This is a genomic window from Natronobacterium texcoconense, assembly GCF_900104065.1.
Classification (GTDB): domain Archaea; phylum Halobacteriota; class Halobacteria; order Halobacteriales; family Natrialbaceae; genus Natronobacterium; species Natronobacterium texcoconense.
In genome coordinates this window covers 1-57,459 of record NZ_FNLC01000008.1, presented here as the reverse complement: position 1 = coordinate 57,459, position 57,459 = coordinate 1, and the positions used below count along the sequence as shown (strand labels likewise).

The following is a 57,459-nucleotide window of genomic DNA, read 5'->3' as shown; positions in this document are numbered from 1 at the left end:
CTCTACGGAGCGAGCAGCGGGTTTTTAGTAATAACTCCCCCAACATGGTTGTGTGTGACCGACAAAGATTCACGACCGGATTTCGACGAGATCATCAGTGACGTGACTGTTAGCAGCGGAAAATACTCGTGTCCAATCTGCAACGACTTTTCAGCAGACTCCGTCCGGAGTGTTAAGGGGCATATCTCTGGCTCAAAAGACGAGAAACACGATGATCTTGGTTGGAACTACGAAGAAGAGATCGAAGCGACTGCCGAGAATAATTGATGAGTGAACAGTTGTAGTACAACAATCCGCACAGAGTCGCTGTACTAATCTCGATCGACAGTTACCGTTTGTTCAACCCCAAAGTTCGTTACTCGAGTCGATAGCGTCTCCGCGATCTCCCGGCGCTGTTCGTAGGTGAGGTCGTCCCGCTCGAGAATTTGCCGAGCAGCTGCGACGAGTCGGGGGACGTCTTCGCAGGCCGAGACGACGGCTTTGGTCTTATTACAGTCGTAGAAGTCCGCTGCTCGTTGGATAGCGTCTTCGCGATAAGCGTAGTCACCGTCAGTTCGAATTCGCATACTCGTACACACGACCCCGCAAATCCTAGTTTTTTCGCCTCACTCAATGGGGGTAAATCGGATGCAATCGGCGGTTTTCTATCAGACTCCCAGAGTAGTTGCTGCTTCCTTCGAGTAGATCACCGGCCAATATGCACACGGCCGACTCGCGCTCGTGTGCATATTCGGGAAACGGATTCTGTCGACGTGCGACCCCTGGGGGAGACAGCTTAGTTCATATTCTACTATACTATCCGCTGGGACAGTTATGATTAGGTGATCAGATTACACCAATAATGTTTATCCATTGTAAGCAAAATACCTAGAAAACATGACTACAATATTCTTTGAAAGAGGAGTTCAACTATTACAGGAAATATTGAACGTTCTAAACCAAAACCAAGGTGCTCTTTCTGTATTATTATCCTTTCTTCTTGTTATCGCGTACATTGCACAGTACAGAAGTATGGAAAAACAGCGAGAGATACTGGAAGAGCAGACTAAACTTTCCCACCAGCCTCTTATCACAATTGACAAATGGTACGTCAAAGATGATGCGCTTTTTTTCGAACTGTCAAACATAGGTTCTGGGGCGACTAGAGATATCGAATTGGCAATTTCGATTGCACCACTTCCTGAAAACACAGACACACACTTAGATCGAACAATAAATCCTGAAGAAATAATTTGGAACGAAGTTAATCAGATACAAGAGCAAGAATACATGGCTGAGTATGGAACAGAAGTTAGCCACCAGATTATAGGAAGAGGGGCACTGCGTGCTGGGGAAACTGGAGTCACTGTATTCGTTCCATATTCAACTGTAATAGCATGTTGGAATCCTGAATTAAACGACCACATATTCTATAATGGATTCAACAGTTTCAAAGAAACGAATTTGGATGAGGAAGAGGATTACTATGTTAATACTGGGAATGACCTGTTCAAATTCCAAGTTTTATTCAGATATTCCAATAACTTATCTGATGTGGTCGAAGAAAAGCTAGTCTGGTCGCAGAAATTTAACATACGCGAAGTTGATTCACTCATGGACATTGTGAAAGCAGAGAACGTACGTGACGAGGACCCAAGGGAAACTATTCAACCTCAAAACCTTCGCCAGCCATCCAGCTTTTATGACAATAATAGTGGTGGAAGATAACACCAGTATTCGTTCCACCACAACGAAATACTTCCGTGGATCTCACAACCTATCGTTTCGTATGGACCAATTGGAGACCCCGAGAAGGTTGGGCGGTTGATTTGGACCTTTGGCCTTAGCCACAATCTTCGTCCCAACATTGAGCCTCGCTGCGGTCCTCGAGCTGGTGGTGAATCTCGATTGGCTCAAGTCCGTGTTGATTTGCGAGTTCCGTCGCATGGTCTTTGGTCGGTGTACCTTTGTGGTCACGAGCAAGTTCGATCAGTGCGAATATGATCAGTAGGGCATCTTGTGGGTGGCGCATCACCGTGGTTGGACCCATTTTACTGTTTAAACGTGCGGGCCGCTTCTAGGCAGATCCGGCAAGACGGCTTACCGAGGTCGTATCCCATCCTATCAGCGGAGCAGCGCCGGTATACGCTCCCGAATCGGCCGGTTCGTCTTTGTGCTAGAGCGGCGCGCTCTGCACGCACCGCAATTGCCCTGTCCCCTTAAGGGCTTTATCTGGCATCAAAACTCCAACCAAAGTAATACTGGAATAACAGGCCACATATAGCCAGAAAAATAGCGAATATCCAGAAATAATCAACCAGAAACAATACAATTCCGGATAAACCCGATGGTTCCATCAAAGCTGTGAACTCATTGAATATTATGTTACCAAGAATAACGGCACAGATGAATCCTAGCCCGATCCACACCCAACGAACAGTAGTAGCCATACCTGATTTTCAGCATGATCGCTAAAAGAACCGCTGGTGGAAATATATAAACCACCTCTGTTTCATGTGCTTCAACTGGAGATCTGCGAAGGCGGGGGTGGGGCGCTGTAATTTTTTGGCGCTGTCGCCTTGGCGACACCCGGCAAGGGGCGTTTCGCGCGAAGCGCGAAACCGACCCGCAGCCGTCGCGGCGTGATCGCGCCGTCAACCCGCCCGGCACGGGCGAGACTACAACCAGAGTTGAACAATCACCCGAAGAGTACAATCAGGGTTGCAGAAAAGAGGGTGCGGGATAGTGTTGCCACTATCCAGTTCAGTTCAGCGGTCCGCGACCGCGCCAACGAATCCGACTTCAGTCCCGCCGCCGGGAGTCTTCCAAGACAGCTCGGCCCGCCGGAGTACCGCCGGATCGTTGCCCGACTTCCGCCACTTCTCGAGGGCTTCGGCCGCGACCGTCTGGACGTTCTCGAAGCTACTCGACTTCAGCTCGGATAGGATCACGTCGATTCGCACCCGTCGGGGTTCGCCGTTTTCGTCGTAGATGACCTCGGCCCCGTTCTCAGCCAGCCACTTCTGGAACGGTGACGATTCGGCGATATGGTCCGCTAACCCCATCACGTGCTGGATTCGGTCGGCGTAACTCTCGATGGCGTACTCGGCCGACTCGACGAGCGCACGAAGTTCCTCCTGGTACTTCCGGGCGCGGAACGAGATCTCGCCCTGGTCCAGCTCGAGGATCTCGTCCAGGTCTTTGATCGCCCGGTAGATCGTCGCGGGATGCTTCCCTAGCTCGTCGGCAAGGCCGTCCACTGTTGCACCGCCATTGGTCGCAACCGTCTCCGTCACGCCGCGGGCGGTCTCGCCCATGTCCCGCAGCGTCGTCATCAACAGGTGGTCGGTCTCCGCCTCGAGCCGAGGCGTTGGATCCTCGTAGCGTTCTACGGGCTCGTCTCGAGCAACGGTGTCGAAGCGATGGTCGGCGATATAGATCTCATTGTTGCTTCACAAAAAGTGGGACCACGGTCGCAGCAAAGCTGCTCCCTCGTCCCATTTTACTTCGTAAAAGTGGGACCGTCGAGGTATCACAAGGAGATACCTCGTGGTCCCACGTCTTCTCCTCGCGTCGCTACGGTCGCGTCGCTCCCTCGCTCACAACGTCGAAGAAGTGGGACCGCCGAGAATTGAACAGGTGCAAGACGTTCCGACTCGCTCCCTTCGATCGCTCGAGGGCTGCGTCTTGCATGTTCAATCTCGGCTCTTCACGTTTCTGTCGCTCACGAGTTCGTTCGCGACAGAAAATGGGACCGCCGAGAATTGAACTCGGGTCCTACGGACCCCATCCGCAGAGGATACCACTACCCCACGGTCCCGCACGTGATACGATGGCCGTCTGCCGTTTAAGCGTGTCGTTTCACACCCACCTCGAGCGCCATGCACTCTCGTGCCAGATGCTGACAAGCCCGCTCGTGCCCGATGCTAGTATGAACTGCGTCTTCTGTTCGACGCCGGTCGAGTTCAGTCATACGGACTGCTGTAAGTCATTGACGGCGCAACCGCGAATCATCGTGCGGTTGCGCCGGTAATCGTTACAGCAGACCGTATCAGCCGAAAATGGCCTATCGACTCTTCGAACTCGAGAACACCGACAACAAGTGGTGGCTCTGTCGGGACTGTGCCGAGATTCGATCCGAGGGTTCGAAGACGAAGGGAACTGAGGGCGAGCCCAGCGACTGCATCGAGTGTGACGAGCAGGTCGAGTACGGCATCACGCTGCTCAAGAAAACGGCCCGTGGCGACGTCGAATCGGACGGGACGGTGTTCGAGGTCCTCTGCGTGGACCACTTCGAGGACTGCCGGGATTAGCCCTGCCAGGTTAGCACCGTCGCCGACCAGGTGTATCCGGTCCCGGCCGCCAGGAAACAGACCAGATCGCCAGCCTCGAGCAGGCCGGCCTGTCGGCCCTTTTCGAGCGCGATGATCTGGTCGGCGCTTTGTACGTGGCCGTACTCGTCCAGGTAGTAGCCGTCGGTCGCGGGATCGAGCCCGAGTTCCTCGAAGACGAGGTCGTGGAACGACCGCTTCATGTGGGTGATCGAGACGAAGTCGACGTCCGCCCGGGTCCGTCCCGATCGCTCGAGCGCCGTATCGACCACCTCGAGGTAGTTCGGCAGGGAGACGGGCTCGAGCCGTTCTTTCATCCCGTCCGGATCGGGGACGTCGAGGTAGTGGCGGCGCTCGGCAACCGTCTCCTCGCTCGGGGGCTCGAGCGAGCCGCCGGCGGGCATGATCACGTCCTCGGAGAACGAGCCGTCGGTGACGGCGGCGCTCTCGTGGACGGTCGCCCGACAACGCTCGCCCGGATCGGACTCGAGCACCATCGCGCTGGCACCGGAGCCGAAGTTGAACATGAAGGAAGAGCGGTCGTTCCCGTAGTCGATCAGGTCTTCTTCGCGGCTCGCGGCGACGAGCAGGGCGGCGTCGACGTGGTCGACCTGTAACTGTGCTTTGGCCTGGCGGACGGCGATCGGCGCGCTCGCACAGAGCGTGTGGCTCTCCGTGGCGTAGGCGGTCTCGGCCCCGAGTCGCTCGACGACGTTCGCGGCGGCCGACCAGACGACGTAGTCCTTGTACTCGCTACCGTGGTAGAGTACGAGATCGAGTTCCTCGGCCCCGATTTCGGCATCCGCGAGCGCGTCTTCGGCGGCTGCGACGCACATATCCGTGACGTGGTCTTCGTCCGGCGGACAGACGTGCTTCTCCGTGATCCCCATCTTCTCGCGGACCACCTCCTCGGGAATGCCGTTCTCCTCGGCGATCTCTTCCCCCGTTATCGTCTCGTCGGGGAAGTACCGTCCGTAGCCGGTGAGTCCGACGGTCGTCATCGGAACCACCCCGCAATCACGCGTTCTCACCCGCACCGAACTCCGTCTCGAGCGCCTCGCGGTCGATCTTCCCGGGGCCGCTCCGCGGGAGTTCGTCGACGAATTCGAACGCCTCGGGCACCTCGTAGCCGGCGAGGTGTTCCCGGCAGTAGGCCTCGAGGTCGTCGGCCTCGAGATCATCTCCTTCGACGACGGCCTTCGGGACGGTTCCCCACCGGTCGTGGGGAATCCCGACGACGCCGACGGCGTCGACGTCGTCCCGGCGGTCGAGCGCCGATTCGATTTCCTCGGGGTAGACGTTCTCGCCGCCGCTGACGAACATGTTGTCCGTCCGGCCGGTGATGTAGTAGTCACCGTCCTCGTCACGTCTCGCGAGGTCGCCGGTCGAGACCCACTGCCCCTCGAAGGTGCCGTCCTCCGTCCCGAGGTAGCCCGCGGCCGTCACCGGTCCCGAGAGCTCGAGTTCGCCGGTCTCGCCGTCGGGAAGCGGGTTGCCGTCCTCGTCGACGACGCGAGCCGAGCAGTCGGGGAACGGCCTGCCGACGCTCTCGGCGGCCTTTTCGGTGTCTGACCGTGAGGGGTCGAAGTAGAGGTTGTTCGGGCCGCCTTCGGTCAGCCCGTACCCCTGGGTGAACCGCTGGCCGCGCTCCCGGTACGCTTCCATCACGGCGGTCGGCGTGGGGCCGCCGCCACTCATGAACCACTCGACGGTCGAGAAGTCGGTCTCGTCGAACCGATCGGCCGCTGCCATCGCCTGGAAGATAGCGGCGACGGCGAACACTCGCGTCACGCCCTCCGCTTCGATCGACTCGAGAGCCGAGACGGGATCGAACTCCCGGTGGAGGACGATACGGCCGCCGGCGTACAGCGTCGGCAGCGTCAGCAGGTTCCAGCCGCCGGTGTGAAAGAGCGGCAGCAGGGTCGCCGAGACGTCCTCCTTGCCCAGTCCCCAGGCCGACACTTCGGTGATGCAGTTCCACTCGAGCTGGCGTGCCGGGAGGACGACCACCTTTGGGACGCCGGTCGTTCCACCGGTGTGCAGGTAGAGTACGGGCCGGTCGTCGTCGCGCTCCGGCGGGTTTCGCTCGACCTCGGTCGTCTCCGGTTCGCCCGCGGTGAACGACTCGAGGGTCGTCGCGTCGGGTGCCAGTTCCTCGAACCGCTCTTCGCACAGCGTGAGTGCCGGATCGATCCGTTCGCGCAGGGTTTCGACGGTCTCGGCGGGGAGCCGCTGGGAGATCGGCGCGAGGATCGCCCCCGTTTCGACGGCGGCGAAGAACAGCCCGAGCAGTTCGGGCCGGTTCCGCGAGAGTACACAGACCGGGTCGCCGGGACCGACGCCGTGGTCGGCCAGCCGGCGTGCGTACTCGTCGGCCATCGCCGCGAGGTCGTCGTAGTCGTACTCCCGTCGCTCGTCGCCGTCGTAGTCGGCGACGGCGAGACGCGACCCGTAGTGGTTTGCGCGTCGGTGAATCGAGAGCGTCATCGTCGGTATCGATCGAGGTAGTCGGGGAATCGTTTCGCAACGGTGCCGCCGAGCCGATCGCGGATCGACCCGAGCAGCCCGTTGGGGACGAACAGCACGAACAACACGAAGACGATACCCAGGTACAGCTGGCTACGCCCGTCGACGACGGCGTTGATTACCTCGAGGAAGGTGATGCCGCCGACGTCGGCCTGTAACACGCTCTCGGGGAGTCCCTCCCGGAGGTACGGGGCGAGCCCGCCCTGTTCCGAGGAGAGGACGTCCTCGAGCCACTCGAAGAACGCCGAGCCGAAGAACGGTCCGGCAAGCGTCCCGAGACCGCCGATGATCGCGACGATCAGGGCGTCTGCGGTGACGAGGAAGTAGAACGTGTTGTCGGGCGACGCCGAACCGCGGAAGGCGGCGAACAGTGCGCCGGCAATCGCGGCGAAGAAGGCGCTGAAGGCGAAGGCACCCATCTTGTACCAGAATACGTTGTAGCCGACGGCTCTGGCGCGTTCCTCGTTCTCGCGGATGGCGATCATCACCCGGCCGAACGGCGAGTGGATGATCCGCTGCATCGCGAAGTAACAGAGGAGGACGATCAGCCCGATCGCGTAGTAGGAGGTCAGCGTCGCCGAGACATCGATCCCCAGTCCGAGGACGTTCTCGAAGCTGTCGCCGGCGAGCCGACCGAGCGCCACGGACAGCGAGTCGACGAACGGGACGCCGATTTCGGGCGTCGGTCCGCCGATGTTCGGCCCCTCCTGTGGGTTCGACGCGACGTAGCCCCAGTTGCGGATGAGTTCGTACAGCACCTGGGCGAACCCGAGCGTGATCATCGCGAAGTAGACGCCGGTCAGCCGGAAGGAGACCGCACCGATCGCGAGCGCAGCGATGGCGGCGAGAATCCCACCGATGATCATCGTGATCATGAAGGGCGTTCCCCCCGGGATTCCCGGAATCTGTCCGTTCGCCGCGAGGACGATGAAATACGCCCCGATACCGTAGAACGCGGCGTGGCCGAACGAGAGGTAGCCCGTGTAGCCGCTGATGAAGTCGAAACTCATCGCGAACAGTCCGAGGAACAACATTGCGATCAGGAACGTCGTCCCCGGGAGGAAGGCGTCGAAGAAGGCAGCCGGAGCGAACGAAACGACCCCGAGGTCGATCCCCGGGAGCCGCAACAGGACACCGTACAGCGGCGGGTAGATCACGAAGAACGCGACGACGAGCGCGTGGGCCGTGTGGTCGCGCAGATACTGACGAACCCAGCTTCCGTCCTCGAGCAGGTTCGCGAACGCCGACCCTTCGGCGACCTCCTCGCCGTCGGTGCTCGCCGAGGCGGATTCGGTGCCGCCGTCGCTCGCGGGCGAGACGGCGTCCCGCCCGCGTTCGTCACGATTCGGGCTAATGGCCACCCACCTCCTCGACGCCGTACAGTCCCTGTGGACGCACGATCAGTGCGATCACCAGCAGGGCGAAGACGGTCACTTCGGGCAAGCCCGGGAAGGCGACGATGCCCGTGTTGAACAGCCACGTCGTGAACGAGTCGGCGATGCCGACGATCACTGCGGCAGCGAGGGTCCCCTTGAACGAGCCGAGGCCGCCGATGACGACCACGACGAACGCGTACAGCAACACGTCGATGTTCAGCAGGACGCTCGGCCCCCACGTAGGGTCCCACATGAGGAAGACGCCGCCGACGGCCGCGAGCCCGGTTCCGAGCCCGAAGACGACGGTGAACGCCTTCCGGACGTCGATCCCGAGCGCCTCGACCATCTCGGAGTCCTCGCTGCCGGCCCGGATGTAGAGGCCGTACAGCGTCCGGTTGAGGAACAGCCAGACCGCCGTCGCGACGACGACGCCGGCGACGATCGCGAACATGTAGAATCCACGGATGCTCGCACCCAGAATCGAGTAAAACGACTCGAGTGCGCTCGGGATCGTCGCCGCCGCACCCGTCCAGGTCGGTTCGGGCTGGATACCCTGGGCGGAGGTGACGATCCGTGCACCCTCCTCCAGAATGAGTCCGACGCCGAACGTCAGCAGGATCTGGTACATCGGCGTCCGGTCGTAGATCGGCCGGACGAGCCCGATCTCGAGCGCGCTGCCGACGACCGTCACGAGCGCGAAGACGACGGCTGCGACGACGACGAAGAACGCGACCCGCGCGAACGGACCGGTACCGCTCGAGACGGCGAGCACCATCAGGACGCCGCCGACGTACGCGCCGAGCATCGCGAACGCGCCGTGGGCGAAGTTGAGCACGCCCATGAGTCCGAACACGAGCGTCAGGCCGACGGCGATGATGAAGTAGATCGCCGCCTTTCCGAGTCCTTCGATGAGGATGCGTGCGATGGTGTCGGGCTGGACGAACCGCCCAATAGCGTCGACGAGAAGCGGTGTTTCCGAGAGGAGTACGCTTCCGGTCATGCTGACAGATACCTCCGGATTCGTTCGTCGTCGGCGGTGACGCCGTCGGTCGTTCCCGACTCGACGACGGTGCCGTGATCGAGCAGGTAGAACCTGTCGGCGAGGTCCATCGCCAGCGGGAAGTTCTGTTCGACGAGGATCATCGTCGTCTCCTCCGATGCCTCACGGAGCGCCTCGACGACCTGGTCGACGATCATCGGTGCGAGTCCCTCGCTGGGTTCGTCGACCAGCAGCAGGTCGTTGTCGCCGACCATGCCGCGTGCGATCGCGAGCATCTGCTGTTGCCCGCCGCTCAGGTTCCGGGCCTCTTTCTCCCGAAACTTTTCGAGGTCGGGGAACAGGTCGAAGACGTACTCCCGCAGTGCCTCGTACTCCTGGTCGGGACCGACGGAGACGCGGACGTTCTCCTCGACGGTGAGGTAGCCGAACATCCGCCGTTCCTCGGGCACCCAGCCGATGCCACGATCGGCGACCTCGTGGGTGCTCTCGCCGGTGACATCCTCGCCTCGGAACCGGACGCTTCCCTCTCGAGGCGGCGTCAGTTGCAGGATCGATCGCAGCGTCGTCGTCTTCCCGACGCCGTTGCGCCCGATCAGAGCGACGATCTCGCCCTCCTCGACCGTGAGGTCGACGCCCTGGAGGACGTGGCTCTCGCCGTAGTAGGTGTGAACACCCTCGAGTTCGAGCAACGGATCGCTCATCCCGCGGACACCTCCCGATCGGATCCGCCGTCGGTCGCGGCCGCAGTCGAGGAGCCGTCGCCCTCGTAGCCGCCGAGGTAGGCCCGCTGGACCGCCTCGCTCTGGCGGATCTCTTCGGGTTCGCCCTGGGCGATGAGTTCGCCCTGGTTGAGCACCGCGACCCGGTCGCTGATCCCCATGACGACGTCCATGTTGTGCTCGATCAGCATGACGGCGTGATCGCTGGCGACGTCTTCGATGATGTCAGTCACGCGATCGACGTCTTCGCTCGAGACGCCTGCCGTCGGTTCGTCGAGCAGCAATACGTCGGGGTCGCCGGCCAGCGCGATGCCGATCTCGAGGTTGCGTTTCTCGCCGTGACTGAGGTTCTCGGCGGGTTCGTCGGCGTACTCGAGGAGTCCGATCCGCTCCAAGATCGACTCGGCCTCCGCTATGTGGTCGTCGAAGGCGTTGACGTTTCGCCAGAACCGCCAGGAGTCGTTCCCCTGGTGGGCCTGGACAGCGATGCGGACGTTCTCGAGAACCGAAACGGTTGGAAAAATATTCGTCACCTGGTACGAGCGGTGGATCCCCAGCAACGCCGTCTCGTGGGGCGAAGCGCCGGTGACGTCTACCGGTTCGAGCCAGGGATCGACGACGTCGCTCGAGACGTCACCGGCTTCGATCGCTCCGGCGAGTTCCGCCTCGGTCTCGAACCTGCTTGCCAGTTCCTCGTCTTCCGCCAGGGCATCGGCGATAGCCTCGCGCCGTGCGGATTTAGGAAGGAACTCGATCCGTCCCCGTGTCGGCTCGAGGACGCCCGTCAGCAGGTTGAAGAAGGTCGTTTTCCCCGCACCGTTGGGGCCGATGACCGAGCAGAGTTCCTCTTCCTCGAGAGTGAACTCGACGCCGTCGACGGCGGTGATTCCGCCGAACTCCTTCGTGAGTCCGTGTGTCGAGAGTAACATTCGATCACTCACCCCAGATCGCAGGTCGCTTCGTCGGTCGGCACCATCACGTCCTCGGGTTCGTAGGTCTCGACCGGTTCGCCGGGCATCACGGCGGCGTCCCAGGTGTCCTCGTACTCCTCGCTGGTCGGGACGGGCCAGGCGACGGTCATCTCGGAGGCGGCCTGGTTGTTGTGCTCCTGGAAGGTGTAGGCGTTCTCACCTTTCGGGGTGTCCGTGACGGTCATTCCGCGCATCGCATCGGCGATGTCGTCGCCGTTCGTCGATCCCGTCTCCTCGATCGCCTGAACGAGCGCCGATGCGCCGACGAAGGTACCGGCGCTGAACAGGTCCGGTACCTGGTCGTAGGCGTCGACGTGGAGGTCGACGAACTCGTCGTTGATCGGGTTGTCGTACTGATTCCAGTGGTATCGCGTCGTGAACGGTCCGAGTCCGGCCTCCTCGATGTCTTCGGCCGTGAAGTCCTCGCCGAGGACGGCCTCGACAGTCTGGCCCGTAATCTGGGTCGTGACGAGTTCGGCGAAGCCGCCGAACGCCTGGACTTCGTCGTAGTTCATCGCCGTCGGGAGGAACTCGGGAAGCGTCGCGAACGTGAAGCCGCCGACGACGCCGTCGGCCCCCTGCTCGATCGCCTCGTCGAACATCCCTTCGAACTCGCTGTACCCCTGTTCGACGAACCGCGGCTCGAGCACTTCGACGTCGTGCTCCTCGAGTACCTCCTGGTAGTTGTTCGCGACGCCCTCTCCGAACGCTCCCTCCGCAGCAAAGATCGCGACCGTCGAGATGTCGCCCTGTTCGGCGACGTACCGGCCGCCCGCGCGGGCGTCCATCGCAGTGTGTTCGCTCGCCCGGAAGGCCAGTTCGTGACAGTGATCGCCGGAGACGGTGATGTCGCCGTCGGCGGCCGGGCCGACGATGTACGGGATCTCCGCCTCGTCGACGACGTTCGGGATGATCTGCCGGGCGGCGTCGGAAGACGACGCGCCGAACAGCACGTCGATTTCCTCGTCGACGACGAGGTCTTCAGCGACTCGCTGTGCCGTGTCCGGGGCGAACTCCGTGTCCTGGACGATGATCTCGAACGTCGGTCCGTCCTCTGGGTCGAGTTCGTACGTCCCCGTCGTCATTCCCTCGACCGGATCGAGGTCGTACTTGTAGGCCAGCCCCGAATAGAACCCCATCAGGCTGATCTGGCCGTAGTACTCGAGCTCCCCCGACACTGGCTGGATCGCACCGATCGTCAGCGTCTCGTCGGCCGGATCGTCGCCAGCGACTCCACCGTCGTCGAGACAGCCAGCCAGCGAAGCGATGCCGACCGCGGTTAGCGCCCCTGTTCCTTTCAGCGTCTCGCGCCGGGTGGTATCATATCCCATATTAGGAATAGTATGTCGTTATACTACCATGGGAAGAGGGGTTGGTATACAAACCCGGCCGAGCCGTTGCTACGGACCCGTTTCGTCGCGTTCCCCGTGGCTACTCGATCGACTCGAGTGCCTCTACGACCCGTCGAAGCACCTTCCGTTCGGCCCGGCGGACGTTCTTCGAGACCGCCGTATCGGAGACGTCGAACTCCTCGGCGAGCATCTGCAGGGTCGCGCCACGCGGCTGGTCGAAGTAGCCCTTCCGTGCCGCCACCGTCAGCGTCTCGCGTTCGACCGCCGAGAGCGAGCGACAGCCCTCGAGCAGTTCGCTCGCCGCTCCGACGTGTTCGATCACGTCGGCGGCGTCGTCGAACGCGACTGAGGTCCGCGATTCGACGTCGAACTCGTTGTTGACCTCGAGTTCGGCCAGCGCGTCGTCGGCCGTCTCGTCGTCGTCGAACCCGACCTCCCAGCGTTCGCGACCGTCTTCGATGTGGAAGGGACCGGTGACGTACCCCCCATTGTTCCGGATGACGCCCATCGCATCCGTCTCGCCGATAACAGTCCTGATGACGGCGGTATCGTCGCGCTTCTTGAACAGGGCACACTCGCACATGTTGTGGTGTTCCTGTACTGCCGACAGCCCCGACTCGAGTGTCTCTCGACTCTCCCCCTCGACGACCATCCGCGTCTCGAGTTCCCGCTGGTGGGAGTCGAACTTCCAGTGGAGCGTAGTAAACGACACGTCGTGATCGTCCGTCGTATCGATGAACGGACAGTCGTACTGCTCCATATCCAGGGTAATGTCCATCATGGACGATCGTACTGTTCGTACTGTATTTGGTATGTCATCACTTGTCTTTGTCGGTCAGTAATCCAATTATTCCGACTGTTCGCCGAACCGTTCTTTGATGGCTGTCCGGTCGAGTTTCGACGGCCCACTCGTCGGCATCTCGTCGACGAACGCGAGGTACTTCGGGATCTTGAAGCGGGCGAGACGCCCATCGAGGTGGACCTCGAGGTCCTCGAGCGTGAACGAGACGTCGTCGGCGAGTTCGACTACTGCCTTCCCGACGGTGCCCCACTGGTCGTCTGGAACGCCGATCACGATCGCCTCGGAGACGGCCGGATGATCCGCGATTTCGTCCTCGACCTCCGGTGGGTAGACGTTCTCACCGCCGCTGACGAACATGTTCTTCTTGCGGCCCTCGATGTGGTAGAAGCCGTCCTCGTCGCGGCGAGCAAGATCACCCGTCGACACCCAGCCGTCCTCGAACGTCTCTTCGCCCGCTCCCGAGTCGCCCCAGTACTCCGTGGCAGCGTGGGGGCCGGCGAGTTCGAGTTCGCCAATTTCGCCGCTCTCGAGCGGCCGCCCCTCGTCGTCGACGACGCGGACGTCCGCGCACATGACGGGTTTGCCGACGCTGGCGACCTTCTCGGGTTCCCACTCGTCCGGCATCGCGAAGTTGTTCGGCCCACACTCGGTCAGGCCATAGCCCTGGGAGAACTCGACGCCGCGCTCGCGCCACGCACGCACGATGGCATCACGACAGGGGCCGCCGCCGCTCTTGACGAATCGCAGCGTCGAGAGATCCGTCCCCTCCCAGGCGTCGTGGCGGGCCATCGTCCGCAGGACTGCCGGAACTGCGACCAGAACGGTCGCACCGTGGCGGTCGATCTGTTCCAAGACGCGATCCGGCTCGACCTCCCGGTCGACGAGCAGCGTTCCACCCATGTTGAAAAACGGGAGCGTAAGCACGTTCCAGCCGCCGGTGTGGAACAGCGGGAACACCATCGGCGCGACGTCGTCGTCGCGAAGCCCCCACGCTGTAATCGTGTTGAACGAGTTCCAGTAGATCGAGCCGTGAGTGACCGTGGTCTCCTTGGGCGTCCCCGTCGAACCACCCGTGTGCAACAGGAGGTGTGGATCCGACAGCGACGTGCGGGCCGTCTCGACCGGTGACTCGTCGTCCGGGACGTTCTCCGCGAACAACTCCCAGCCACCTGCGATCTCGTCGCCAGCTAGCTCGACGACGACTGGATCGACATCGGCACGTGCCAGGGCGTGCTCGACGCGCTCGACGAACGGCGACTCGATGACCAGCAATCGGGGTTGGACGAGGTCGAGCAACTCCCCGAGTTCCGGCGGTGCCAGCCGGTAGGAAAGCGGCGCGAGGATCGCTCCAAGCTTTCCCGTCGCGAAGAAGAGGTCGAACGGCTCGACCCGATTCCGGGAGACGACCGCGACGCGGTCGCCCTCGCCGACGCCGACGGACTCGAGCAGCCGCGCCGTCGCGTTGGCACGGTTCTCCAGATCACCGTACGTGTATGCTTCGCCGACCGTTTCGTCAACGACGGCGGTGCGATCCGGCGAGAGCGCCGCACGCCGTCCACTCCAGTCACCGACCCACTCGTAGGGGTCCGTTCCCCAGTTCATGCGCCATCGCCACCTGCAGCCCATCGCGCCGGAAGCGTATCCGATGTCGGCAGAACGCCCGAGCCGTTCGAGCGAGCCATCCACGGCCCGTTACGGAGAGCGCACTGCCAGTGCCGCGTCGAACTGTCGGGGACGAAAACGGCTGGCCCGTCATCGAAAGCGCCGTCATCCTCCGGATCGGGAATCCCCCGAGTGGTTACTGTTGGCATACAGTATACATGATAATCACGGACAAAGTAATCCGGCGTTCGAGTATCAACCCGCGACCGACCCTGAAGGACTAGACGAGCACGCGCTCGAGGTCGACGACCACACCCGACTCGGCGTCGGCCGATCCGACGAACTCCCCGAGTGCGACGGCAGCGCCGTCGGGCGTACAACAGGCGACGAGATTCCCTCGAGACACCTCGTCGCCGACATCGAGAACGCCCGGCGCGTAGACGGGCGCACCTTCCGCGACCTCGCGTGCTGCGCTTTCGGCGATCACGACGCTCGGTATCCCCTCGAGGATTCGTTCGGCAGGTTCGACAACCTCGTACAGGAGGTCGGGGTCGTCGTCTTCGGCCCAGAACGCGAGCGCGTCGAGGAACTCGTGGGCAGAGTGCAGCGTCGAATCGTCGAACGGCGACGTCATCGTGCGCCGGAGGTCACCCATGTGCCCACCAGTTCCGAGCGCCAGCCCGAGGTCGTGACAGAGCTTTCGCACGTAGGTTCCGCTCTCACACCGAATCCGGACGAGGAGTCGGCGGTCTTCGGCCTCGAGGACGTCCAGATCGTAAATTTCACGCACGCGTAGCCGACGCGCGACCGCGCTCTTGCGGGGCGGCTTCTGGTAGATCGGTCCTTCGAACTCCGCGACGATCGATTCGGCGTCGGCCGGCACCGAGCCGTGACACTCGAGGACGGCGACGTACTCCTTCGGACCCTCGAGGAAGACCTGCGCAAGTCGCGTCGCATCACCGAACATGATCGGCAGACAGCCAGTGACCTTGGGGTCGAGCGTCCCCGCGTGGGCGGCCCGATCGATCGTCGCGTCCGCTTCACCGTCGGCGAGTGCGTCGGCGACCGAGTCCCGGAGCCAACCGCTGACCTGGTGGGAGGACGGGCCGGGCGGTTTGTCCAGGTTGACGACGCCGAACTCGAGGAGTTCGGCAGGCGATCGGTCCTCGGGTGGGCCACGAAGTCCGGACATTATCAGAACTCGTACTCGAGGTCGACCTGTGCCTTCCCTTCGTCGCCGTCGGTGTCGTACTCGCCGACGGCGGTGACGAGCATGTCGAGCACCGCATCGGGTTCCCAGCGAGCGGTGTTGACCGAGAGATCGTAGATTCCCAGATCCTGAATGTCGATCCCGTAGTACTCCTCGTATCGCTGGGCTTCACTGGCCTCGCGAGCACGGGTCTCCTCGGTCGCCCGTTCGGGGTCTTTCCCCTCTCGCTCGGCGATCCGTTCGCCACGGACGCGGGCCGGTGCGTCGAGCCAGAACCGAAAGTCGGCCTGCTCGCCAGCTAGCCAGCCGGCGAGTCGTGACTCGAGGACGAGGTCGTCCTCCTCGACGGCGATCTCGCGCAGGCGACGATCGAGGTCACGGTCGATTTGGTCGTTCTCCTCCGCGAGTTTGTTGAACTCGAGGGGCGTATAGCCGCGTTCCTCGGCCAACTCGCGGAAGATGTCGCCGCCGCTGACGTGGTCGAGATCGAACGCATCGGCGAGCAACTCCGCAGTCGTGCTCTTCCCGCTTCCCGGCGGGCCGGAGACGGTAAGTAACATATCTGAACTGCGACGCGGCGGCTAAAAGGGGTTTTGAATCGGTCGGGAAAGGGTACGACGAGTCGGGAGATCGGATTTTTGCCGGCGACGAGCAGGTTTAGCTCGGCGTCATATCGATGTTCAGCGACTTGCGCAGCAACTGCGTAAAGCCCATCGAACAGACGAAGTACCAGACGATCCAGGCCCACATCGGTCCGACCAGCCCCTGATCGAGCGACACGTCGCCAGCGATCGGCATGATCATCTGTAACTCGGCGTCACTGACGCCGCCGTCGAGGATCTTCCAGTACATCCACAGGAACAGCGGGATGGTAAACAGCATGATCCAGACCATCGGTCGGAACTGCTCTTTGAACATCCCGAGGTTCTCGGCCATTGCCTCCATCTGCTCTTCGCGAACTTCCTCGAGTTCGTCCTCGAGACGTTCGATCTCGGCCTCGCTCGCGTCGCGTTCCTCGGCCTCCTGCTTGCGCTCGCGGACGTCTTTCTGTTTCTCCTGCATGGCCTTCATCCGCTCCTGATACTTCCCGATGATTTCGGGGTTCATCAGGTTCGCCTGTAGCAGCGTCGAGTACAGACCAGTCAACAGCGCGACCGAAAGAATCACGGCGTAGAACGGCAGGAAGGTATCGAGCGGACCGACGACGAGGTCGATCGTACCGCCGACCGTCCCGCGAACCGAGTCGAACCAGTATCCGATCATCAGCAGGACGGAACCGACGGCCGCCATCTTGTCCCACTGTGACCATTTCGACTCCTCGTCGTCGATGTCGACGTCGGGAACCGAAATCTCGTCGGCGTCACCGTCGAGTGCCTCGTCGTAGGCCTCCCGATCGGCAATCTCGAACCCCTCGTCGCCGTCGACCAACACTCCTTTTTCGATCAACCGACCCCACTGACCGCTCGACAGGTCGTCGTTGACGTCTCCCCACTGGATCTCGCCACCGTTCTCGTCGGCTGCCTCGCGGACGGCCTCGAGAGCGTCGGTCATCGAGGAATCCTCGCGAACGAGGACGTTGATCTTCTCGGCTGTACGCGTCATCTGATTGGGCTAGCGCACGTACGGTATACAAGTGTTTATCTTTGGTCGGCGGTCGTGGTCACTGTGACCGAGGAGCCAATCTCCTCTTCGGTTCGACCACGCGTTCGTGCTGTCGGTCGTTACTTCGACGTCTATCCATCCCAACATTTAATATCTATAATTCAGGAATTCTATGAAATAATGATTGGCGGAGCCAGTAGCGTACCCGGCAACGCACCGGACGACCGGGGTGTCTCCCCACAGATCGGCTTCGTGTTGCTGGTTGGAATGGTAATCGTGGGCGCGACGTTGCTCGCAGTCACCGGCTGGGTCCTGCTGGACTCCCTCGAGTCCGAAAGTCAGGCGGAACTGACGCGGTCGACTATCGAGGTGACCGATCACGGGATCGCGACTGCGGCATCGAGCGGACAGATGCAGACGATCCCGTGGGAGGATGCAAACTATAGGGACGACGGAGAGGCCTACATCGTCTGGCACAATGGATCAGTTACTGGCTCCAACGAGACTGTTACCATCGAGACGATCGGTGCGATCGAGTACGAACTCTCGGACCGAACGATCGCCTACCAGAGCGGCGCGAGCTGGGAAGTAGCCGACGGCGAGACCCGCGTCGTCTCGTCTCCGAATATCGGATACGACGACGATATCCTCCAGCTTCACTTTACTACTCTCAGCCAGGACGCCGTAAGCGGGACCGAAGCGGTCGTCGAGCCGAACCCCGATAGTACGCTTTCCGACGAGATAGCGATCGCCGCCGACAACGCGACCAGCGAGGGATACAACGATCTGACGCTGGTCGTCGAAAGCGACTACCACGACGGCTGGCAGACACATCTCGAGTCGGCGTTCGGTGCGGACAACGTAACGTCGAACGCCGATACGCCGTTTATCGACGGAGCGGACGGCGTCGTCGAAGTCACAATCGAGAACGCCACCGAGACGGAGCCACCGAAGTTTCTCGTGACCGACGATCACGGACTTACGAACGACGACCTGCCTGGGACGAACCGCTTCGTCGACCGAGCCGATACAGCGTTGAACGTCAGTGCCGACATCAGAAACAACGGCGACGAGAGCGATTCACAGAACGTTACGTTCACGGTTCTAGACGTTGACTCTGTCGAATCGGATCCGAAAAACGTCACCCGTGGTGGTGGCGAAGAGACGGCGGCGAACCTGTCTATCCCACCAGAAAGACACGACAATCTAACGTACGGCGAACGACACGAATACACCGTCGCGACCGAAGACGACGAGCTCGACAAACCGGGTAGTTTCTACTACGCAAAACAGGAAGATCCGTACCTCAACGTTTCTAACCCAAGAGTAGATGGGGAACTAGCAGAGGATCCGAACGACCCCGTCAACGCAACCGGCGAGCACGTGACGGTCGAGGTCGACGTACACAACCTGGGCGCACACAACGCATCGGAGTCGGAACTCGAGCTCGAACTCGAGTCCGACAGTGCCGACTGGTCCGGGACCAACGCGTCGACGATCGATCGGACGTACGGTGAGAACGCGACTGCAAGCTGGACGTTCAATCGCAGCCTGCTTCCGCAGGGCGATCTCACTGCAACGGTCGATGTGATCGACGACGGAAACGAGGTGAGTGGCTATCTCAGTATCGATGACGGGATCGATCCCGACTCCGACGAAGTGAATCTCCCGTCGAACACCGAGGTGAACGTCTCGATCGTCGGCGTCGAAATGTCGAACAGTAATCCATTGGACTGTCGTAACTGTCGCAACGCATACGTGCCCGACAAAACGGACGGGAACTTCACGACAGACGGGGACGGAATGACGTACAGTTTCGACGCATCTTCGCCGGATGGTTCCGACGACGAACTCGAGAAATCGGACGAGGGTGGATGGGTTTCGCCGGATGGGACCGAACCGGAACCGTCGTGGGAGTGTGTCGATCCGGGCTGGTTCGGCGGTTGTAACGAGCACGATTACGTCTGGTCGTGGGATACCAACGAACTCGTCTGGAACGAGGGTTCGGGATATGAACTGACCTGGGAGGGCGACTCCGGTGGAATCGGTAGTTCGCCCGGGAACTGGCAGTGGGACGGTCCGATAGAACGCGGATCAGCACCGAGCGACGAGATCGAACTGCTCGTCGACGGGTACGAGATCGAGTGGCTACCGGCACGGGCCGACATCGTATTGCAACCCGTCGACGAGAAAAACGATCCTGCCGGGGAACCGGAAACGATCGAAACCGAGTGGAGTGATACGAATCTCAACCGGTTCGACGAACCGAGGCCCATCTACAGTCACAGTTTTACGACCGACGAACGGGTGAGTCTCATGATCGATGCAGCGTCGTACAGTCACCCGTTCTGTGGCGGGTACGGCGAACAGACGGTGACGGACACCTACAACGGAGCCATCTACGACCACATCGAGTGTACCGACGAAGCTGTAAGCGGCGGAAACGAGTTGGTCGACCTCACCGCCGACACTGAAACGAACGAAACCAATGTTCGTGTGTTAGGCGAAGAGGACACGGCGATCCCCGAACTCGATCCGGGCGTCGACAGGCAGGAAGCGGTCGACGATCTGCTCGAGCGGCCTGGTGTCGACGTTCCAGTCGACGAAAACGGCGAACTGAATCTCGAAGAAAACGAGTTCATCTTCGCGTTTACGCTCACACATCATCCAGAACAGAACAACGAAAATCCACACCTTCCGGGCGGAGAATCGATTACACCGGACGAGTACTGGGACATAGCACACTCTCAAGCAGGCGATCCAAACTTCAACGATATGATCGCACACGTCGAGATCACACCCGGTAGTGGGACCGCCGGCGAAGATCCGGAACTCGACGTCATCGACATTGGTGACGAAACAGGATCGATAGAGCCGATAGATACCGGTGACGGGTCTAGTCCAGATCAGTCCGGGTACGATCCCGATCAGGTCGACGTTCGATCGGACGAAATAATCATCGGGTGAACAACTACCATTTGTCTCGACGATCGAACACTTTCGTTCACTACAATTCGGAACCGTCCGGCCGTCCTGTTTTCCACTTCGATCGTTCAAACCGTTCAACTAGCGTTTTCGAGAGTCTTACTAGCCGTTCTATGAAAACGGCAATCAGACGAACGGCGGGCGTGAACGACGACGAACGGTGTTGAAATAATTGACCCGTCTCCTCCCTTATTCTAACCGTTTCCTCCACGAGATGATATGGGTTTCCGACCTCGAGGGGAGACGACGATGCGAGCCCAGTCCGCTATCATCGGCGTGGTCATTTTGATCGGTATGGTTTCACTTGTTAGCGTGAGTATCTTTCTCGTCGCCGGTGATACTGTCACCAGTATTCAGCAGGAGGCCGAACAGGAACGCGTCGAGAGTGCGTTCGTCGAACTGGGCCAGCAGATGCAGACCGCGTCGTCGACGACTGACGTCTCGAGAGGACTGGATCTCGAGATCGGACAGGACGGTGCGGTCGTCCGGGAGGAATCCGGCGTCATATCGGTGTCCTCGGAGGCGCTCGACGACGATGCGATCGACGATCTGACGATCGGAACGGTGGAGTACGAGAACGACGACGGGACGAAAATCGCTTACGAGGCGGGCGCGGTGTTTCGGGAAACGGGCAACGAAACGCAGGTTATCTCGGCGCCGTCGATACATTACGACGCGGTCACCGACACGCTCACGCTGCCGGTCGTGACCGCGACCGGCGAAGAGCGGCTCAACGCGGGTAACGTACAGTTTTCCCACGTACGGACGGAGTCCTTTCAGGAGGCTGCAGTCGTCGAAAACGAGAGCGTCACCATCACCATCGAGAGCGACTACTATCGCGGCTGGGAGTCGTTCTTCGAGAATCAGGCGGGCGATAGCTCGGTTCGAAACGTCGACCACGCGAACCGGACGATCGACGTTCGTGTCGGCTACATCGACGCCGAAGAGACGTTCGAAGACGGCATCCTCGTCTCCGAATACGTCGACGGATTCGACAACGCGGACGTCGACGACGGCGATATCGAAGGCGGATCCGCTCCTGAACTCGATTCGGTAATCCAGGAGATGGTCGACGATATCGAGGACGGCGAGAAAGAGCACACACCGCTGTCGACCGAAGATGATCCGATATCCGAAAGTGGAACGTACTGGCGGTCCGACGAGCTACGAATCGAGGACGAACTGACGTTCGACATCTCGAGCGGAAATACGACGCTGATCGTCGACGACGACATCGTCGTCGAGGACGACCTCGTCGCCGATGCGGGCGGGTCGGACCACGAACTGAAGATCTACACGACTGGCAACTTCGACCTTCACGACGGCAACGTCTCCGTGACGGACGGCAACGCGTCGCAGTTACAGCTGTACGGAACGTCCGAAACACACGTCGGCATCCAGTCGTCCAGCTACGAGGGAACGATCTATGCGCCACGCGACGAGCCGTGGGGTGACACCGAAAACGAGGTCTTCGATCCCGGCTGTACGGAGCAGGTCTGTATGCAAGCGAGCGTCGACTTCACCGGCGCTGTCGCGACGTCGTCGGCCAACATCCACTCGGCGTCCGTGACCTTCGAGTACGATTCCTCGCTCGAGGACAACGATATTCAGCTCTATCCGGATACCTACTCTCTGCCCCCGCAGCTAACGTATCTCAACGTCGCCCATTACGAAGTCGACGTCGAAAACAGCAGTCGATAGGATCGGAGTTAGAGGGCGTCCTGAATCGTCGCCGTCACGTCCTCCCAGACCTCGTCGGGCGCCTGTTCGCCGTCGACACGCTCGAGGTCGCCCTGTTCTTCGTAGTACTCGATGACCGGTTCGGTGTTCTCCCGGAAGACGCGCAGCCGTTCCTTGACGGTCTCTTCGGTGTCGTCGTCGCGCTGGACGAGTCGTTCCTCGACCTCGGGATCCTCCGGTGGGTTGTACTCGAGGTGGTAGATCTCGTCGGTCTCGGGGTCGAGTCGGCGGCCGGTCAGCCGGTGAACGAGTTCTTCCTCGCTGACGTCGAGATAGAGGACGACGTCGAGGTCGGTCATGTCCTCGAGTTCTTCGGCCTGCTCCAGGTTCCGCGGATAGCCATCGAGCACGTAGCCGTCGGCCTGAGAGAGTGCCTCGTCGACGATGGCGTTGACGACCTCGTCGGGGACGAGTTCGCCCTGGTCCATGTACTCCCGTGGCGTGTCGTACTCCGTGTCCATGTCGGAGATGTCCATGTCCTTGTTCGCACGGAGCGCGTCACCGGTCGTGACGTGGTCGACGTCGAACTCCTCGGTGATCTTCGCGCTCTGGGTCCCCTTTCCTGCCCCGGGTGCCCCGAGGATCAGGATGTGTGGCTGTGCCATGTGTCTGCGTTCATCGGCGCCACATAAAGGCTTAAAGAAACGAGCGCGTTCGTTCGGGTAGTGACACGATTCGACGCATCTGACCCCGCGAAGCGACGGGAGTTGTACGTCGACGCGATTGCGGCGCATCAAACGCGAGACAGTGGCTTCCTGACGCTCCAGGTTGACACCGGCCACGTCACCGGACCGGACGACCAACTGGATCCCGAACTCGACATTCCCTGGATCCAGTTCTGTGACGGAACCGTCAACCTCGACTGTACGCCGTCCGAACTCGAGGAGCTCGAGTCGGTCCTCGAGGAGTTTCCGGCGTTCAGGATCGACGAGCGGACCAGTCTCGAGGACGCCGGGAAGACTAACCTGCAGGTGAGCGCGAACGTAGATACCGACCGAATCGCCCAGTTCGTCGACGCTGTGTTTCGACGGGTCTACGACCTTCCCGAGGAGTTTCGCGTCTGGGTCGTCGACATCTGACGGAGTTTCGTCTGGCTCCCGGTCGGTCCGAACCCCCAACTCGAACCGGACCGAACTGGTTCGGTGTTTTTGCCAATTTCTACCGATAGAGGTTTTGTGCATACATGTTAGGCACGAAACAGCGACAGAAAGAAGGGGACGGACTCCGACGAAATAGTGAGGAGAAGACGATGGCTAACTCGAGCACCGATCGCGGGCGGCAGTCGGTGATGGGTGGTCTGAGCCGTTTCCAAATAGATAAGTGCCCCGGGGAACCATCGTCCGACATATAGGCGGTCTTCAAAAGAGGTGAATACAATTTACAGCGCACTAACGACCCCGATGGAGGTGCTTCCGAGGACGCGCGTAGACGTGTTCGAGAACATTTTCCTCGTATTTCTCGGACTCGGTACGCTCGTCGGAATCGTCGTTGTCGCGTATACTCTGTACAACGCGTACAAGTATCGCGATACGGAGGAACGTGACGACGGCGAGGACCTCCCATCTGTCGGGGAACTACCGACTGGCGGAAAGGGTGGAAAGAAACTGTTCCTGTCGTTTGGCCTGAGTGCTATCATCGTCATCTCGCTGGTTATCTGGACGTACTCGATGCTGTTGTACGTCGAGGATCCGGGTCTCGACAACCCAAGCGAGGAGGCACTCGAGGTCGACGTAGAAGGATTTGCGTTCGACTGGAACTACTACTACGACAACGGCCTCGAGACGTCGTCCGTCGGCAGCGGTGATGGAATGGTCATTCCGGCCGACACACCGATCATGATAGACGTAACCTCGACGGACGTCTGGCACACGTTCGGGATATCGGAACTCAGGGTGAAAGCGGACGCTATACCCGGTGAAAGCGACGAAACCTGGTTCGTCGCCGAAGAGCCCGGCACGTACACGGCCGAGTGTTTCGAACTGTGTGGCCCCGGACACAGCGACATGGAGTCACCCGTTGAGGTAATGTCACAGGACGAGTACGATCAGTGGGTCGACGACCAGCTGACGATGACGATCACGCTCGAGGACGAAGGCGAAGAGCGGATCACGGACGGCTTCGAACTCGCACTCGAACACCAGGACAACGACGAGTTCGACGAGGACTACAGCTTCACCTACTCGGACGACGAGTTCGAAAACGGCTCGATCACGATCGACGAGATCGAGCAGGGTGGTCCGTACGACGTAGCGATTACGTTCGAGGACGACGAGTACGAAGACATCGAGGACACGATCAGCTTCACCGAACCGGTCGACGAGACCTACACCGTCGAGGGACCGGAGGATGACGACGAAGACGAGGAAGCTGACGACGAAAACAACGATACCGACGATGACGAAGAAACGAACGACGATACGACCGACGAGGACGGAGGTGACGACGAATGAGTGATCTTCCACCGATGACCTCGGTCAAGCGCTGGCTCGTCACGACCAACCACAAGGACGTCGGCATCCTGTATATGGTGACGTCGCTGTTCTTCCTGCTGCTCGGGGGCGTCATGGCGCTTGCGTTCCGCGCTCATCTGTGGGAAACGGGTGGAGCCGGCCTGCTCGACGGGACTCAGTTCAACCAAGCCGTCACGACACACGGGCTGTTGATGGTGTTCTGGTTCCTCTCGCCGATCGCAACCGGGTTCGCGAACTACCTCGTTCCGCTCCAGATCGGAGCGGACGACCTCGCGTTCCCCCGGCTGAACGCCCTGAGCTACTGGTTCTACCTGGCTTCGGGGATCCTGATCGCCCTTTCGTTCTTCCAGGGTGGCGCCTTCGCCGGCGGGTGGACGATGTACGCACCGCTGAACGTACCGACCTATACACCCGCGATGCAGGCGACGACTGGCGGTAATACGACAATTCTCGCGCTTGCGCTGTTCGTCATCTCGGTTACGATCGGGACGGTGAACTTCCTCGTGACCATCCACCGGTCTCGAGCCGAGGGCCTCGGCCTCTGGAACATGCCGCTTTTCACCTGGTCGTGGCTGCTCACCGTCTGGATGATGCTGTTCGCGTTCGCGGCGCTGCTTGCGGCAGGACTGCTGTTGCTGTCCGACCGACTGTTCCTGACGCAGTACTTCGCGACGGACCAGGGGTCGGGCCTGCTGTGGGCACACCTGTTCTGGTTCTTCGGTCACCCCGAGGTGTACATCGTCTTCTTCCCCGCGCTGGGGATCATGTTCGAGGTGTTCCAGACGTTCACCGGTCGGCGACTGGTCGGCCGAAAGTGGGTCATCATCGCGATGGTTCTGGTGGCGCTCCAGTCGTTCCTCGTCTGGATGCACCACATGTTCCTGACGACGATCAACTTGGAGATCAAGACGCTGATGATGGCGACAACCATCGGGATTTCGTTACCATTCGACCTGATGGTCTTCGCGCTGATCTACACGATGGTCAAGGGACGGGTCCGGTTTACGACGCCGTTCCTGTTCGCACTGGGTGCGCTCGTGCTGTTCATCCTCGGCGGCATCACCGGGGTCTTCCTCGGTGCCGTCGTGCTCGACTACGAGTTCCGTGGCACCTACTGGGTCGTCGCTCACTTCCACTACGTGATGGTCTCGGGCGTCACTGCCCTGGTCGGCGGCCTCTACTACTGGTGGCCCAAGATCAGCGGCAAGATGTACTCCGAGACGCTCGGAAAGCTCAACTTCGCCGTCTACTTCATCGGCTTCAACCTGCTGTACTTCCCACAGTTCCTCGCCTGGGAGACGCCACGCCGCGTCTTCCACTTCGCCGGCGAAATGACGTTCTACCACCGGCTTTCGACGGTCGGCGCCTTCATCTTCGGGGCGTCGTTCCTGATCATGTTCTACACGTTCGCCAAGAGCTGGGTCTCCGGTCCTGACGCACCGGACAACCCGTGGGAGTACTCCCGCACGGCCGAATGGGCGATTCCGTCGCCCCCGCCGCTCGAGAACTGGAGCGGTCGGCCAAGCTACGCCAGCGGTCGCCTCGAGTTCGTCGACGACACGCAGGCTGCGACCGACGGTGGCGTCGCACAGGCGACGGACGTCCACGAGGAGGAACACGCCGATCACGCGAGCATCTGGCCGTTCGGCATCGGTGTCGGCATGTTCGTGTTCTTCCTCGGACTGTCCGGCATTACGCCGTACATGGAGTCGTTCGCCGAAGCACGCGGCCACTCGCTGGTCGGGACTGCTGCCGAGCCGAACATCATCTATCCAGTGGTGACCGTCCTCGGGGTAGCGATCCTCGGGTACACGCTGTTCAAGTTCGGCGTCGAGGAGTTCAACGTCCCACAGCCTACTGTCGCCGAGAGCTGGCCGTTCGACGGCGTCGGCAACACGAAACTCGGCGTCTGGGTGTTCCTCGCCTCTGACGTCGTCGTCTTCGGTGCCATCATCGGCGGCTTCATCTTCCTGCGCCTGCACATGGGCTGGGGTAACTGGGAGACGATTCCGTTCGCCTCCTGGCCCGGGCTGCTCAACACCTACGTCCTGCTGACCTCGAGCTTCACGGTCATCCTGGCGCTGGTGTTTGCCGAGCGCAAGAACAAGCGAGGAATGCTCGGAGCGATGCTCGCGACGCTGCTGCTCGCGCTGACGTTCATGGGCGTCAAGGCCTACGAGTACTGGTACAAGTTCTCGATCGGCGAGTACTGGTGGACCAGTATCGAACACTCGGTCTACTTCGTGACCACCGGTCTGCACGCCCTGCACGTGATCCTCGGCGTCCTCATCGCCGTGTTCATGATCTACCGGATCGTGAGCGTCGATGCATACCTCGAGGACCACCGACCAGTCGAGTTCTTCGGACTCTACTGGCACTTCGTCGACATCGTGTGGGTGTTCCTGTTCCCGCTGTTCTACCTGATGTAGGACGGCGGGTCGACGGGATTCGACGTTTCGACTGACTCGATTTCGTTTTGCTCGTTTCGATCGTAACAGTATTGCTCGTTCTTGGTTCAGTTGATCGATCTACAGATAAGCAAGGCGAGTGCCTCGGGGCTTGACCCCGAGGCGGTTCACACTGAACCCGTTTGCACGTCGACCGTACAGATCATGTGTCGTTTCTCCCCGTCTGCTCACGGGCATCCGTGCCCGTTCGCACGGTTCGTGAGATCTCTGATCTCGTGACCGGATAAACGCTGCCGTTCAGCGGCTTCCATCGCTCGTCAGGAACCGTCCGAAACAGAGCACCGAAACGAACGCGACCGCCGCCCCGAGCGAACCGAACCCGGGCGTCGCGTCCACTGCCGCCTCCTCGACGCTCTCATTGCCGGCCTCGATCGCCGTTCCGTTCGTTGCTGTCCCGTCGGATTCGGTCATCACCGCACTCGAGTCGCCCGAATCGACTTCCTCGAGCAGGTGGTCGACCGCTGCCTCGGCGTCGACGATTCCGTCACCGTATCGGACGTCCCGTTCGGCCGACTCGCCGTCGGGCTTCCAGGTCGTATCAGTCACCGCAGTCGTCACCTCTTCGGACGTGGCATTCGGCTCGAGCGAGAGCAACAGCGCGACCGTGCCGCTGACGTGGGGCGTCGCCATCGACGTACCGGGCAGCCGGGCGTACTCGCCGCCGGGAGCAGTGCTTTCGACGGCGACGCCCGGTGCGACGACGTCGGGGACGACGTAGGAATCCGGCCAGTCCGCAGGCGCACCTCCCCAGTCGGTGGTCCAGTTCGACCGCTCGAGGCGTTCTCCACCGGAGAAGGAAGCGACCGCCCCGTCGTCGTCGACAGCGCCGACGCCGAGGGTCTCGTAGACGTTCCCGGGCGATCCCGACGTCCCGGGGCCGTCGTTGCCGACGGCGCCGACGACGACCGTGTCGCTTTCCGCGGCGTTGCGGACGGGATCGACGAGTTCCGGATGCGCTCCGTCGGCACCGAGACTCAGGTTGATGACGTCCGCGTCCGCCTCGAGTGCCCACTCGAGTCCGGCGACGATCTGGGCGAACGAGCCGCCATTCTCGCCGAGGACCTGCCCGTGTAGCAACTCCGCTTCCGGGGCGACGCCGACGGCGATACCGGAGTCGTTGCCGCCGGCGACGGTGCCGCTGACGTGTGTTCCGTGCCCCTCGACGTCGTGTGGCGTCGATCCCTCGACCCGTTCGCCGCTCCCGTCGAACTCCGCCCAGCCGCCCGGATACGTCGGATCCGAGGGGTCCTCCGTATACAGGTCGAGGTCCGGATGCGTCGGATCGATGCCGGTGTCGAGTACTGCGACCCGGACGCCCTCGCCTCGAACGTCGTAGTCGTCCCAGACGAACGGGGCGTTCAGTGTGTCTATTCCCGTAGTTGGTTTCACGGACTCGTCGGCCGTCGGCTCGCTCGAGTGGTTCAGCGCGTCGGCCGAGAGCGTCGTCACCTGTTCGTCCGGCACCTCCGGGAGCGGCACCTCGAAGTTCTCGTGAACGGCCTCGACGTCGTCGAACTGTGCGAAGGCCTCGAGGTCGACCCGGCCGAGATCGACCTCGAGTACCACGGCGTTTGTCACCCAGAACTCCTCGTGAACACTTGCGCCGGGAGTTTCGTCGACGTACTCGAGTAGCGGTTCCTGGGTCTCTGCCGCGTGGCCCTCGAGGTATGCTTCGGTCTCGTCACTGACCGTCGCGTCCGCGAGAGGTGGTTCCTCGAGGCGGACGACGATTTCGACCGACCCGCTCGCTTCCTCGAGTTCGTCGTCGATTTCGAGGGTCGCGTCGTCGACGGTATCGGAGCGATCGCCAGCAACCGCACCGGCGGACGAAGCACCGAGACCGACCGCGACGGACGAGCAGACGAGAAGGAGACACAGAGAGAGCGTTACGAACGTTGACGAGGCTCCAGAAGAACCGGTCATGGATAGAGTTCTGTACAGTCACGGAATAAAGAGGTTCCGCCTATTCGATGGTTCGAGCGGAAGCGGCGGAACCCGGTCGATACCGGACGCTCCGGTCATATGAGGAAGGTATAAGTGGCCGTCACTCAGAATGGATACCAATGGCTGACGTTCGAACCTACGCCCTGATCTACGTCGTACTGCTGGTACTGGGTACGGGCAAGTTCGTGTTTTTCACGTTCGACTTCGCGTACGCCACCGCGATGGGTGCAACCATACTGCTGGCGATCGCCAAGGCGGGACTGATCGCCGGTTACTACCAGCACCTGATCGAAGAACCGAGAGCGGTCTCCTACATGATGGGGGTCGCGCTGTTCATGGTGTTCCTGCTTACCGTCGCGGCAGGATACTCGATCCAGTAATTCGGTCGTAGACGCGAACTCCTTCGGTTCTTCTCTCTTCGTTCACCGTCTCTCCTACTGTACGGATAGTGGCTACTGGGCGTCGATGCGCCCGATACCGCGATAGCTGTGTGGGAGTGGAGTTACTATCGTCGGTCGTGACGGTTACTGCGTCCGGAGCGACGGCTCTCGTCGACTGACCGGCACGAAAACGCGAATGACTGGGAGTCGTTACTCTTCGGCGCCTTCGAGTTCTTCGACGATCTCGTCGGCGTCGACGTCGGCGTCCTCGAGAGCGTCCTCGATGTCGCCGCCGCCAGCGCCGCCCATACCGCCCATCATGCCGGGCATGCCCATGCCGCCCATGCCGTCGATGACTTCCTGGACGATGACGCGGTCGACGCCAACCTGGTCGATGACCTGCTGGCCGATCTGCTGTTTGCCCATCATCCACTGCTGGTTCATCGTCATCTGAGGCGTGGCCTCGAGGTAGAGCGTCTCCTTCTCGACGACTTCGGTCTCGAACTCGGGTTCGGCGTCCTCGTCGTCTTCGTCGTCGGGTTCGACGGGGACCTCCTCTTCGACCTCGTCGGTCTCGATCCAGAGTTCTGGCTCCATGCCGAGCATCATCTCGAACAGGCCGGCAGCCTGCTTTTCGCGGTCGTCGACGGCGTCGACGATCTCGTACTCGTACTCGACGTCTTCACCGGCCAGCGGGTGGTTGAAGTCGACGCGTGCGCGGCCGCCGATGATCGTGCTGATGTAGCCCTGCCGACCGTCGACCTGGACGTTCGCGCCGGGGTAGCGGTCGTCTTCGTCGATTTTCTCTGCGCTGACGGTCTCGACGTTCTCGGGGTCGTACTCGCCGAAGGCTTCCTCGGCGGGGACGGTGACGGTGCCCTCGTCGCCGGCTTCGCCGCCGACGAGTTCGTCCTCGACGTCCTCGAAGATGTGGCCCTCTCCGAGAACGATCGTGCGGGGCTTGAACTCCTGGCCCTGGTCGTCGACGCCTTCCTCTTCGGCGACGTCGGGGTCGGTCGTGTCGACCAGCTGGTCGCCGTCCGCGGTGTAGGCGGTGTACTCTATCTCCACGAAGTCGCCTTCCTGAAGCCCGTCCGTGGCGGCTTCGTCGGCGTCTTCGGCCTGCTCATCGAGTTCGGCCTCTTCTTCCTCGGTCATACCTTGTACGTCCCGCCGTCTACATTTAAGAACGACGTTTTTCCGCGAGAGCGACCGATACTTACGCGCGCTTCCCGTCGCCTCGAGCATGTACGAGGTCGAACTGAAGGTATCTGCGGACCTCGAGCGCGTCCGCGACCGTCTGGAGACGCTCGAGGCGACGCCACAGGGTGGGGTCGTCCAGGTCGATACGTATTACGACGCACCCCACCGGTCGTTCCCGGAGACCGACGAGGCATTACGGATTCGGTCGGAACGGCCGGATACCGACGAAAGCGACGACGCCCAGACTCGGATCACGTACAAGGGACCGCTCGTCGACGACGAGTCCAAGACTCGCGAGGAAGTCGAGACCGCGGTCGGCGACGAGGAGAAGATGGACGCCGTGTTGACGAACCTGGGATTCGAGCCGGCGGCGACGGTCCGGAAGGTCCGCGAGCGGTTCACGATCGACGGTGCGAACGGCTACGAACTAACCGTCACGCTCGACAGCGTCGACGACGTCGGCGAGTACGTCGAAGTCGAAACCGAGGTCGAACGCGAGCGCGACCTCGAGTCCGCACGGAACGCTGCCGCCACGGTCCTCGAGGAACTCGATCTCGACCCCGACGAGCAGATTCGGACCTCGTATCTCGGCTTGTTGCTCGAATCGTAACGTCGAACGGCGGCGTGAGGTAACTCACACCAGTTATGAGATAGCGTTTGAATCATATCCGCAAGTTATAGAACCACGCTGTTCGAAGACCCGGTAATGAGCGAGCGGAACATCCGAGTCGAGCCGATCGACCGGCAGGCAGTCGAAGATCAAGAAGTAGAAATCGTCGAGCGAAAGGGGATCGGTCATCCCGACTCGATCTGTGACGGCGTCGCCGAGAGCGTCGCCAGCGCACTGGCACAGGCGTACCTCGACCGGGTCGGGAAGGTCCTTCACTTCAACACCGACGAGACCCAGCTGGTCGCAGGCGAGGCTGCACCCGCGTTCGGCGGCGGCGAAGTCGTCGACCCGATCTACCTGCTGATCGTCGGCCGTGCGACCAAACACTACGAGGGCCAGACGATTCCGACCGAACGCATCGCCCTCACCGCCGCGCGCGAGTATCTCGAGGAGACGATCCCGCAACTCGAGGTCGGCGAGGACATCATCGTCGACGTGAAACTCGGCGAGGGAAGCGGCGACCTGCAGGAGGTCTTCGGCGAGGACGAGGTCTCGGTCCCGATGGCGAACGACACGAGTTTCGGCGTCGGCCACGCGCCCCTGACCGAGACCGAACAGATCGTCTCCGAGGCTGAGTCGCGGCTCAACGGCGAGTTTGCCGACGAGAACCCGTACCTCGGCCCTGACGTGAAGATCATGGGCAAACGCGAGGGCGACGAGATCGACGTCACCGTCGCGGCGGCGATGATCGACGAGTACGTCCCGGACATGGACGCCTACGAGGACGCCGTCGAGTCGGTCCGCGAGTTCGTCGAGGAGGTCGCGAACGAACACACCGACCGCGACGTGACCGTCCACGTCAACACTGCCGACGACTACGACGAGGGTTCGATCTATCTCACCGTCACCGGCACTTCCGCCGAGCAGGGTGACGACGGCTCCGTCGGCCGGGGCAACCGTGCGAACGGACTCATCACGCCGAACCGATCGATGTCGATGGAGGCGACCAGCGGCAAGAACCCGGTCAACCACATCGGGAAGATCTACAACCTCCTCTCGACCGAAATCGCCGAGTCCGTCGTCGACGAGGTCGACGGCATCCGCGACCTGCGCGTGCGTCTGCTCTCCCAGATCGGCCGCCCGATCGACGAGCCACACGTCGCCGACGTTCACGTCGTCACCGACGACGGCGTCACCCTCGAGGACGTCCAGGACGAGGTCGAAGCGATCGTCGATCGCGAACTCGCCGACGTCACGGAGATCACCCGGCGCGTGATCGACGGCGAACTCTCGACGTTCTAATCTTCGAGAAGCCAGTCGTACCCCTCGAGTACGGCCCGTTTCGCGTTCGATTCGACGATTCGACCGTGTCCCGGGACGAGCCGGTCGAAATCCCACGCGAGGACGTCCTGGATCGACCGACGAAAGGTTTCCTCGTTGGCGATCGTGAGCCGAAACTCGATCGGCGGTCCGACTCGCTCGTAGATTCGAAGGAGCCGTGCCACGAGACGCGTTTTCAGCGGACTGGTTCGGTCGATGTGAAAGCCGACGTCGCCCAGAACGACCGTTTTGCTCGGCCGGTGGAAGAACGCGATTTCGGAGAGCCACCGGTGACCGTCGATCACGACCTGATCGAGGTCGGCTGCCCACCGTGGATCTGGCACGTCTCCCAGGAGTCCGTCGAACCGCAGGTCCGGTCGCCGTGGCGCGAGTCCTGGCGCTGCGAGTAGCTCCACGTCGGGGTAGGCCGCTCGGTACTGTTCCATGTACAGGTGGCCGTGAAGTTTGCTCGCCGGAGCGACGAACCGGACCTCGCCGAGGTCGTCTAGCGCGGCTTTCAGTTCCGGGGTCAGTTCGGCCGGCGACTGGACGAACAACCCGCCACTCGAGAGCCGCATGACCGACATGATACGTCCGAGTTCGACGCCGTAGAACTCGAGCGGTTCCTCGTGCGTCCAGAAGCGGTCGCCTAATCGTTCGAGCATCGGCGATGGACTCGTCATCGAACGTACCGATAAGTCTGGCTCTCGGTCGGCCACAGAAGCCGCCTCCTGGCCGATCTCCTCGAAAGAGAGGGCTGGCTGGCGTTCCGGTTTCGATAGAGCCATTACCCACGGACGTATTTGCCTTCGTAACGGGTTACGAATCGAAACACCGGGAGAGCGATCGACAGTGAAGTTACCATCGATGGAGTCCAACCGAGTCGTCCTCGCCGTCGTCGCCAGTACCTTCTTCGTCGGGTTCGGTGGCGGCGTCATCTTCCCGATTCTGCCGAACCTCGGCGAAGTGCTTGGCATCTCGGCGTTCATGGTCGGCCTCATCCTGAGCGCGAACCGCTTTACGCGGCTGGTGGCGAACGCGCCCGCGGGCGTCCTCGTCGACCGCATCGGGACGCGAAAACCGTTCATCGCAGGACTGGCGATCGAGGGCGTCGCGACCACGATGTACGTCGTCGCCCTGCTCGTCCCGCCGCCGGAGTTCTGGTTCATGCTCGCACGCGTGCTGTGGGGACTCGGCAGCGCCCTGGTCTTCGCGACGGCGTACACGATCACGGCCGACGTCAGCGAGGCCGACTCCCGCGGAACGAGTATGGGGATCGTTCGGGCCGGCATCACGTTCGGCTTTCCCGCAGGCCTCGTGCTCGGTGGCGTCGTCAGCGACGTCTGGAGCAACGGTGCCGCGTTCATCCTCGCGGCCAGTTTCGCCGGTCTCGCGAGCGTCATCGCATACTTCATCGTCCCCGAAACCCACGTCGAGGGCGAACAGAAGTCGGTCAAACCCTGGGACCTCGAGATATCGATTCCAGCGGTGACCGTCGGTCTCGTCAACTTCGGGCTCTACTTCGCGTACATCGGCGTGCTGTTCTCGACGCTCGTTCTCTTGCTCGGCGAGCGCAGCATCACGATCTTCGGTCTCGACGCACAGGGCTCGTCGGGCATGCTGATGGCCGTGACGGTACTCACTGGCGCCGTGTTCACGCTCGGCGGCGGCATCCTGAGCGACTCGGTGGGCGCTCGAGTTCCCGTCCTCCTGGGCTTTCTGCTCACCTCGTTCGTGGGCTTTCTCGTGCTCGCGTTCGGCCGGAGTTTCGAGGTGCTGGTGCTTGCCTGTATCCTGATCGGTGCCGGACAGGGCGGCGTCGGCGGCCCACTGACGGCACTGCTCGCGGATCTCACGCCCGACGAGCGCGTCGGCCGCGCGATGGGGACCAACAACGTCCTCGGCGACGTCGGTGGTGGGCTCGGACCGCTGGTCTCGTTGCCGCTGGTCGAGGTCGTCAACTTCGAGTTCGTCTACGGGCTCAGCGCGGCTTTACCCGTACTCGCCGGAATCGTGCTCGTCGCCGGCATCTACGCCCACACGGGCCAGATGAATCCCACCATCGGAGAATCGGCCAGTTGACGCCGCCCGCCCCTCGTAATCCCCTTATAGCCACGACCGTCTATCCATGGCCATGCATCTGCCGGGAGCCGACACTGTCCTCGTCCGACACGGCGACCTCAACACGAAGAGCAACACCGTCAAGCGGTACATGGAGGGAAAACTCGTCGAGAATCTCGAGGCGCTTCTCTCCAACCGGTCGATTCCCGGCGAGGTCGAACGCCGCTGGAACCGACCGCTGATCCACACCGACGAGGACGCGATCGGCGAGGCGACCGCGGCCGCGACCGACACCTTCGGCGTCGTCTCGGCGAGCCCAGCCGTCACCGTCAGTACGGAGAAAGAGCAGATTCTCGAGGCGCTCGAGGAAATCGCACGCGCGTGCTACGACGGCGGGACGTTCGCGATCGACGCCCGGCGAGCGGACAAGACGCTCCCCTACGACAGCGAGGACCTGGCACGAGAGGGCGGGACGGCCGTCTGGGAGGCCGTCGAGGACGAGTTCGCCCCCGAGGTCGACCTCGACGATCCCGACGTCACCTTCGGCGTCGAAGTCCGGGAGGACGCCACTTTCGTCTACCTCGAGTCGGTCGCCGGGCCGGGCGGACTCCCGCTGGGCGCCCAGGAGAAGACGATCGCGATGATCAGCGGCGGGATCGACTCGCCGGTTGCGGCCTACGAAATGATGCGCCGCGGTAGCCCGATCGTCCCTGTCTACGTGGATCTCGGCGATTACGGCGGGATCGATCACGAGGCCCGTGCGATGGAGACGGTCCGGACGCTCGCGGCGTACGCGCCGAACTTCGACATGCAGGTGTACAAGGTCCCCGGCGGCGAGACGGTCGACCTGCTCGTCTCCGAGATGGAACAGGGGCGGATGCTCTCGCTGCGGCGGTTCTTCTACCGGGCTGCGGAGGTACTCGCCGAGCGCGTCGACGCCCACGGAATCGTCACCGGCGAGGCGGTCGGCCAGAAGTCGAGCCAGACGCTCCAGAACCTCGGCGTCACCAGCCGTGCTACCTCGCTGCCGATCCACCGGCCGCTACTGACTCGAGACAAACACGACATCGTCGCCCAGGCACGGGAGATCGACACGTTCACCGACTCGACGATCGACGCCGGCTGTAACCGCGTCGCGCCCGACCGCGCGGAGACCAACGCCCGCTTCGAGCCACTGCTCGAGAGCGAACCCGACGACCTGCTCGAGCGGGCCGAGGAAGCCGCAAAACAAGCCGAACTCGTCGAACCCTGAGATCAGTACAGGTACGACACCAGCGTCGTGAGCAACTTTCGTTCCGCGCGTCGCAGATGGTCGTCGACTGTTCGCCGACTGACCTCGAGGTCCACCGCCAGTTCCTTCGTCGTCGTCTCCCGTGGGAGTTCGTAGTAGCCACGTTCGACTGCTAGCGACAGCACCTCTCGCTGTCGGTCCGTCAGTTCCGGCAACGCGTCGTCGAGCGTCAGCAGCGGCGAAGAGTGTGATGGCATCGTGATCTCGCGTTTGCTCCGAACGTCGATCTCGAAGTCGTCCTCGAGCAGGTCGACGTAGAGGTCGGTCAGACTGGCGGGGTCGAGCGCGAGAATCCGACACTGTTTCTGTCCGTCCTCGTACCGTAACGGCGGCACGAGCAGGCAGTTGTGGGCCGCGAGGTAACGGTCGACGTGAGTCTCGTCGAACGCCTTGAAACACGACTGCGTGATGACGACGGCCTCGCCGTCGCCCCGGACCTGTTCCTCGACGCCGACGGTGTCCCGGATCCGCGAGAGCAGGGGATCGAGTCGCGACCCCGTCGCGTACAGCAGATCCGAATGCTCGTTACACCAGAGTTCGACGCGACAGTCGGCGTCCTCGGTGGGGTCGGTGTAGACGCTCGAGTCGGCGATGACGAAGGTGGCTTCGTACACGTGGTTTCGACACCCACCCCGTTTCTTATAAAATCTTCTCCGTACGGAACGGGACTCGTATTGGTTCGGCGTGTGGTAGAGAGAGGCATGGCGGATCAGGAATCTTCGGCCGAGAAACGACACCGACGAGGAGAGCCGAGCGACCAGTGGCGCGAGTACCGGGGCGCGCCGACCGGGACGGACCTCGAGTGTGAAGGATGGCGTCAGGAAGCTGCCTTCCGGCTGCTCAACAACAACCTCGATCCGGAGGTTGCCGAGAAACCCGAGGAACTGGTCGTCTACGGCGGCACCGGTCGGGCGGCCCGCTCGTGGGACGCCTACGACGCGATTCTCGAGGAGCTACGGACCCTCGAGGACGACGAGACCCTCCTCGTACAGTCGGGGAAACCAGTCGGCCGGTTTCGGACCCACGAGCACGCGCCGCGCGTGCTGATCGCGAACTCGAACCTCGTCGGGAAGTGGGACGACTGGGAGCACTTCCACGAACTCGAGGCCGAGGGAAAGATCATGTACGGCCAGATGACGGCGGGATCGTGGGCCTACATCGGCACGCAGGGGATCATCCAGGGGACGTTCGAGACGCTCGCCGAGTTAGCACGGCAGCACTTCGATAGCGATCTCTCGGGGAAGATCGTCGCGACGGCCGGCCTTGGCGGAATGGGCGGCGCACAGCCGCTCGCGGTCACGATGAACGAAGGCGTCTGCATCGCAGCGGAGGTCGACGAGGACCGGATCGACCGACGCCTCGAGACGGGTTACTGCATGGAGAAAGTCGACGACATCGACGAGGCGATCGCGCGCGCCGAAGACGCGGCTGAGGCCGGCGACCCCTACAGCGTCGGCGTCCACGCGAACGCCGCCGAGTTACACGAACGGTTCATAGAGCGCGGGTTCGTCCCCGACGTCGTCACCGACCAGACCAGCGCCCACGACGCCCTCGAGGGGTACTATCCCGCTGGCTACACGGTCGAAGAGGCAGACGACCTTCGCGAGGAAGATCCCGAGACGTATCAGGAAGAAAGCCTCGAGACGATGGAACGCCACGTCGACGCCATCCTCGAGTTACAGGATCGAGGTGCGATCGCCTTCGAGTACGGGAACAATATCCGGGGACAGGTGCAGGACCATTTCGACCGGGAGGATGCATTCGATTTCCCCGGTTTCGTCCCCGCCTACATCCGCCCGCAGTTCTGTCGCGGGAAGGGTCCCTTCCGCTGGCTCGCGCTGTCGGGCGACCCCGAGGACATCCACCGGACCGACGAGGCCGTCCTCGAGTTGTTCCCCGAGAAGGACCACCTCCGTCGGTGGATCGAACTCGCCCAGGAGGAGATCCAGTTCCAGGGGCTCCCGAGTCGAGTCTGCTGGCTCGGCTACAGTACTGAGGGCGAGGGCGACGAAGAGCTAACCGAACGCGCCCGCTTCGCCCTGCGGATCAACGAGATGGTCGCCGAGGGCGAGATTTCGGCCCCGGTCGTCGTCACGCGCGACCACCTCGACGCGGGATCGGTCGCGAGCCCGAACCGTGAAACCGAGGCCATGAAAGACGGGACGGACGCGGTCGCCGACTGGCCGATCCTGAACGCCCTCCTGAACTGCGCTGCCGGTGCGGACATCGTCAGCGTCCACGACGGCGGCGGCGTCGGCATCGGCAACGCCCTCCACGCGAACAACCACGTCGTCCTCGACGGCACCGACCTCGCCGCCGAGAAAGCCAGACGGGTGTTCACCACCGACCCCGGCACCGGTGTGATTCGTCACGCCGACGCAGGCTACGAAGACGCACTTTCAGAAGCCCGGGAGTCGAACGTCCACGTACCGATGGAGGATCTCGAGTGATGAGCGAGGAGGAACCCGACAGCGATATCGACGAGCCGAACGCAGCGTTCGCCGTCCATCCCGAGTGGGAGTCGGCCGGTGGGTGGGGGGACGTCGCGACGGTCGACGACCCGAACGACGAACTGTTCGGTCACGTCGTCGAGTCGACGGAAATCGTCGGCTCGGCCGACGAAGACGGCTTCGAACTCGAGTCCGATGCCGCGGTCGTCCTCGTCGGCGAACCGTACGACGGTGCCGTGATCGGTCGTTCCGGCGCACGCAAGGGACCGACTGAGATCAGGCGCTCGCTCGCACGCGTCAAGACCCACCACTTCGACGGCGGACCCGTCGGCTCGGTAGCCGACCTGGGCGACGTTCGGGTGCTCGTGGACGAACTCAAGGACGGAGAAGCGGACGACGTGTCCGTCGAAAGCGTTCAGTCCACTCTCGAGGAGACGACCGCGCTCGTCCACGACCTCGGGGCGCTCCCGATCTTTCTCGGCGGCGACAACTCGCTTTCCTACCCGAACGTCGGGCCGCTCGCCCGCGAGGAGTCGGTCGGCGTCATCAACGTCGACGCTCACCTCGACGTCCGCGACCCCGTCGACGGCCCCTCGAGCGGGACGCCGTACCGACAACTGTTCGAGGACGGCCTCGACCGCTACGCCTGCCTCGGGGCACGTCACTTCGAGACCTCCTCGACCTACCACGACTTCGTCCGGAAGCGTCGCGGCGAGGTCGTCACCGCGGAGGAAGTCGGCGAGGACACTATTGCGGCGGCCGCCCGCGCACTCGAGGCGATGGACGACGTTGACTCCGTCTACGTCAGCGTCGACTGCGACGTCCTCGACGCAGCCGCCGCACCAGGCGTGAGCGCGCCGACGCCGGGCGGGATCACCACCCGTGAACTGTACCGACTCCTGCGATTCCTCGCGGGCGACGACCGGATCGCCGGCTTCGAGGTCGTCGAGTGCGCACCGCCGCTCGATCGCGAGAATCTGACCGTCGACGCCGCTGCGAGAGCCGTCGCACACTTCCTCGCGGGCTATCTGGAGGGGAGACGATGACGACGGAGCACACCTGCGTCGTCTACGGCGCGAGCGAACTCGTCGTCGGCCCCGGAGACGACGAACCGCTCGAGATGTGCGAAGACGCCGCCTTCGCCGCGGTCGACGGCGAGGTCGTCGCGGTCGGCGACACGGACGAGGTTACCCGCGAGTACCCGCCCGAAAACGCCGATGTAGCGATCGACGCCGACGGGAACGCTGTCGTCCCCGGCTTCGTCGACCCGCACACCCACGCGGTTTTCGCAGGCGACCGCTCCGACGAGTTCGAAGCCAAACTCCGAGGGAAAAGCTATCAGGAGATCTTGGAGGAGGGCGGCGGCATCCTCCGAACCGTCGGGGCGACGCGCGAGGCGAGCGCCGATCGGCTCCTCGAGAACCTGCTCGACCACCTCGACGTCATGCTCGCAGGCGGGACGACGACCGTCGAGGTCAAGTCGGGGTACGGACTCGACATCGAGACCGAGTTGCAGTTGCTCGAGGTCATCGAACGAGCGGACGAAACCCACCCAGTCGACCTCGTACCGACGTTCCTGGGCGCTCATGCGGTCCCCGAGGGCGTCTCGACCGACGACTACGTCGACCAGGTCGTCGACGACCAGATCCCGGCCGTCGAGTCACAGGGAATCGCCGAGTTCTGCGACGTCTTCTGCGAGGAGGGTGTCTTCTCGGTCGAACAATCCCGTCGCGTCCTCGAGGCTGGTCGCGAGGCCGGACTGACCCCGAAGGTCCACGCCGAGGAGTTCACGCGACTGGGTGGCTCACAGCTGGCGGCTGATCTCGAGGCAGCGAGTGCCGACCACCTCCTCTGTGCGACCGACGAGGACGTCGAGGCCCTGCTCGCAGCCGACGTCGTTCCCGTCCTGTTGCCCGGAACGGCGTTCGGCCTCGGCGAGGAGTACGCCGACGCGCGTGCAATCCTCGAGGCTGGCGGCCCGCTCGCGGTCGCGACCGACTTCAACCCCAACTGCCACGCCCGGAGCATGGAGTTCGTCCAGACGCTGTCCTGCGTCGAGATGGGGCTCACGCCCGGGGAGGCGCTCCGGGCGGCCACGAGCGGTGCGGCGCGTGCGCTCGAGCGCGAGGACGGCACAGGGCGGCTGGAAGTCGGCGCGCCGGCCGACGCCGTCGTACTCGAGGCGCCGTCGTCCGCACACCTCGCCTATCGATTCGATACGTCTGCCGTCGACAAAGTGCTGAAGAACGGCGAGGTGGTGGTTTCGTGACGACTCTTGCTGTTCAGGGCCGATCAGAACGTGACGACTTCGGCTCCCTCGGCGACGAGCGAGCGCACGCTGGGATGGCCTTCGTACTCGTCGACTCGTTCGGCGGCACTCTCGGCGACCGAGTCGTCGACGTCGTAGGCGCTGACACAGTAGTCACAGGCGGAGACGAGGTGCGAGACCGAGTCGTACAGCGCGTGGTAGTCGTGGCCCTCGTCCTCGAGTTTGCCGACCCACTGGGTGCCGGCACCGTCGAAGATCAGTTCGACGTCGTCACCCTCCTCGTCGAACTCCCTGGTCGTCTGCAAGGCGTTGACGACGCGGCCGAGGTCTGCTGGCGATTCGGTCCCTGCGAGAACGAGAATTGCTGCGTCTGTCATGGGTTCGCAGGTTGGGAGAGCGCATATAATGCCGTTGTGCGGTCGTGCGCAGGCGAGACACGACCGTCACCGCGTCCGTCGGCAGGTCCTGGCGCTCAAGGCGGCAAACGAGGTGGGCTCGCGTGACCGTCGCCCTCGACGGCGAGTCGCTGACTCCCGAAGACGTCGTCGCGGTCGCTCGAGAAAACGCTCCGGTCGTCGTCCCGGAATCGGCTCGCGAACAGGTTCGGGACTCCCGCCGACGCGTCGAGAGCGTCCTCGAGAGCGACGAGGCCGTCTACGGACTCAACACCGGGTTCGGCGAACTCGTCGACGAGCGGATTCCGCCCGAGGACCTGGAGCGTCTCCAGCACAACCTCCTGCGCAGCCACGCGACCGGCGCAGGCCGGGAACTCTCCCGTGAGGAGGTCCGTGCGATGATGGTCGCCCGGATCAACGCCCTGGTCAAGGGCTACTCGGGAATCCGCGAGGTCGTGATCGATCACCTCCTCGAGTGCTGTAACGAGGGCGTCCATCCCGTCGTCAGGTCGAGAGGGAGCCTCGGTGCCAGCGGCGACCTCGCACCGCTTGCACACATGGCGCTCGTCCTGGTCGGCGAAGGCGAGGCCGTCGTCGAGGTCGATGGGAGCGAACGACGACTACCCGGTGACGACGCCCTCGCAGCGATCGGTCTCGAGCCACTTTCTCTCGCGCCGAAGGAGGGACTGGCGCTCATCAACGGCACCCAGTTGACGGTCGGACTGGCCTCGCTCGCGGTCGTCGACGGCGAGCGACTCGTCCGCGCTGCCGATGCAGCGGGTGCGCTGACGACCGAGACGACGCTGGCCACGACCGCGACGTCCGATCCGGCGATCCAGGACGTCCGACCACACGCGGGCCAGCAGGAGAGCGCCGCTTTCGTCCGCCGACTTACGGCCGACAGCGAAGTCGTCGAGGCCCACCGCAACTGCGATCGGGTCCAGGACGCCTACTCGCTGCGGTGTCTTCCGCAGGTCCACGGTGCTGTGCGTGACGCCCTCGAGCATCTCCGGGACGGCGTCGAGATCGAACTCAACAGCGCGACCGACAACCCGCTCGTGTTCGCTTCCGACCGCGTCGACGAACGCGCGTCCGGCACCGACAATGCCTCCGTGCTCTCGGGGGGCAACTTCCACGGTGCGCCACTCGCCTTGCGACTCGAGTACGTTCGCCTCGCACTTGCGGACCTCACTGCGATCTCGGAACGGCGGATCGATCGCATGCTGAACCCGAACCTCCAGGAGCCACATCTGCCGCCGTTTCTCGCGGCCAACAGTGGCGTCGAGTCGGGTTACATGATCGCCCAGTACACCGCCGCCTCGCTGGTCAACGAGATTCGGTCGCTCGGGGCGGCCTCGAGCGACAACACCCCCGTCAGCGGTGGGCAGGAAGACCACGTCAGCATGAGCGCCCAGTCCGCACTGCAGGTCCGAACCGCCCTCGAGAACGCGACGTGGGTCGTCGCCGCCGAACTCCTCTGTGGTGCCGAAGCCGCCGAGTACGTCGACGACGCGTTCGACGTCGAACCCGACGATCTCTCGCTCGGGACGGGGACAGGTGCCGTTCGTGACCTCGTCCGGGAAGTCGCACCGCCGCTTTCCGAGACCGGCGATCGGCCGCTCCACGACGACGTCGAACGCGTCGTCGACCTGCTCGAGGAGGGCCTACTCGAGGACGCGATCGCCTCGTCACTCGAATCGGTCGATACGGCGTAATCACCGGCCAACTCCATGCCACACCATATTTTACGGAAAATTCTCGTTCGGATAAGGTTATCAGTCTCGAGAGCATACGCCCGTTGCCTTCCAGATGGAAGGCCGACCGGTGCGAGGGATACCATTCGAAACCCACCACCTACCGCCCTCGCGACCGGAACGACGTTTCTATATCTCGAACAGCACCGCTACCCTTCGGTAGAGAGTCTACAAAGTTACAGGATAAGCGGTTAGGGGCTGTCTCGAGCCCAGTCAGTTCTCACTCGGATTCACCGGGGGAGCGGCCGCGTTCCTCGAAGAACTCCCCGAGGACGGTCTTGAGCGCCTTCCGGAGGTGCTGGTGCATCGTCGGCGGGGAGACCTCCATCATCTCGGCGATATCCTCGCCGGTACTCTCGCGAGGCCAGTCGAAGAAGCCGCCGTAGTAGGCGAGTCGAAGCGTCGTCAACTGGCGTTGCGTGAGTTCGTCCAGGATGCGGTCGCGTCGCTCGGCCGCGGTCCGGACGGGGCGGTCGATCTCCCGTCGGGCGACCAGTTCCGTGTTTTCATAGACGATCGAGAGCGCCTCCGCGATCTCACGGACGTCCGCGTTCCGGGGGACCTCGACGAGACAGGTACCGACCCCGTCGGTGACGGTGACGTCCCGGATCGTCGCCCCGTGGTTCGCGAGCGTCCGAACGCCGGATTCCGTCAGCCGGAACTCGAGCGTACACGACCCGTTCCCGCTGTAGATGAGTCGACACTCCTCGATGGAGTCGTGGCGCTTTGCCTCCGCGAGTGCCGTCTCGCCGTCGAGCCCCTCGACGGTCACGAACTGGTAGGTTCGGCCATCCGTGCCCGTTCCCGCCCACTCGAGCGAGGTCGTACAGTCGTATTCGTTCGAGAGATCGAACGAGAACGAATCGCCGCCGTCGATCTGAAACTCGAGTTCGACGACGGAGTCGGAAAACAGCAGCTGTCGGTTCCTGACGGCCATGATCGCAAAGCCCATCGTCTCCCCGAGCAGTTCGAAGCCGGCCTGTTCGCTATCGCTGAACGCGTCTTCTCGCCCCGCAAGGACCGAGAGAACGCCGTAGGTGACGTCTTCGTAGACGATCGGCACGGAGATTCCCGCCCGGATCTCGTCTTCGTGAGCCGCCTCCGCGAGCGGTTCGGGGAGATCGTTGCTCTCGAGAACGTGGTTCGTCGCCTGGACCTCGCCCGTTCTCGCGGCCCGCTCGACCGGCCGTTCGCGATCGACATCGATCTCGCGTACTCGCTCGAGGTAGGTGTCGGCCTCGCCAGCACCGATACGGTAGGTGAAGTCGTCTTCTCCGGTTCGCTCGACGATCCAGGAACAGCAGTACAGCTCCGAGTCGACGAGTTGCTCACAGACCGCCCGTTCGATCGTCTTTCGCGTCGAGGCTTCGACGAGTGTCTCGATTACCTGCCTGACGACGGCGTTGATCCGGTTTAGCGTCTCGAGTTCGGCTCGCTGGGAACGCAACTGCTGTTCGCGCCGTGCGCGCTCGGTGATGTCCCGGGCTAGCCAGACGACCGCTCGCTTGCCGTCGATTCGTTCGTCGATCGGGACGACGCGACCCTCGAACCGCCGCGACCCCTCGACCGTCGAACCGCTGTACTCGATCGTCTGGACCTCGTCCGTCTCGATCGCTCGACCGATACATCGCTGAAGCCGGTCGGCAACCTCGGCCGGAAACGCGTCCGTCAGTCGGCTTCCGACCAACTCCTCGGCTGACACCGTATAGAGTGAGACGGAGTCAGGACTCATCTTCGCCTCGAGGTAGACGCCGTCTTCGTCGATGACGAACGCCTCGTCCGGAAGCTCGTCGGCGATAATTCGATGGTATTCGGCGTTCGACGGCGCTCGATCCGTCCCGGATTCGATCGACTCGAGGATCCGATCGACGGCATCGTCACGCTGGATCGGCACGTAATCGTCGGCAGCCGTTCGAACGGCGGTCGCAGCGAGTTCCTCGCTACCCTCCCAGGGAGCGACGACCGTCGGAACGTCTTCGACGAACTCGGTGTCGATAGACTCGAAGAATTGCTCGATCGTATCCGGACGTGAGTGCTCGAGTTCGAGCACGAGAGCGGTTAGCTCCCGTGGCGCTACCCCGCCGAGCGTTGCGTCGGTATCGGCAGCCGGTTCGGGATGATCACTGCCCTCTTCGGCAGCCATCTCGACAGCAGCGGCTTCGACGGCACGGACTGTGAGATCGGTCGCCTCTCGCAACTGCTCACAGAGGCTCCGATCCGTCCCGGAGTCTGCCGTTACGACGACGACCGTATCGGCGCCACTTCCGTTTTCCTTCTGGGTCATCTCTAGCTGGCGTACCCGGACGCGCCCTTTCTTCATCCGATTACGTCTTGAACCAAGAGTCTGATGGTCTACGTAGCCCGTGTACGACCACGGGAACTAGTGCCACGCCGGTAGGAGGGTGCCTACACAGACGATAACTAGGTCTAATTGGAAGGGTGGGTACCGTCCTAGCAGCCTGTGGTAGATCCTGCCAGAAACGAAACGATTTTAGAAGACGTCAGCGGCTGTTCGCCCGTTACAGCTCGCCCTGGTCTTTGAGGTCCTCGATGACGTCGTCGACGAACGTTTCGACGTCGTCGTACGGGAAGTCGCCGCCGGACGTCTTCGTGTTCAGCTCCATCGCAGTCATCGAGAAGTCGCCGTCCTCGAACTTCGTGCCGGGACCGTTCGGCAGCGCCGGAACGAGGTCCATCGGACTCGAGATCGGGTAGTCGGCTTCTTCGAACGCGTCGATCATCTGGTCGCGGATTTCGGATTCGTCTGCCATTGCAGCCCACAATTGAGCGTGATAAATAATAAATTTGTAGGTAGTTGCGACCACTGGGACTGCGGTCGGTCTATTGATCGCCGACGGGAACTGAACCCTTACTTATAAATCGGCGAAACAGTAATGAATTAGCAACGAGGAGAGAGCCAGTATGGCGAAAGATACCGTCAGATATCCGGACGAAATCGTCGAGCAGATCGACGAACTCGTCGACGACGGTATGTTCGAGAGCAAATCCGAGTTCTATCGCTTCTCCGCGGAGTACGTTCTCACCCTGATCAATCCCGACCACGAGGTGGAGACGTTCAACTTCGACGAAATCAAATCCGAGATCGACATCTCCGAGGAGGACCACGCCAAGGCACTCGGTACCGACGGCGGCACATTCTTCCTCGATTCCGTGATCACGGTCCGGAAACACGGACTCCGCGGAGATTACGAGGCCGCCGAACGCTACATCGACACCCACTACGATCCGACCGACCAGGAGTGTATCATCCTGGAGGAACTGCTCGGAACGTACCGCGATCGGTCGACCTAGTTCTTCGTATCCGTCTCCGCCAGTCCTAGCGCCTCGAGATCGACGTGGTCTCGAACGAGCGTCGCCGCCCGGTCGTAGGAATCTCTCTTCTCGACCCCGTCTCGAGTGGGTCGATCCACGCCTGCCGACGCTGCAACGTGATCCAGGAACGCCCTGCGAACGTTCTCGTTGTCGAAGAGTCCGTGGAGATACGTCCCGACGACGGTTCCCTGCGCGACGCTCGTCTCGCCGAGTGGCCGAGCCACGTCCGTCGTCGACTCGAGCAGTCTCGTTCTTCCGGCATGAATCTCGTATCCCGAAGCGGTTCCCCCCGCACCCGCAAACAGTGACGTCGCAGATTCGTCGACAGTAACTGTCGCTGGCTCGAGTCGCTTCTCGGACTCGAACCGCGTCTCGACCGGGAGCAGTCCCAGGCCTTCGACGACGTCGTCCGACCCCGTTCCCTCGAGCGAGGCGTTCGTGAGCCGTTCGCCGAGTTGCTGGTAGCCGCCACAGATGCCGACGATGGGACCGGCAAACGACTCGAGGGCGTCCCCGAATCCCGACTCGCGAAGCGTGAGCAGGTCGTCGACCGTGTTCTTCGTGCCCGGAAGAACGACTGCGTCCGCGTCGATATCGGCGAGCGGGTCACTCTCGTCGACGTTCTCGAGCGGGACGAACACCACCGAGACGCCGGGTTCGGCCGCGAGCGACTCGAGGTCGGTCGCGTTCGAGAGTCGCGGGAGCCGAGGGACGGCGATCCGAACGCGGCGTTCGTCGGGGACGCCGTCGTCGTCGCCGAGTACGCCACGCTCGCCCTCGCCGGGAAGCGAGACGCTGTCTTCCTCCGGCAGTCCGGGATCGTCGTACGGGAGGACACCGAGGATCGGCACGCCGGTCCGGGACTCGATCTCCTCGATCCCCGACTCGAGCAGGGACGGATCGCCGCGGAACTTGGTGATGACCGCACCGACGACGCGCTCGCGGATGGCGTCGGGCAGCAACTCGAGAGTCCCGTAGAGGCTGGCGAAGGCCCCGCCGCGTTCGATGTCGACCAGCAGGAGGATTTCGGCGTCGGCGAACTGGGCCGTCTCGACGTTCGCCAGGTCGCGGTCGTGGAGGTTGATCTCGGCAATACTGCCGGCACCCTCGGCGACGATCACGTCGTACTCTGTGGCCAGTCGGCGATACGACTCCTCGGCTGCCTCGCGAGCGCGCTCCCAGTACTCCTCGTAGTACTCGCCGGCAGGCACGTGATCCTGGGGCTTCCCCTGGAGAACTAGCTGACTCTCCCCGTCGCCGCGGGGCTTGAGCAGGACGGGGTTGGAGTCCGTCGTCGGCGTCGTCCGGGCCGCTCGAGCCTGAACGAACTGTGAGACGCCGATCTCGCCCCACTCGTCGTCGGTCTCGGCGCTCACGCGCGCGACCACGCGAGCGTTGTTGCTCATGTTCTGTGCCTTGAACGGCGCGACGGCGACGCCACGGTCCGCGAGCAGTCGGCAGAGCCCGGCCGCGACTGTCGACTTGCCGACGTGACTCGCAGTTCCGGCGACGAGGAGCGTTCGGCTCATCCGCTACGTTACAGCCGTCGCCGCACTCACTTATCGATTCCGTGGACCGACTCGCCCGAGGTTCAGACGCGACGCCCCGTCGAACACGCCTTCGATATAGTAGCCACTGAAAGTCAGTGCGCACCCGATCGCACGACAGCGGTGCGATCGGTGTGCAAACAGTTTCAGTTGTTACTATAGCTGTCCGTCCCTGACGGCTGCTCGCAGCCGAACGTCGGTTACGAAGGCCGTCGAGTCGCACGAGACGACGACTGTCGTGGCAGTCGTCGGGCGTCACCTTTTGGCCATCGTTAGCGAACCACCGCCATGACGAGCCAGCGGAGCCAACCGCGCCACCGACGGACGTTGCTCCTCTCGGGTGCGACCGTCGGCTTCGGCCTCGGAGCCGTCCTCGACGTCGTGATCTTCCATCTGGTCTTCCAGACACATCACCTCCTGTCGGGTATCTACGACCCCTACAGCATCGACGGTCTGCGCACGAACGTCATGTTCGACGGGCTGTTCACGGGTGCGATGCTCGCCGTGATGCTCGTGGGTCTCGGACTCCTCTGGCGACTCGTCAACGGTGCCGACGAACTGTTCTCGACGCGGTTTCTCCTCGGTGCAGTCGTCGTCGGCATGGGCACGTTCAACGTCATCGACGGCGTCGTCAGCCACTACGTCCTCGACCTGCACAACGTCGCCCACAGTACCGAGGCCTGGAACCCACACTGGCTCGTCGTGAGCGGTCTCTTGCTCGTCGTCGGCTGGCTCCTGCTCCGGTCCGCGGACGGCTACCGCGTGGAGCCGTAAGCCGGCTCATCGGTCGACAGCGACCGAGAACCCCGACTCGAGAAACGCCGTTTCGTACCCCTCGTGGCGGGCGAACTGCGGCGGCGACTCGAGTCCGACCGTCAGCTCGTCGCCGTCCTCGATCGGTTCGAGTGGCGCTCCGTAGTGATGGCCCAGCGTCGGATCGATCGTCTCGGTGAGACGGCCGTCGAAGACGGTTTTTCCTGCTCGAGTGCACGCGCTCGAGACGGACGCGAACGGGAGACAGTAGTCGTTGTGTAGGGTTCGCGGCGAGACCACGAGGTAGGGTCCGTCGGTGACGTCGCCGAACCCCTCCACGAGGCCCACCGGAGCGACGACGTCTCGAGTCTCGGCAGCGCCGATCCACTCCACGCCGTCCGCTTTCGTCTCGGACGCGATCCCCGTCACCATCTCCATCGGCTCGAGGGCCTCGCCCGCTTCACGTCCCTCGTCCTCGCGATCGAGCGCCTCGAGACAGCCCGAGGTGACGCCGACCGCTGCGCTTCCGAGAGTCGTAAGGAGGGTCCGTCGGCGCACGCTGCAGTTCACGGCGACGACGCCAGTAGACGTGTGGACTGCAGGTGCAGCTAAAACTCGGTCCCGCGTCGCGCGCGCTGGCCGTCCTCGATCGGATGCTTTTGCTTGCGAACGTTCGTGATCAGGTCCGCGTGCTCCTGCAGGTACGTCGGCTCCGCGTGACTTCCCGACAACACGAGTTCGAGGCCGTCGGGTTTCGAATCGATCAACTCGAGGACGTCGTCCTCGCTGATCAGGTCCCGATCCGCGGCGTAGAGCACCTCGTCGAGGATCAGCATGTGGACGCCGTCCTCGGGCACCCCGTCGAGCGGAAGCGCCGACTCGAGGTCGGCTTCCGAGGCGGCCGCGAGCAACTCGCGGGCGCGCTCGAGACCGGCCTGGGCCTGTTCTTCGTGGCTTTCGTCCTCGCTACCGTCGGCCATCCCGTGCCAGCCGTAGTGCCCGAGGTTCTCGTAGCTCATCCCCGGCAAGGCGGCGATAGCGTTGTACTCGCCGCGGACGGCCTCGACGCTCGAGGCTCCGCCTTTCATGAACTGGAGGACGTGGACGCGGTGGCCGTGCCCAGCCGCGCGCATCCCCATCCCGAGCGTGGCGGTCGTCTTCCCCTTGCCGTCGCCCCACCAGACCTGAACGAGGCCGAACTCCTCGGGTGCTTTCGGCTCGATCGGTTCGGATTCGGGTGTTCGTCCCTGTCCTGGCGTGTTCTCGACCGTCCCGTCGGACGTACGCTCGTCGCTCATAGTCGGGCCGTCGACCCGACGATATATGTAGACACCGACAGCCGAAGCACCGTTCGGAACCCGAACACGTTCGCGGCTTCTTCGACCAAACGTGTCTTTAGGATCCACGCCCAACACCACGGCATGTCACTGGGTTTCTCGTCGTCCGACGAATCCCCCGATATCGCCGCGGTCGTCGGGGCACTGGACGACGACGCCTGCCGAAAAATCGTCGGCGTCCTCGAGGAACCGCTGACGGTCGACGAACTCGCCGACCGGACGGGCCTCCCGCTGTCGACGACCTACCGGAAACTCGACCGACTGACGGAGGCGAACCTCGTCACTGAGACCGTCGGCGTTCGACAGGGCAGCCACCACAAATCCCGGTATATCGCCGACTTCGACGATATCTCGATCGCGCTCGACGACGACCGATCGTTCGACGTCGACGTCGGCCGCTCGAGTAGCCGGTCCGCCGATATCTGGTCCGAGACGCGGCGGACGTTTTAGTCGAGGACACCGACCGGAAACTTATCACTCAAATCTACGAAAAATTAACTAGGTCTAAGTGAGGGGTCTCCCTAACGAGAACTGCACCGTAAGGTGCGGTGGGGAGCAACCACCACCTACCGCTCGAGTTACCTCCCCACACGCCGCTTCCGTATCGGAAGCGGGCGACTGTTTCCGACGGAACTACTAAACGATACTGACCGATTCGGATGCAGACCTGGTAGCGGTGCGTACATGTTCGTGTCTCGAGTTCGAACGACTGCCAAGAATAACGAATTGGAGAACGGCAGGAACGGAGCCGGATTACTCTTCGACTTCGAAGCTATCGATCGAGGCTGCCCCGGTAACCTGATCGTCGACTGGCGTATCGGGATCGTCGGGGTCGTCACCGAAATACGCTATAACGGTGTAGCTTCCGCCGCTGACTTCGCTCTTGTCGCTGTCGAACGTGTAGGACATTCCAGTCGAATTGAGGATATGGTCCTCGTTCTCGTACTCACCCGTACTCGCCTCGACGACGACGACGCCGTCAGCGTTTCCGAGCGACGTCACGGAGACGTCGACCGCACTCTGGTTGCTGTCGTCGATCGAGACGCCGGCCTGCGGACTCTGCTGAATGTCGTCGCCGACGCCGAGGACGAAGGTTGCGATGACGGCTGCCAGAATCACGGTAATCGCGACCATCAGGATGACTCCGATGACGGGCGATACTGCGCGCTCTTCTCCAGTTCCGAACTGTCGTCGATTTGATGTACCGAACATTGTTTTTGACACCCCTGAACGGTCGAGGGCTGACTGCACCAGTGCACCCATCGTACGCACTGCCGACCATTTGGCCCCTTCCGACCGCTCGTTTTGGTGCTGATACAACGTCTAAATTCAAAGTATATATAAATAGCTCATACTGTATCTCGATGAACAAAAGAATCGTTGCGGACCGTTTCTATCGGCTCTATAAACGTTCATGAAAGGATTACCAAGCGTTACTGGATCGTTCGTTTTCGTTCATCGGTTCCGCTGGCTCGAACCGGAGCGGGGTATTCCACCGTCCGACGCGCGTTCGTCGGTGTCGACTGCGATCGCCATCGCTGCCACACCCATGATTGCGAGAAAGAGTATCACACCGCCAGCGATCGTCACGGGCGTGAGCCCACCCTGAAAGAGGCCGGTGACGAGGATCACTGCCCCGAGTACCTGTCCCACCAGCAGGCCGTTGTAGATCGTGTCGGTCTCCATACGATAACGATGTCGGCCACTACCATAATCCTCTCATGTCAGGTACCCACCGCTAAAGCGGTGGGCTTGTCAGTGGACTCCCGCTCTGACCACTAGAACCCGTGGTAGGCGAAAACTCGCCGTTCGCGTTCACCGTCCCTGACTTCAGGGCGACCTGACAGTCCGCCCGTCCAGCACCAGACTTGAGCCAATGCTGGACAAGCCGCCACGCAATATTCCGAGCAGCATTGTAATCCGCGTGGAGTTCCTTCCCACAATTCAAACACTCGAACTCGTCTCCATCACGGTTATCCTCGTGCGTAAAGCCACACTCTGAGTGACTGCATCGCTGCGACGTGTATTGTGGCTTCACGTCGTCTACGAGGATACCGTACTCTTCGGCCTTGTACTCGACGAGAGATTGGAGCTTGTTGAACGCCCACTGCTGGAACTTGGACGCGCTCGAGATACGCTCCCGAATATGTTTCAAGTTCTCGAACGCTATCGCGTCACACTCGTGCCGCCGGGCTTCAAGAACCAGTGCAAGTGCGACGCGATGCAAGTAGTCCTCGCTCCAATTCGAGAAGCGGTCGCCGATGGATTTCAGCGTCAAGTGGGCACTTCGAGTACCTGTCTGTTGCAATTTTCCACGACGACGTTCGTACTCCTTGCGCTTGTGGTTGAGGTAGTCTGTGTTGCCGAGGAACGCGCCTGTTGAGGTGACAGCGAGGTAGCCGTCAACGTTGAGGTCTACGCCGAGTACCGCTCCGTACTCGGTCGCAGACGCCTCGTCTTTCTCGCGTTCCTTTTTCATCGACACGTGCAAGTAGTACGTGCCGTCACGCTTGTGTAGCGTGGCCTCACCGCATCCCCACTTTGAATGCCCCCAGTATTCCTCGAACGGAGTACCACGCGTGTCATCTGGAATGATGTATTCAGCGGAGACACGACTATCCACGGTAGACAGCGTGCAGTGGTCGTCGTTGTACGTGATAGTCCGACCGTCGTAGACGACGACAGTGCCGCGGAACTCGGGTTTGCTGGCGTTCTTTTCGTCTTCAAGGAGACGGTCTTTGCAGTTACTAAGTGCGTTCGCAGCGAGGCTGCGAGCCGCTTGGACGTGGTTTGCAGTGAGCTCTGTTTGCTCGCGTACGTCGGAGTATGTGGCGTCGTGGAGTTTGTTTTTGCTGTCGATTATCTGGGTTGGGTCGTCAGACCAGCCGTAGTCCGCGGCGTGTTGTGCGGCTTGCTGGAATTGCTCGAACGTCTCATCGAGGACAGGGTAGTCCTCGTCGGCAACGTCGAGCTTGATTTCGAGGTTCCTGACGACCGTCATAGTTCAAATATTGGAACAATATTATTTAAAGAGTGAGTTTTGCACTGGGGAGTCAGCCGTGTCTGGATGCGTGGTTGGATTCACAAGTGGCGCGCTTTCTCCCACGGCTAAAGCCGTGGGTTTCCGCGCTGCCTCTGTATGAAAAGTAACAGGACAGCACGCTGGAAAGCCACGACACTGAAATATTGGCTCCACCAAGTAGAACTAGACTGTCCGTAGATGGTTACGACGAGAACTGATCGCGTTCGAAACGGCCACCACTGGGACGGGACACCTTCGGGTGAAAAACCGTGACGTCGCGATCCGTTCCCGTCGTCGACCGCGTTACGGACGCGTTCTTCGCGCTCGACACCGACTTCCGGTTTACCTACCTCAACGAACGCGCCGAGACGCTACTGAAACGCTCCCGGTCGGACCTGATCGGCCGAGTCATGTGGGACGAGTTCCCCCAGACCGTCGAGACGCAGTTCCCCGACGGCTTCCATCGGGCGATGGACGAACAGGTCCCCGTCTCCTTCGAGGTGTATCACACCCACCTCGAGACCTGGTTCGAAGCACGAGCCTACCCCTCCGAGACGGGGCTGTCGGTGTACATGCGTGACGTCACCGAGCGGAAAGAGCAGGAAACCACCATCGCACAGCACGCCGCCGTCATCGAGGCCATCGACGACGCCGTCGTCACGCTCGACCCGACCCGAGAGATCGTCTCGGTCAACGACGCGATGGAACGACTCCTCGGCCGGGATCGCGACGACCTCGTCGGCGAACACGTCGAAGTCGTCCCCGCGCGGGCCGGCATCGACGACGAAGACGCCGTCGAGATGGGGCGTGCGATCGCCGACGTCGACGTCGGCAACACCGCGAAACGCCAGCTCGAGGCCTCGATAACCGACGCCGACGGCGACGATCGGATGGCCGAAATTCGGATCGTCCCGATCGAAGACAACGAAGCGACGATCGCCGCGATCATCCGGGATATCACCGACCAGCACGAGTACGAACGCGTCGCCGCGTCGCTGCACGAAGTCACCCGGTGGCTGCTCGAGTCCGACGACCCCGAGGAGATCTGTGCGATCGCCGTCCACTCGGGGAGCGACCTGCTCGACCTGCCGATCAGCGGCATCTGGCTGCTCGAGGAGGAACACGGTTATCTCGAACCAGTCGCTGGCACCGCCGGCGCGTACGAGGAGTTCGGTGGTCTGCCACGGTTCAACCCCGGCGATGGGCTCGTCTGGAACGTCTTCGAGGCCGGCGAGGTCGAACGGTTCGACGATCTGGCCGAAGACGAGGACCTCTACAACCCCTCGACGCCGTTGCGGTCCGAGATCATCGCACCGATCGGCACCCACGGCGTGCTCATGACCGGCTCGCTCGAGCCGAACCGGTTCGACGAGACCGACGTCGAGTTGCTCTCGACGCTGGCCGAGAACACGCGTGCTGCGCTCGACCGCGCCGACCGGGAGCGGGTTCTCCGGGATCGGACCGAGGAACTCGAGCGCCAGACCGAACGGCTCGAGGGGGTTGCGAACGTCCTCTCGAACGACCTGAAACGCCAGCTCGAGACCGTCGCCGACGCACTCGAGGACGACGCCGAACTCGAGTGGGAGTTCCCGCTCGCGGAGGAGTCCGTCGAGCAGACGCTCGATCGGGCCGAACGGCTCGTCGACGACGTTCGGGAGTTCGCCCGCAACGCCTCCGCTGTCAGGACCCGGAGCCGCGTCACGCTCGAGCACGCGGTCGAGGAGGCCCTCGCGGAGTCACGACTCGACGAGGGAGACGTGGTCGTCGAACAGGATGCGGCACTGCGTGCGGATTCGGACCGGCTCGTCTACCTCTTCGAGACGGCGTTCGACGACGCTGCCGCTCGTGCGGGCGTCGAGCAGAACAGCTACGGTGACGTCACGGTTCAGATCGGCGTCCTCGGCGTCGAGGGATCACCACGGTTGCGCGGCTTCTACCTGCTCGACGACGCCGGCGACCCGCCGGCGAACGCACAGGAACGGTTGCTGGACCCTACCGCGAGCGACGAGAGCACGGTCGAGGGGCTCGGACTCGCGCTCGTTCGTGCGATCGCCGAAGCTCACGACTGGAAACTGTCGATCGACGCGGAGGCAAACGGCCGGACGCGGATCGAGGTCAGGGACGTAACGACGCTCGAGCCCCAGGAATCGGAGAACGAGTCCGAATCCAGTCCCGAACCGACGTGGGAAGTCAGATAGCTACGCGAGTTCGTCTTCGATCGTCGCCCGCAGTTCTCGGATCGTCGCCGCGTCGGTCGCGACCGTTCGTTCGTCTGCCGTGACCTCGAGTCGACCGTCGTCGGTCACCGAGCCGACCTCGACGACGGGAGCGACGCCATCGAAAGCTTCTTCGACGGCATCTGGCGACTCGGTCTGGATCAGGACGCGACCCGGCTGTTCGTGGAACAGGGCAGCAGCGAGGTCGGCGTCGGCGACGGAGAGGTCGATCTCGAGGCCGGCCTCGTCGGTCACCATCTCGACGAGTGAGACGGCGAGTCCGCCGTGGCTGACGTCGTGGACGGCACGCGTCGCCTCGTCGTCGGCAACGTCGGCGATCGTCTCGACGAGTGCAGCGGGATCTTCTGGGAGTGCAGGGAAGGCGTCGCTGCCGTCGAACCGGGCGAGGTACTCCGACCCGCCGAGAGCGAAGTCGTCGGCCTCGAGAGCGAGGTCGCCGACCAGCAGCAGCGTCTCGGCGTCCTCGTCGGCGGTGACCGACAGCGGCGGCGCGTCGTAGCCGTCTTTCGTCCCGACCAGCGCGAGCGTCGGCGTCGGCGGAATCGGACCGGAGACGGAGTCGTTGTACAGCGAGACGTTGCCGCCGACCACGGGCGCGTCGAGCGTCGCGCACATGTCCGCGAGGCCGTCGACGATGCCCTGGAAGCCGCCGTAGACGTCCGATTTCTCGGGGTTGCCGCCGTTGAGACAGTCGACTGCCGCGAGCGGCGTCGCGCCCTTGGCCGCGACGTTCGTCGCGTTCTCGAGTGCAACCGCCCGAGCGCCCTCGTAGGGAGCCGTCGAGGTCCAGTTGGGGGCAGCGCCCGAGGAGATGGCGAGTCCCTGTTCGGCCTCTCGGATCGCAACGATAGCTGCGTCGTCGCCCGGTCCGACGCTCGTCCGGACGCCGACCTCGTGGTCGTACTGGCGGTAGACCCACCGCTTCGAGGCCGTGTTCGGACTCGAGACGACCGTCTCGAACGCGTCCTCTACGTCGACCTCGGGGAGATCGGTGTCGGGCTGTTCCGGCTCTTCGCTCTCGAGGTCGTTCATCGGCGCGCCCTCGCCGAGGAAGTAGGCGTCGACGTCGACGACGGTCTCGCGCTCAAACTCGCACGTGTAATTTCCTTCCGTCACCTCGCCGATGACCGAACAGCCCAGGTCGAACCGTTCGGCGATCTCCTCGACGCGGTCGACGTTCTCCGGTTCGACCTCGTAACACATCCGCTCCTGGGACTCCGCGAGCAGGATCTCGAGGGCGTTCATGTTCGGCTCGCGCTGGTGGACCCGCTCGAGTTCGATGTGTGCGCCCAGGCCGCCCTTGGCGACCATTTCGCTCGAGGCACCGCCCAGTCCGGCAGCGCCGAGGTCGCGGGCGGACTCGATCAGGTCCTCCTCGATCAGTTGCTCGTTGGCCTCGATCAGCAGCTTCTCGGCGTAGGGGTCGCCGACCTGGACCGCGGGCCGGTCTTCGGTCTCGGCGTCCTCCGAGAGGTCCTCGCTGGCGAAAGAGGCGCCACCGAGTCCGTCGCGGCCGGTCGCATTGCCCACGAGGACGAGTTTGTTGCCTGGCTCCTGTGCTTCGGCGGTGACGAGTCGGTCCTCGTCGGTGAGGCCGATACAGGCGACGTTCACGAGCGGGTTGCCCTCGTAGTCTTCGTGGAAGTCGACGCTGCCCGCGACGGTGGGGACGCCGATACAGTTCCCGTAGTGACTGATTCCCTCGACGACGCCCTCGAACAGGTACTTGGAGTGTTCGCGGTCGAACCCGCCGAAGTAAAGCGAGTCCGCGAGCGCGATGGGGTAGGCTCCCATCGAGAGGGTGTCGCGGACGATGCCGCCGACGCCGGTCGCGGCACCGTCGAACGGGTCGACGTAGGAGGGATGGTTGTGGCTCTCGATCCCCATCGTGATGTAGGTCTCGTCGTCTGCGTGCCCACTGGCGCGATCGCCGTCGGCGTCAGCCGACGGCAAGGCGACGACCGCCGCGTCGTCGCCCGGCCCGACGACGACCTGCTCTCCTTCGCTCTCGAAGGCCGACAGCAGGGGTCTCGAGGAGCGGTACGCACAGTGTTCGCTCCAGAGGTTCTCGAACAGCGCCGCCTCCGCCGGAGTCGGCTCCCGGCCCAGCTCTTCGACGACGAGTTCGCGGTCCGAATCGGCAAGACTCATTCATCTAGGTGATGAAAGTCGGCCGGTAAATGGGTTTCTATATGCACGTTCGTGTATTTTCTCTTGTTGGTTCCATCGACCCCAGGGGAGTTTGCGGGTATTGCGGGTCGACGGAAACACTTTTTCGTAATCCCTCCATAGCGAGACGATAGCCCGAAAATTCGACATGGTTTCAGACGAACCCTTGTTGGGTTGAAGCATGGAACAACTAATCGGCGAGACACGGGAGATGGAGTTTCAGACGAACCCTTGTTGGGTTGAAGCGCGT

The 57,459-nt window shown here is 62.5% G+C and carries 49 protein-coding genes, 1 tRNA gene and 1 pseudogene (1 of these 51 only partly in view); 21 read left to right on the top strand and 30 right to left on the bottom strand.

The features are described 5' to 3' along the window. A protein-coding gene (locus tag BLR35_RS20445) for a hypothetical protein (protein ID WP_139169337.1) crosses the window boundary here: on the top strand, window positions 1-267 show its 3' portion. Its footprint begins 15 nt before the window's first position; 267 of the gene's 282 nt are visible here — the last part of the coding sequence; its start codon lies off the left edge, out of view; its stop codon occupies window positions 265-267. Between the two features lie 44 nt (window positions 268-311). Here the strand turns inward: BLR35_RS20445 and BLR35_RS20005 are convergent, their stop codons facing one another. Continuing rightward, entirely contained in the window at window positions 312-566 is a 255-nt protein-coding gene (locus BLR35_RS20005) for a DUF7692 domain-containing protein (RefSeq protein ID WP_090386183.1), read from the bottom strand. A 310-nt stretch (window positions 567-876) separates the two neighbouring features. Between BLR35_RS20005 and BLR35_RS20440 the strand changes: the two genes are divergently transcribed. Beyond that, window positions 877-1,707, top strand: coding sequence for a hypothetical protein (locus BLR35_RS20440; RefSeq protein WP_139169336.1), 831 nt, complete (start codon window positions 877-879; stop codon window positions 1,705-1,707). Window positions 1,708-2,747: 1,040 nt separating this feature from the next. On the opposite strand, the pseudogene BLR35_RS19995 reads toward BLR35_RS20440, so the two are convergent. Continuing rightward, a pseudogene (locus BLR35_RS19995) lies at window positions 2,748-3,425 on the bottom strand (DNA-binding protein); the annotation flags it as partial. A 303-nt stretch (window positions 3,426-3,728) separates the two neighbouring features. After that, a tRNA-Pro gene (locus BLR35_RS19990) sits at window positions 3,729-3,799 on the bottom strand. Between the two features lie 241 nt (window positions 3,800-4,040). Between BLR35_RS19990 and BLR35_RS19985 the strand changes: the two genes are divergently transcribed. Further along, entirely contained in the window at window positions 4,041-4,292 is a 252-nt protein-coding gene (locus BLR35_RS19985; RefSeq protein WP_090386179.1) for a hypothetical protein, read from the top strand. Here the strand turns inward: BLR35_RS19985 and BLR35_RS19980 are convergent. From BLR35_RS19980 to BLR35_RS19925, 12 genes are all read right to left on the bottom strand, one after another. Further along, entirely contained in the window at window positions 4,289-5,311 is a 1,023-nt protein-coding gene (locus tag BLR35_RS19980; RefSeq protein WP_090386256.1) for a 3-oxoacyl-ACP synthase, read from the bottom strand. The two genes, BLR35_RS19985 and BLR35_RS19980, sit on opposite strands and share 4 nt — an antisense overlap. A gap of 16 nt (window positions 5,312-5,327) precedes the next feature. Beyond that, the gene (locus tag BLR35_RS19975; RefSeq protein ID WP_090386177.1) at window positions 5,328-6,797 is read right to left on the bottom strand and encodes a class I adenylate-forming enzyme family protein; all 1,470 of its coding nucleotides are present in this window, start codon (window positions 6,795-6,797) and stop codon (window positions 5,328-5,330) included. Further along, window positions 6,794-8,197, bottom strand: a complete 1,404-nt coding sequence (locus BLR35_RS19970) for a branched-chain amino acid ABC transporter permease (RefSeq protein WP_090386174.1) — start codon at window positions 8,195-8,197, stop codon at window positions 6,794-6,796. Before BLR35_RS19970 ends, BLR35_RS19975 begins: the two co-directional genes overlap by 4 nt. After that, window positions 8,187-9,212, bottom strand: a complete 1,026-nt coding sequence (locus BLR35_RS19965; protein ID WP_090386171.1) for a branched-chain amino acid ABC transporter permease — start codon at window positions 9,210-9,212, stop codon at window positions 8,187-8,189. The genes BLR35_RS19970 and BLR35_RS19965 overlap by 11 nt, the downstream gene beginning before the upstream one ends. Next, the gene (locus BLR35_RS19960; RefSeq protein WP_090386168.1) at window positions 9,209-9,913 is read right to left on the bottom strand and encodes an ABC transporter ATP-binding protein; all 705 of its coding nucleotides are present in this window, start codon (window positions 9,911-9,913) and stop codon (window positions 9,209-9,211) included. The genes BLR35_RS19965 and BLR35_RS19960 overlap by 4 nt, the downstream gene beginning before the upstream one ends. Next, entirely contained in the window at window positions 9,910-10,860 is a 951-nt protein-coding gene (locus tag BLR35_RS19955) for an ABC transporter ATP-binding protein (RefSeq protein ID WP_090386165.1), read from the bottom strand. Before BLR35_RS19955 ends, BLR35_RS19960 begins: the two co-directional genes overlap by 4 nt. A gap of 8 nt (window positions 10,861-10,868) precedes the next feature. After that, a complete protein-coding gene (locus BLR35_RS19950) occupies window positions 10,869-12,233 on the bottom strand; it encodes an ABC transporter substrate-binding protein (protein ID WP_090386163.1) in 1,365 nt (454 codons plus the stop codon). Between the two features lie 100 nt (window positions 12,234-12,333). Further along, complete coding sequence (locus tag BLR35_RS19945; RefSeq protein WP_090386160.1) at window positions 12,334-13,035, bottom strand: helix-turn-helix domain-containing protein; 702 nt, start codon at window positions 13,033-13,035, stop codon at window positions 12,334-12,336. 66 nt (window positions 13,036-13,101) lie between these two features. Next, entirely contained in the window at window positions 13,102-14,658 is a 1,557-nt protein-coding gene (locus tag BLR35_RS19940; RefSeq protein ID WP_090386158.1) for an AMP-binding protein, read from the bottom strand. A gap of 280 nt (window positions 14,659-14,938) precedes the next feature. Next, entirely contained in the window at window positions 14,939-15,850 is a 912-nt protein-coding gene (locus BLR35_RS19935; RefSeq protein WP_090386155.1) for an RNA-guided pseudouridylation complex pseudouridine synthase subunit Cbf5, read from the bottom strand. A gap of 2 nt (window positions 15,851-15,852) precedes the next feature. Continuing rightward, a complete protein-coding gene (cmk, locus tag BLR35_RS19930; RefSeq protein ID WP_090386152.1) occupies window positions 15,853-16,428 on the bottom strand; it encodes a (d)CMP kinase in 576 nt (191 codons plus the stop codon). 97 nt (window positions 16,429-16,525) lie between these two features. Further along, a complete protein-coding gene (locus BLR35_RS19925) occupies window positions 16,526-17,470 on the bottom strand; it encodes a DUF106 domain-containing protein (protein WP_090386149.1) in 945 nt (314 codons plus the stop codon). A gap of 180 nt (window positions 17,471-17,650) precedes the next feature. On the opposite strand from BLR35_RS19925, the gene BLR35_RS19920 reads away from it, so the two are divergent. Next, window positions 17,651-20,437: a DUF7289 family protein gene (locus tag BLR35_RS19920; RefSeq protein WP_090386147.1), complete on the top strand. Its 2,787-nt coding sequence runs from the start codon at window positions 17,651-17,653 to the stop codon at window positions 20,435-20,437. A 237-nt stretch (window positions 20,438-20,674) separates the two neighbouring features. Further along, on the top strand, window positions 20,675-22,156 hold the full coding sequence (locus BLR35_RS19915) for a DUF7289 family protein (protein ID WP_090386144.1): 1,482 nt from the start codon (window positions 20,675-20,677) through the stop codon (window positions 22,154-22,156). 8 nt (window positions 22,157-22,164) lie between these two features. On the opposite strand, the gene BLR35_RS19910 is transcribed toward BLR35_RS19915, so the two are convergent. After that, entirely contained in the window at window positions 22,165-22,800 is a 636-nt protein-coding gene (locus BLR35_RS19910; RefSeq protein WP_090386143.1) for an adenylate kinase, read from the bottom strand. A 60-nt stretch (window positions 22,801-22,860) separates the two neighbouring features. Here BLR35_RS19910 and BLR35_RS19905 point away from each other — a divergent pair, with 60 nt between their 5' ends. The 3 genes from BLR35_RS19905 (at window position 22,861) to BLR35_RS19895 (ending at window position 27,095) form a co-directional block, all read left to right on the top strand. Then, window positions 22,861-23,274, top strand: a complete 414-nt coding sequence (locus BLR35_RS19905) for a DUF7975 family protein (protein WP_090386139.1) — start codon at window positions 22,861-22,863, stop codon at window positions 23,272-23,274. Between the two features lie 321 nt (window positions 23,275-23,595). Then, the gene (gene coxB / locus BLR35_RS19900) at window positions 23,596-24,645 is read left to right on the top strand and encodes a cytochrome c oxidase subunit II (protein WP_090386135.1); all 1,050 of its coding nucleotides are present in this window, start codon (window positions 23,596-23,598) and stop codon (window positions 24,643-24,645) included. After that, window positions 24,642-27,095, top strand: a complete 2,454-nt coding sequence (locus BLR35_RS19895) for a cbb3-type cytochrome c oxidase subunit I (protein WP_090386132.1) — start codon at window positions 24,642-24,644, stop codon at window positions 27,093-27,095. Before coxB ends, BLR35_RS19895 begins: the two co-directional genes overlap by 4 nt. A gap of 276 nt (window positions 27,096-27,371) precedes the next feature. Here the strand turns inward: BLR35_RS19895 and BLR35_RS19890 are convergent, their stop codons facing one another. Then, entirely contained in the window at window positions 27,372-29,057 is a 1,686-nt protein-coding gene (locus BLR35_RS19890; RefSeq protein WP_090386130.1) for a S8 family serine peptidase, read from the bottom strand. Between the two features lie 140 nt (window positions 29,058-29,197). On the opposite strand from BLR35_RS19890, the gene BLR35_RS19885 reads away from it, so the two are divergent. After that, a complete protein-coding gene (locus BLR35_RS19885) occupies window positions 29,198-29,458 on the top strand; it encodes a cytochrome C oxidase subunit IV family protein (RefSeq protein WP_090386127.1) in 261 nt (86 codons plus the stop codon). 210 nt (window positions 29,459-29,668) lie between these two features. Here the strand turns inward: BLR35_RS19885 and BLR35_RS19880 are convergent, their stop codons facing one another. Then, entirely contained in the window at window positions 29,669-30,616 is a 948-nt protein-coding gene (locus BLR35_RS19880; protein WP_090386124.1) for an FKBP-type peptidyl-prolyl cis-trans isomerase, read from the bottom strand. 88 nt (window positions 30,617-30,704) lie between these two features. Between BLR35_RS19880 and cyaB the strand changes: the two genes are divergently transcribed. Both cyaB and BLR35_RS19870 read left to right on the top strand, forming a co-directional pair. Then, window positions 30,705-31,271, top strand: a complete 567-nt coding sequence (gene cyaB, locus BLR35_RS19875) for a class IV adenylate cyclase (RefSeq protein WP_090386120.1) — start codon at window positions 30,705-30,707, stop codon at window positions 31,269-31,271. 96 nt (window positions 31,272-31,367) lie between these two features. Further along, a complete protein-coding gene (locus tag BLR35_RS19870; protein ID WP_090386117.1) occupies window positions 31,368-32,573 on the top strand; it encodes a methionine adenosyltransferase in 1,206 nt (401 codons plus the stop codon). On the opposite strand, the gene BLR35_RS19865 is transcribed toward BLR35_RS19870, so the two are convergent. Next, window positions 32,570-33,256, bottom strand: coding sequence for a DUF4336 domain-containing protein (locus BLR35_RS19865; protein WP_090386253.1), 687 nt, complete (start codon window positions 33,254-33,256; stop codon window positions 32,570-32,572). The genes BLR35_RS19870 and BLR35_RS19865 overlap by 4 nt on opposite strands. 187 nt (window positions 33,257-33,443) lie before the next feature. Between BLR35_RS19865 and BLR35_RS19860 the strand changes: the two genes are divergently transcribed. Next, window positions 33,444-34,673, top strand: coding sequence for an MFS transporter (locus BLR35_RS19860; protein ID WP_090386114.1), 1,230 nt, complete (start codon window positions 33,444-33,446; stop codon window positions 34,671-34,673). A 52-nt stretch (window positions 34,674-34,725) separates the two neighbouring features. Further along, the gene (locus BLR35_RS19855; RefSeq protein WP_090386111.1) at window positions 34,726-35,904 is read left to right on the top strand and encodes a tRNA sulfurtransferase; all 1,179 of its coding nucleotides are present in this window, start codon (window positions 34,726-34,728) and stop codon (window positions 35,902-35,904) included. 2 nt (window positions 35,905-35,906) lie between these two features. On the opposite strand, the gene BLR35_RS19850 is transcribed toward BLR35_RS19855, so the two are convergent. Next, the gene (locus tag BLR35_RS19850; protein WP_090386109.1) at window positions 35,907-36,557 is read right to left on the bottom strand and encodes a helix-turn-helix domain-containing protein; all 651 of its coding nucleotides are present in this window, start codon (window positions 36,555-36,557) and stop codon (window positions 35,907-35,909) included. An 87-nt stretch (window positions 36,558-36,644) separates the two neighbouring features. On the opposite strand from BLR35_RS19850, the gene hutU reads away from it, so the two are divergent. From hutU to hutI, 3 genes are read left to right on the top strand one after another with little or no spacing between them, the layout of a single operon-like run. After that, window positions 36,645-38,393 (top strand): urocanate hydratase, encoded by a 1,749-nt coding sequence (gene hutU, locus BLR35_RS19845; protein WP_090386106.1) that lies wholly within the window; start codon window positions 36,645-36,647, stop codon window positions 38,391-38,393. Next, a complete protein-coding gene (hutG, locus tag BLR35_RS19840; protein WP_090386104.1) occupies window positions 38,393-39,439 on the top strand; it encodes a formimidoylglutamase in 1,047 nt (348 codons plus the stop codon). Before hutU ends, hutG begins: the two co-directional genes overlap by 1 nt. Beyond that, on the top strand, window positions 39,436-40,662 hold the full coding sequence (hutI, locus tag BLR35_RS19835; RefSeq protein ID WP_090386101.1) for an imidazolonepropionase: 1,227 nt from the start codon (window positions 39,436-39,438) through the stop codon (window positions 40,660-40,662). Before hutG ends, hutI begins: the two co-directional genes overlap by 4 nt. A gap of 23 nt (window positions 40,663-40,685) precedes the next feature. Here the strand turns inward: hutI and BLR35_RS19830 are convergent, their stop codons facing one another. Then, window positions 40,686-41,039, bottom strand: a complete 354-nt coding sequence (locus tag BLR35_RS19830; RefSeq protein ID WP_090386099.1) for a hypothetical protein — start codon at window positions 41,037-41,039, stop codon at window positions 40,686-40,688. A 122-nt stretch (window positions 41,040-41,161) separates the two neighbouring features. Between BLR35_RS19830 and hutH the strand changes: the two genes are divergently transcribed. Next, window positions 41,162-42,772, top strand: coding sequence for a histidine ammonia-lyase (gene hutH, locus BLR35_RS19825; protein WP_090386097.1), 1,611 nt, complete (start codon window positions 41,162-41,164; stop codon window positions 42,770-42,772). 259 nt (window positions 42,773-43,031) lie between these two features. Here hutH and BLR35_RS19820 read toward each other — a convergent pair whose 3' ends face one another. Together BLR35_RS19820 and BLR35_RS19815 are read right to left on the bottom strand one after the other, a co-directional pair. Further along, window positions 43,032-45,095, bottom strand: coding sequence for a bacterio-opsin activator domain-containing protein (locus BLR35_RS19820; RefSeq protein WP_090386094.1), 2,064 nt, complete (start codon window positions 45,093-45,095; stop codon window positions 43,032-43,034). Window positions 45,096-45,330: 235 nt separating this feature from the next. Further along, a complete protein-coding gene (locus BLR35_RS19815; RefSeq protein WP_090386091.1) occupies window positions 45,331-45,582 on the bottom strand; it encodes an MTH865 family protein in 252 nt (83 codons plus the stop codon). A 151-nt stretch (window positions 45,583-45,733) separates the two neighbouring features. Here BLR35_RS19815 and BLR35_RS19810 point away from each other — a divergent pair, with 151 nt between their 5' ends. Further along, window positions 45,734-46,123 (top strand): ribbon-helix-helix domain-containing protein, encoded by a 390-nt coding sequence (locus BLR35_RS19810; protein ID WP_090386088.1) that lies wholly within the window; start codon window positions 45,734-45,736, stop codon window positions 46,121-46,123. Here the strand turns inward: BLR35_RS19810 and BLR35_RS19805 are convergent. Then, the gene (locus tag BLR35_RS19805; protein WP_090386085.1) at window positions 46,120-47,673 is read right to left on the bottom strand and encodes a cobyric acid synthase; all 1,554 of its coding nucleotides are present in this window, start codon (window positions 47,671-47,673) and stop codon (window positions 46,120-46,122) included. The genes BLR35_RS19810 and BLR35_RS19805 overlap by 4 nt on opposite strands. Before the next feature lie 306 nt (window positions 47,674-47,979). On the opposite strand from BLR35_RS19805, the gene BLR35_RS19800 reads away from it, so the two are divergent. After that, window positions 47,980-48,465, top strand: a complete 486-nt coding sequence (locus tag BLR35_RS19800) for a DUF2243 domain-containing protein (protein ID WP_090386083.1) — start codon at window positions 47,980-47,982, stop codon at window positions 48,463-48,465. Between the two features lie 6 nt (window positions 48,466-48,471). Here the strand turns inward: BLR35_RS19800 and BLR35_RS19795 are convergent, their stop codons facing one another. After that, window positions 48,472-49,002, bottom strand: a complete 531-nt coding sequence (locus BLR35_RS19795; protein ID WP_090386080.1) for a DUF7350 domain-containing protein — start codon at window positions 49,000-49,002, stop codon at window positions 48,472-48,474. A gap of 50 nt (window positions 49,003-49,052) precedes the next feature. Then, window positions 49,053-49,769, bottom strand: a complete 717-nt coding sequence (locus BLR35_RS19790) for a cob(I)yrinic acid a,c-diamide adenosyltransferase (RefSeq protein ID WP_394328371.1) — start codon at window positions 49,767-49,769, stop codon at window positions 49,053-49,055. Window positions 49,770-49,865: 96 nt separating this feature from the next. On the opposite strand from BLR35_RS19790, the gene BLR35_RS19785 reads away from it, so the two are divergent. Next, entirely contained in the window at window positions 49,866-50,231 is a 366-nt protein-coding gene (locus BLR35_RS19785; protein ID WP_090386073.1) for a winged helix-turn-helix domain-containing protein, read from the top strand. Between the two features lie 303 nt (window positions 50,232-50,534). On the opposite strand, the gene BLR35_RS19780 is transcribed toward BLR35_RS19785, so the two are convergent. The 3 genes from BLR35_RS19780 to BLR35_RS19770 form a co-directional block, all read right to left on the bottom strand. Continuing rightward, a complete protein-coding gene (locus tag BLR35_RS19780) occupies window positions 50,535-50,993 on the bottom strand; it encodes a type IV pilin domain-containing protein (RefSeq protein WP_090386070.1) in 459 nt (152 codons plus the stop codon). Window positions 50,994-51,236: 243 nt separating this feature from the next. Further along, window positions 51,237-51,467, bottom strand: coding sequence for a hypothetical protein (locus BLR35_RS19775; protein ID WP_090386067.1), 231 nt, complete (start codon window positions 51,465-51,467; stop codon window positions 51,237-51,239). Window positions 51,468-51,519: 52 nt separating this feature from the next. Beyond that, on the bottom strand, window positions 51,520-52,782 hold the full coding sequence (locus tag BLR35_RS19770; protein ID WP_090386064.1) for an RNA-guided endonuclease InsQ/TnpB family protein: 1,263 nt from the start codon (window positions 52,780-52,782) through the stop codon (window positions 51,520-51,522). 290 nt (window positions 52,783-53,072) lie between these two features. Here BLR35_RS19770 and BLR35_RS19765 point away from each other — a divergent pair, with 290 nt between their 5' ends. Next, entirely contained in the window at window positions 53,073-55,001 is a 1,929-nt protein-coding gene (locus BLR35_RS19765) for a PAS domain-containing protein (RefSeq protein WP_090386061.1), read from the top strand. Here BLR35_RS19765 and purL read toward each other — a convergent pair whose 3' ends face one another. Continuing rightward, the gene (purL, locus tag BLR35_RS19760) at window positions 55,002-57,191 is read right to left on the bottom strand and encodes a phosphoribosylformylglycinamidine synthase subunit PurL (RefSeq protein ID WP_090386059.1); all 2,190 of its coding nucleotides are present in this window, start codon (window positions 57,189-57,191) and stop codon (window positions 55,002-55,004) included. Between the last annotated feature and the right edge of the window lie 268 nt (window positions 57,192-57,459).

What these genes read in the sequence shown, in the direction of transcription:
- BLR35_RS20005 (WP_090386183.1), bottom strand. Translation starts at nt 566, where the DNA reads ATGCGAATTCGAACTGACGGTGACTACGCTTATCGCGAAGACGCTATC.
- BLR35_RS20440 (WP_139169336.1), top strand. Translation starts at nt 877, where the DNA reads ATGACTACAATATTCTTTGAAAGAGGAGTTCAACTATTACAGGAAATA.
- BLR35_RS19985 (WP_090386179.1), top strand. Translation starts at nt 4,041, where the DNA reads ATGGCCTATCGACTCTTCGAACTCGAGAACACCGACAACAAGTGGTGG.
- BLR35_RS19980 (WP_090386256.1), bottom strand. Translation starts at nt 5,311, where the DNA reads ATGACGACCGTCGGACTCACCGGCTACGGACGGTACTTCCCCGACGAG.
- BLR35_RS19975 (WP_090386177.1), bottom strand. Translation starts at nt 6,797, where the DNA reads ATGACGCTCTCGATTCACCGACGCGCAAACCACTACGGGTCGCGTCTC.
- BLR35_RS19965 (WP_090386171.1), bottom strand. Translation starts at nt 9,212, where the DNA reads ATGACCGGAAGCGTACTCCTCTCGGAAACACCGCTTCTCGTCGACGCT.
- BLR35_RS19960 (WP_090386168.1), bottom strand. Translation starts at nt 9,913, where the DNA reads ATGAGCGATCCGTTGCTCGAACTCGAGGGTGTTCACACCTACTACGGC.
- BLR35_RS19955 (WP_090386165.1), bottom strand. Translation starts at nt 10,860, where the DNA reads ATGTTACTCTCGACACACGGACTCACGAAGGAGTTCGGCGGAATCACC.
- BLR35_RS19950 (WP_090386163.1), bottom strand. Translation starts at nt 12,233, where the DNA reads ATGGGATATGATACCACCCGGCGCGAGACGCTGAAAGGAACAGGGGCG.
- BLR35_RS19945 (WP_090386160.1), bottom strand. Translation starts at nt 13,035, where the DNA reads ATGATGGACATTACCCTGGATATGGAGCAGTACGACTGTCCGTTCATC.
- BLR35_RS19940 (WP_090386158.1), bottom strand. Translation starts at nt 14,658, where the DNA reads ATGAACTGGGGAACGGACCCCTACGAGTGGGTCGGTGACTGGAGTGGA.
- BLR35_RS19935 (WP_090386155.1), bottom strand. Translation starts at nt 15,850, where the DNA reads ATGTCCGGACTTCGTGGCCCACCCGAGGACCGATCGCCTGCCGAACTC.
- cmk (WP_090386152.1), bottom strand. Translation starts at nt 16,428, where the DNA reads ATGTTACTTACCGTCTCCGGCCCGCCGGGAAGCGGGAAGAGCACGACT.
- BLR35_RS19925 (WP_090386149.1), bottom strand. Translation starts at nt 17,470, where the DNA reads ATGACGCGTACAGCCGAGAAGATCAACGTCCTCGTTCGCGAGGATTCC.
- BLR35_RS19920 (WP_090386147.1), top strand. Translation starts at nt 17,651, where the DNA reads ATGATTGGCGGAGCCAGTAGCGTACCCGGCAACGCACCGGACGACCGG.
- BLR35_RS19915 (WP_090386144.1), top strand. Translation starts at nt 20,675, where the DNA reads ATGGGTTTCCGACCTCGAGGGGAGACGACGATGCGAGCCCAGTCCGCT.
- BLR35_RS19910 (WP_090386143.1), bottom strand. Translation starts at nt 22,800, where the DNA reads ATGGCACAGCCACACATCCTGATCCTCGGGGCACCCGGGGCAGGAAAG.
- coxB (WP_090386135.1), top strand. Translation starts at nt 23,596, where the DNA reads ATGGAGGTGCTTCCGAGGACGCGCGTAGACGTGTTCGAGAACATTTTC.
- BLR35_RS19895 (WP_090386132.1), top strand. Translation starts at nt 24,642, where the DNA reads ATGAGTGATCTTCCACCGATGACCTCGGTCAAGCGCTGGCTCGTCACG.
- BLR35_RS19890 (WP_090386130.1), bottom strand. Translation starts at nt 29,057, where the DNA reads ATGACCGGTTCTTCTGGAGCCTCGTCAACGTTCGTAACGCTCTCTCTG.
- BLR35_RS19885 (WP_090386127.1), top strand. Translation starts at nt 29,198, where the DNA reads ATGGCTGACGTTCGAACCTACGCCCTGATCTACGTCGTACTGCTGGTA.
- BLR35_RS19880 (WP_090386124.1), bottom strand. Translation starts at nt 30,616, where the DNA reads ATGACCGAGGAAGAAGAGGCCGAACTCGATGAGCAGGCCGAAGACGCC.
- cyaB (WP_090386120.1), top strand. Translation starts at nt 30,705, where the DNA reads ATGTACGAGGTCGAACTGAAGGTATCTGCGGACCTCGAGCGCGTCCGC.
- BLR35_RS19870 (WP_090386117.1), top strand. Translation starts at nt 31,368, where the DNA reads ATGAGCGAGCGGAACATCCGAGTCGAGCCGATCGACCGGCAGGCAGTC.
- BLR35_RS19865 (WP_090386253.1), bottom strand. Translation starts at nt 33,256, where the DNA reads ATGCTCGAACGATTAGGCGACCGCTTCTGGACGCACGAGGAACCGCTC.
- BLR35_RS19855 (WP_090386111.1), top strand. Translation starts at nt 34,726, where the DNA reads ATGCATCTGCCGGGAGCCGACACTGTCCTCGTCCGACACGGCGACCTC.
- hutU (WP_090386106.1), top strand. Translation starts at nt 36,645, where the DNA reads ATGGCGGATCAGGAATCTTCGGCCGAGAAACGACACCGACGAGGAGAG.
- hutG (WP_090386104.1), top strand. Translation starts at nt 38,393, where the DNA reads ATGAGCGAGGAGGAACCCGACAGCGATATCGACGAGCCGAACGCAGCG.
- hutI (WP_090386101.1), top strand. Translation starts at nt 39,436, where the DNA reads ATGACGACGGAGCACACCTGCGTCGTCTACGGCGCGAGCGAACTCGTC.
- BLR35_RS19830 (WP_090386099.1), bottom strand. Translation starts at nt 41,039, where the DNA reads ATGACAGACGCAGCAATTCTCGTTCTCGCAGGGACCGAATCGCCAGCA.
- BLR35_RS19820 (WP_090386094.1), bottom strand. Translation starts at nt 45,095, where the DNA reads ATGACCCAGAAGGAAAACGGAAGTGGCGCCGATACGGTCGTCGTCGTA.
- BLR35_RS19815 (WP_090386091.1), bottom strand. Translation starts at nt 45,582, where the DNA reads ATGGCAGACGAATCCGAAATCCGCGACCAGATGATCGACGCGTTCGAA.
- BLR35_RS19810 (WP_090386088.1), top strand. Translation starts at nt 45,734, where the DNA reads ATGGCGAAAGATACCGTCAGATATCCGGACGAAATCGTCGAGCAGATC.
- BLR35_RS19805 (WP_090386085.1), bottom strand. Translation starts at nt 47,673, where the DNA reads ATGAGCCGAACGCTCCTCGTCGCCGGAACTGCGAGTCACGTCGGCAAG.
- BLR35_RS19800 (WP_090386083.1), top strand. Translation starts at nt 47,980, where the DNA reads ATGACGAGCCAGCGGAGCCAACCGCGCCACCGACGGACGTTGCTCCTC.
- BLR35_RS19785 (WP_090386073.1), top strand. Translation starts at nt 49,866, where the DNA reads ATGTCACTGGGTTTCTCGTCGTCCGACGAATCCCCCGATATCGCCGCG.
- BLR35_RS19780 (WP_090386070.1), bottom strand. Translation starts at nt 50,993, where the DNA reads ATGTTCGGTACATCAAATCGACGACAGTTCGGAACTGGAGAAGAGCGC.
- BLR35_RS19775 (WP_090386067.1), bottom strand. Translation starts at nt 51,467, where the DNA reads ATGGAGACCGACACGATCTACAACGGCCTGCTGGTGGGACAGGTACTC.
- BLR35_RS19770 (WP_090386064.1), bottom strand. Translation starts at nt 52,782, where the DNA reads ATGACGGTCGTCAGGAACCTCGAAATCAAGCTCGACGTTGCCGACGAG.
- purL (WP_090386059.1), bottom strand. Translation starts at nt 57,191, where the DNA reads ATGAGTCTTGCCGATTCGGACCGCGAACTCGTCGTCGAAGAGCTGGGC.